A 55,820-nucleotide genomic window follows, 5' to 3' on the forward strand; every position below is an offset into this window, starting at 1 on the left:
CAGACCTCGCTGTCGGCAGCTCCCCATCCTCCGACTCCGATCCCGTTACATCAAGCGCGGGTCCGCCATCGGCCGGTGCCAAACTCGCAATGACGATGGGGGAACATCGAAGGATTCAACTCTCACCGTCCCCGCGGAGAATCCCCCTCACCCCCGACCCTCTCAGCGCGAGCGAAGCTCGTCGCGGCCCCGCAAGCGGGGAGAGGGAGAGGAGGCATCCCTACACCACCTTGCTACTTCCCTGCGTGATCAGCCGCGCCGCCCGCTGGTCGCGGGAGTAGATCCAGAGCCAGCTGAGCGCGACGCTGAGGCGGTGGCGGAGGCCGATCAGGAAGTAGATGTGGGCGATGCCCCAGATCCACCACGCGATGGTGCCGCGCAGCTTGATGCGACCGAAATCGATCACCGCGAGCCGCTTGCCGATCTGCGCGAGGCTGCCGGCGTGCTTGTAGCGGAAGGCGCCCTTCGTCTCGCCACGCAGCCGCGCTCTGATGGTCTCGGCGACATGGCGGCCTTGCTGCTTCGCCGCGGGCGCGATGCCGGGCACCGGCTTGCCCTCCCAGGCGTTGATGTTGACGGTGTCGCCGATCGCAAAGATCTCGGGATGGCCCGGAATCGTCAGGTCGGCCTTGACCTGCACGCGCCCGGCGCGATCGCTCGGTGCGCCCAGCCATTCGGCAGCAGGCGAGGCGCGCACGCCGGCGGCCCAGATCCTGGTCTTGGCATTGAGCCGCGTGCCGCCGAACACCACGCCGTCGCGGTCGATCTCGGTCACGGGCTGCCCCAGCACGACCTCGACGCCGATTTTCTCCAGCGAGGCCTGCGCGTAAGCCGAGAGATCGTCGGCAAATCCGGCGAGCACGCGCGGGCCGGCCTCGATCAGCACGACGCGCGCCTTCGTCGTGTCGATGTTGCGGAAATCGCCGGGCAGAGTGTGGTGCGCCATCTCGGCGATGGTGCCGGCGAGCTCGACGCCGGTCGGGCCGGCGCCGACGATGACGAAGGTCAGCCGCGCCGCGCGCCTCTCCGGATCCGTCTCGCGCTCGGCGCGCTCGAATGCCACCAGGATATGCCGGCGCAGCGTGGTCGCGTCCTCCAGCGTCTTCAGGCCGGGCGCGAACTGCTCCCATTCGTCATGGCCGAAATAGGCGTGCCGTGCGCCGGTGGCGAGCACGAGGGTGTCATAAGGCACCTCGCTGCCGTCGTCGATCAGCACGCAGCGCCTGTCGGTATCGACGCCGCTGACGGTCGCAAACAGCGTCGTCACCTCGCGCCGGCCCCGCATGAGATGGCGGACCGGCCAGGCGATCTCGCTGGTCGCGAGCGAAGCGGTGGCGACCTGGTAGAGCAGCGGCTGGAACAGATGATGGTTGCGGCGGTCGATCAGCGTGATCTCGACCGGCGCGCCCGCGAGCCGGTAGGTCGTCTCCAGCCCGCCAAAGCCGGCTCCGACGATGACGACGCGATGCGGTGTCGTGGTCATGATGTGCCCCTCGAATCTCGCTGCTCTACCTTTCTCATTTAAGTGCGGATTGGCCGTAGCGGTCCAATAGCCGTCATCAATCGCAGCATAGGCCTAGTGTATCGATCCGCCGCGAAAAAGTGCCGCAGCCTTGACCATGCCTTGGCCGAAGTGAGTAGAATTATATTTCTTGCCATTCCCAATTCGGGCGAAATATGGTGCAGGGACAGGCGCGGAGCCATTGGCGGCTCGACAGATTTTGCGTTCAATAAAGACTGGCCCGGGGCGGCGATCACCCCGTTTCCGGGATCGATAATCAAGGAGGGGAGTGGTTATGAGGACGGCATTCTGGCTGGCGGGCGCAGCGGCGCTGGTGCTGGCAAATCCGGCATTCGCCGGCGACACCATCAAGATCGGCTTCGTCTCGACCTTCAGCGGCCCGACCGCCGTGATCGGCAATGACATGCGCAATTCCTTCGAGCTCGCGCTCGATCATCTCGGCCGCAAGATGGGCGGCAAGCCGGTCGAGGTGATCTACGAGGACGACGGCCAGAAGCCGGATGTCGGCAAGCAGAAGACCGAGAAGCTGGTGCAGTCCGACAAGGTCGATTTCATCGTCGGCTACATCTGGTCGAACGTGCTGCTCGCCTCGCTCAAGACCGCGGTGGACTCGCAGACCTTCCTGATCTCGGCCAATGCCGGTCCGTCGCAGCTCGCCGGCGAGCTGTGCTCGCCTTACGTGTTCTCGACCTCCTGGCAGAACGACCAGACACCGCAGGCGGTCGGCACCTATATGAACCAGAAGGGCGTCAAGTCGGTGTTCCTGATCGGCCCGAACTACGCCGCCGGCAAGGACATGCTGGCCGGCGTCAAGAGCACCTTCAAGGGTCAGGTCGTGGGCGAGGAATACACGGTGTGGCCGAGCCAGCTCGACTTCTCCGCCGAGCTCACCAAGGCCAAGAACTCCAAGGCCGAATCGATCTTCGTGTTCTATCCGGGCGCGGCCGGCGTCCAGTTCCTCAATCAATACGCCCAGGCCGGCATCAAAACGCAGATTCCGCTCTACACCGCCTTCACGATCGACGAATTGTCGCTGCCGCTGCAGAAGGACAACGCGCTCGGCGTGCCCGGCGCGCAGCAATGGGTCAACGATCTGCCCAACGACGAGAACAAGAAATTCGTCGCCGACTACCGCAAGAAGTATACCGGCCTGCGCCCGACCTTCTACGGCGCGCAGTCCTATGACGCCGCGAACCTGATCAACAGCGCGGTCGTCGCCGTGAAGGGCGACACCTCGAAGAAGGACGCGATGAAGGCCGAAATGGAGAAGGTGAACTTCAAATCGGTGCGCGGCCCGTTCAAATACGGCAACAACCACATCCCGATTCAGAACTTCTACCTCCAGGACGTGGTCAAGGACGCCGACGGCCAGCTCGCACTGAAGACCGTCGCCACCATCGTCGAGAACGACCAGGATCGTTTCCACGACAAGTGCAAGATGAAGTGAGGTCTCGCTTCTCCCTCTCCCCGCTTGCGGGGAGAGGGAGGGTGAGGGGGAGCTTCCGCGGGGACGGAGACAGTCGAATTCCTCGATGCTCCCCACACCGTCATTGCGAGCGCAGCGAAGCAATCCAGAATCCCTCCGCGGAAAAACTCTGGATTGCTTCGCTGCGCTCGCAATGACGTGTTGGAAGAGCGTTTCCCCGATTGTCAGGTGACTCGCGGAGAGTCCGCCTCACCCGCCGCGCTACGCGCGTCGGCCTCTCCCCGCAGGCGGGGAGAGGCGAAGACACCTACACTCTTGGCATGCTCGCGGGGCGCACTTCGCGGGCTTGCGCCGCAAGCCTGATGCCGGCGTTGGCCGCGCCAAAGCCCTGATAGTTCCGCCGTTCGACGATCTCGAAGAAGAAGCGCTCGTCGAAGATGTGGGTGTAGACCTGGAAGAATTCGCCGTCACCCTCGCGGTCGTAGAGGATGTGGTTGGCGCGCAGCTGCGCCATCAGCTCGGGCGAAAGGTCGTACTTGGCTTCGATGTCGTCGTAGTAATTATCAGGGATATCCAGGAAATCCGCGCCGCGCTTGCGCATCTCTGCGACCGTCGCAAAGATGTCCCGGCACGAGAACGCGACGTGCTGAACGCCGGAGCCGAAGAACTCCGAGATGAAGCGCGAAGGCAGCGTGCGGTTGGCGGAGGAGCCGTTGAGCACGAAGCGCAGGCTCTGATCAGCGTTGATGATGGCTTGGCTCTGCACCAGACCTCTGGGGTCGGCGATCTCCATCTGCGGCAGCCGCCTCAGGTCGAGGATGCCGGTGTAGAACAACAGCCAGGACAGCATCTCGTCATAGGGCATCGACTGCGCGATGTGATCGACCGCCAGCAGTGCATCCGCGCTCGTCTCGCTTGCGACCGGCTCGAAATCGGTATCCCAGTTCTTGCCGGCCTGATCGAGGAAATAGAGCAGGCTGCCGCCGACGCCGTGGATCGCCGGGATCTCCAGCTCGCCCGGTCCGACCGGCTGATAGAAGGTGCGTGCCTTCAGCGCTTCGGCGCGCTGCATGGCAAGGCCCGCATTGTCGACATCGAGCGCGATCGCACAGACGCCGGGCCCGTGGGTGACGTAATGCGAATGCGCAAAGCCGTCGGTCTCGCAATTGATCACGAGCTCCACCTTGCCCTGCGACCAGCGCTCCACCGCCTTGCTGCGGTGCTTGCCGGTCTTGCGGAAACCGAGCTGCGCGAACAGGCGGGCAAGCTCGCCGGCCTTGGTCTCGTTGACGGCGAACTCGATGAAGCCGGTACCGTGGCTCCTGGCCTTCGGCGCCAGCGGCTCCCGGACAAGCTTTGGCCAGTCCGGTGCGAGCTGGTCCTCCAACAGGATCAGCGAGCGCAGGCCGTCGATCGCGGTCTGCGCCGCCGACCCGGCGCGGAACTGGTCGTTGAAGATCTCCAGCGATAGCGGCCCGGCATAGCCGGTCGCCGCGACCGCCGCCATGAACTCGCCAACCGGCAGGTCGCCCTGGCCGGGGAAGGAGCGGAAATGCCGGCTCCAGGAGAGGATGTCGAGCTCGAGCTTTGGCGCATCCGCAAGCTGGACCAGAAAGATCTTGTCGCCGGGAATCGAGGCCATCGCGCGCGTTGGAAATCCCGGGGCCAGCGCATGAAAACTGTCGAGGATCACGCCGATTGCGGGATGATCGGCGCGGCGCACGATCTCCCAGGCGTCGCGGTAGTCGTTGACATGGCGTCCCCAGGCCAGTGCCTCGTAACCGACGCGCAAGCCACGTTTCGCTGCACGCTCGCCGAGCTCGCGAAAATCGTCGGCGGCGCGATCGATGCCGCCGAATGAGGCGGGCGAAACGTTGGAGCAGATCAGCAAGAGATCGGTGCCGAGTTCCTGCATCAAGTCGAACTTGCGCTCCGCGCGGGCAAAGTTGCGCGAACGCTGCGGCTCGGGCATGCCCTCGAAATCGCGGAACGGCTGGAACGCGCAGATCTCGAGATTGAGGTCCTTGCACAGGTTTGCGATGTCGCGCGGGCCTGCGCCGAACGACAGCAAATCGTTCTCGAAAATCTCGACGGCGTTAAAGCCGGCGGCAGCGATGGCGCGGAGCTTTTCGTCCAGCGCTCCTGAGAGAGAGACGGTCGCGATCGAGCGCTTGTTCATGCTGCGTTGTCCTCCATGGCGCCCCCAAGGAAGAGTTGCCCGATGCGGGGATCGTTCAGGATGCGCTCCGCCTTGTCGACCATGCGGGTCTGGCCGAGCTCGAGCACGATGCCGCTGTCGGAGATTTCCAGCGCCGAGCGCGCATTCTGCTCGATCATCAGGATGGTGACGCCACGGTCGCGCAGGCTTTTGAGAATGTCGAAGGTCTGCTGCACCATCAGCGGCGACAGGCCGATCGAGGGCTCGTCGATCAGCACCAGCTTTGGTTCGAGCAGCAGCGAGCGGGCGATCTCGAGCTGCTTCTGCTCGCCGCCGGACAGCGTAGAGGCCTGCTGCGTCGATTTCCGCCGCAGTGCCGGGAACAGTTCGAGTGCGGCCTCGATCCGCCTGGGCAGATCGAGGCCCTTCTCGGCGGCGACGCCGCCGAGCTCGATGTTGTGCCGCACCGATAGCTCAGGAAAGATGTTGCGGCCCTGCGGCACGTAGCAGATGCCGGCATTGAGCAGCGCGCGCTGGCTCAAGTTCGTGACGTCGCGGCCAGCAAAGCTGATCTTGCCCTCGCGCAGCTTGAGCAGGCCGAAGATGGCCTTGAACACGGTCGACTTGCCGGCGCCGTTCGGGCCGATGATCGTCGTGATCGTAGCTTGAGGTACGGCGAAGGTCGTGCCGTTCAAAATCGTCATCTTGCCGTAGCCGCCGACGAGATTGTGAACCGAGAGGATCGGGTCGCTCATGGCTCGCTCCTTCAATGACCCAAATAGGCTTCGATCACGGCGGGGTTCTTGCGGACCTCCTCCGGCCGTCCCATCGCCAGCACCTTGCCTTCCGCCATCACCATGACGCGCGAGCACAGCGACATCACGAATTCCATGTTGTGCTCGATCACGACGAAGGTGGCGCTCTTCTCGCGGTTGATCGCGATCAGGCGGTCCTTCAGGTCCGCCAGCATCGACGGGTTGACGCCGCCGGCGGGTTCGTCGAGCAGCACGAGGCGCGGGCCGCCCATGAAGGCCATGGCGGCATCGAGCAGCTTCTGCTGGCCATAGGAGAGGCCGCCGGCCGGCTCGTCGGCGAGATGGTCGAGCTTGAAGAAGCCGATCATCTGGTTGGCGGCCTCCGTCAGCCCGGCATCGGAGCGGCCGACCAGGCGCGAGGCCATGTTGCCCTGGTGCTCCTGGCCCGCGAGGATCAGGTTCTCGCGCACCGAGAGTTTTGGAAACACCTGCAGGAGCTGGAAGGTGCGGCTGACCCCAAGCTTGTTGAGCTCGGAGGGCCGCAGGCCCGTGACGAGCTTGCCGTCGAGCTTGACCTCGCCGCCTGATGGTGTGAGCTGGCCGAGGATGCAGTTGAACAGGGTCGACTTGCCGCAGCCATTCGGCCCGATCAGGCCGAGGATCTCGCCCTCGCGCACGTCGAACGAGACGCCATCGACGGCGCTGATGCCGCCAAAGTTCTTCTTGATATTGGTAACCTCGAGGACCGCGTTCATTGCACCGCCTCCAGGCGCGATTTCGCAACAGCGCGCAGCGCGGATGCCGCCTTGGTGCGCCGCGCCGCCATGGCGCGGTCGAGGATTCCCAGGATGCCGGTCGGCGACCAGATCAGGAGTAGCATCACCGCGACCGCGTAGAGCATGAGATAATAGCCTTCGGTGAAGCGCAGCCATTCCGGCAGCAGCACGGCGATCATCGCGCCGAGGAAGGGGCCGAAATAGAACCCGGCGCCGCCGACGATCACCATCATCAGGAGATCAAGTGAGAGCGACAGGTTGAACGGCACCGGATCGATATATTGCGTCAGCGGCGCGTAGAGCGCGCCGGCGACGCCGCCGAGCGCCGAGCCGATCGCAAACGCCATCAGCGTGTAGCGGCGGGTGTCGACGCCGAGCGATTGCGCGCGCAGCGGGTTTTCGCGCAGCGCCATGAAGGCGCGGCCCCAGGGTGAGCGAATCAGCCACCACACGGCAAGCGACACGATCGCGAGCGAGCCGAGGCAGACATAGTAGAACGGCAGCGGCTTGTTGGTCGCGATCCCGAAGATGTGCGGGCGCGGGATGTTGGAGATGCCGTAGATGCCGCCGGTGAGCCAGCTCTCGTTGCGGAACACCAGGAAGGCGAGCGTGGAGAAGGCGAGGGTCACGAAGGCGAGGTAGTGGTGCTGCACGCGCAGCGCCGGATAGCCGAGCACCCAGCCGACCGCGAAGCTTAAGGCAATCGCGACCAGTATTGCCGCCGGCAGCGGCCAGCCATGGGTGGTCATGATCGCCGCCGCATAGGCGCCGATGCCGACGAAGGCGCCCTGCGCCAACGAGACCTGGCCGGCATAGCCGAGCGTGAGATTGAGCCCCATCGCGGCGATGCTCATCACCGCCCATTGGCTCAGGATGAACAGGCCGTAGCGGTTGAAATTCATGGGAACCACGATCAGCGCAGCGATGACGGCAAGGCCGAGCGCGATCTTCAGGGGTTTGGCGAAGCCGCTCATACGGTGCGCTCCTCGGCGCGGCCGAGCAAGCCCTGCGGCCGGAACAGGATGACGGCAATCAGGAAGATCATCGGCACGGCGGCGCGGTACTGCGTCGAGACATAGGCGGCCGCGAGATTATCGAGCACGCCGATCAAGAGGCCGCCGGCGATCGCGCCGCGCACCTGGTTGAAGCCGCCGACGATCGCGGCGATGAAGGCGGCCTGGCCCAGCACTTCGCCGGAGGAGAATTTGGCGAGATAGATCGGTGTGATCAAAAGCGAGGCCAGCGCCACCAGGAAGGCGTTGATCAGGAAGGTCAGCAGGATCATGCGCTCGACCGGCACGCCGATGATCCGCGCCACCGTCGGGTTTTGGGCAGCCGCCTGCATCTGGTGGCCGAGCGAGGTGCGGTTGAGAAGTGCCGTCAGTCCGAAGACAGCCAGAATAGCGACGACGAGCACGCCGATGCTTTGTAGCGATACCGCATGGCCGAGAACGGAGATGTCGCCGGTCGGCACGATCGACGGGAAGGGCGAGGCCTCGGCGCTGAAGAACTGCTTGACGGATTCCTTGATGCCGATCGCCAGCGCCATGGTCGCGATCGCCAGCGGCAGCACGCCATGGCGCATCATCGGATCGACCAGCAGCATCTTGAAGGCGAGGCCGAGCAAGATCATCGACAAGAGGATGCCGAGGATGATCGCGAGCCAGAACGGCGCGCCGGCATGCATCGCGGCCAGCATCGGGAACGCCGGCAGCATCACGAACTCGCCTTGGGCGAAATTGATGGTCTGCGAGGTCTGCCACAGCAGCGTGAAGCCGACCGCGACCAGCGCATAGATCGCGCCGGTGGCAAGTCCCGCGACCAGAAGATCGAACAGATTGGACATTTTCCCCTCTATCTTCTCCCTCTCCCCGCTTGCGGGGAGAGGCATAGGCGGCCAATGGTCGCCGTTCTTAAGAACGCCGATGCGAAGCATCGGCTACGGTGAGGGGGAGTCTCCGCGAGCTCGGTAGCAGTTAGAGTCGCGGAGACTCCCCCTCACCCGGATCGCATCGAAGATGCGATCCGACCTCTCCCCGCAAGCGGGGAGAGGTGAAGGACCACGTCCCTCACTTCACTTTCGGCAGCACCTGCTTCACCACCTGCTTGCCTTCGACCACCTCGACCAGGAAGCTCTGGCGGTCGATGTCGCCGGTGTCGCTGAAGGTGACGTCCATCAAGATGCCCGGCTCGTCGGCGGCCTTGATGGTGAGGCCGTGCAGCGTGTCGGCAAACTTCTTCGGGTCGACCTTGCCCATCTTCTCGGTGGTGGCCTTCACCATGTAGACGGCGAGATAGCCCTTCAGGCCGTTGTGGTCGGGGACATAATTGTACTTCTTGGAAAACTTCTCGCGGAACGCCTTGATCAGGTCGACCGGCGCGTCGGTGGTGAGGCCGACATGGCCGCGCGCACCATTGGCGGCATCGCCCGCGAGCTCGATCACCTTCTGGCCGATCAGCGTGGTCTCGCCCATCAGCGGCGCGGTGACGCCCTGGCGCTTCAACTCTTTCAGGATGCGCGCGCTCTCTTCCTCGTTCAGGTAAACGAACACGGCATCAGGGTTGGCAGCCTTGATCTTGCCGACGTCGGCGGCGAAATCGGCCTGGCCCGCTTCGGTCGAGAGGTCGGCGACCACCTTGGAGCCGAGCCGGTCGAGCTCCTTCACGACGACGTCGCGGCCGCCGCGGCCGAAATCATTGTTGACCCAGACCACCGCGACCGACTTCGCCTTTATCTCGTCGTGGATGTATTTGGCGACCTTCGGCATCGAGGATTGCTGGCCGAACGAGGTGCGGAACAGGAACTTGTTGCCTGCTTGCGTCAGCTCGGCAGCTTCACCGCCCATGATCTGCGCGATGCCGGCTTCGGCGGCGAGCGGCGCGGTCACCTTGACCGAGCCGGAATAGCCGGGGCCGAGCAGCACATAGGGCTCGGCGTCGAGCGCCTTCTGCACCTGCGCGCGGGCGACGCCAGGGTTGGACTGCGAGTCGGCGTGGGTGACCTCAAGCTTGCGGCCGAGCACGCCGCCCTTGGCGTTGATCTCCTCGATCGCGAGGTCGATGCCGTTCTTCCAGTTGGTGCCGACGGTGGCGCCGCCGCCCGAGAGCTCGGCGACGTCGGCGAGCTTGATCGCCTGGGCAAAGGCGCTCGTTGCCGTCATGGCGGTGAGCAGCGCACCCACCAGTAGCGTTGATTTCATCGTCCTCTCCTCCCGTTTCAAATCTTGCAAGCGGCCTTGTGCCCGGCCGCTTCGTCTCAAGCTGCCTGATAGGCGGCGCTGCGCGCGGCCATCACGGTATCAAAAGCCTCTCCCATGATCTCGGTCGATGGGGCAAGTCCGGTGAACAGTTCGAAGGCGTCGGCGGCCTGGTAGATCGCGAGCTCGCGGCCGGTCATGATCCGAGCGCCTTTCTCTCGCGCTGCGGCAAGCAGCGGCGTGATCAGCGGCGAATAGACGGCATCGGCGACCCACAGGTCTGCCCTGAGCAGCACGGCCGGCACTGGCGTGTCGCGGTTCGGCAGCATGCCGACCGGCGTGCCGTTGACGAGGCCGGTTGCGCCATCGAGCGCATCCTCGACGCTTCCGGCCATCCTCGCGCCGCCCCGCCTGGCAAGCAGCGAGGCGAGTTTCTCGGCGCGCGCAGGTTCGCTGTCAAAAATGCGGATGTCGGTCACGTCCAGGCTCGCCAGCGCAAACGCGATCGCCTTGCCGACGCCGCCGGCGCCGATCACGGCAACGGCGTTGGCTGACGGGGCCAGCAGCGGGGCCACCGCGCGCGCAAAGCCCGTGGTGTCGGTGTTGTGGCCGGTTAGCCGGCCGTCCCTGACGACGACGGTGTTGACCGCACCCATGGCGGCAGCGCCTGGCGCCAGCGCGTCAAGCAGCGGGACCACGGCTTCCTTGTAAGGGTAAGTGACGTTGACGCCGGCAAAGCCGAGCCGTCGCACGCCTTCGAGCATCAAACTGAGCCCGGCCGCGTCGGCGCCGGCCACTTCGATGAGCTGGTAGTGGCCGCGCAGGCCAAGCGCCTCGGCGGCGCGCTCATGCATGGCGGGGGACGCGGAATGCGCGATCGGCGCGCCGATCAGGCCGGTGAGAAGCTTCTTGCTGGCGGCGTATCCGCGCTTCGACATGGTTCGCTATCGTCTCGTTGGGAGTGTCCGGTCCCGGCCATTAGCGGGGAAATCCGCGCAATTCCAGCTGCGACGATAGTCTTTCCCCGGCCTAACACAATTACCCTTTTATCCAGCAAACCTAACATAATGTTATTTCTTCCGCCCGCGTGCCGAACCGGCCTTGCCGTTGCCGCGGGACGGCTCGACCGCGCGCATCTCGGCGCGCAGAGCGTCGATGAAGTACTCGGCATGGAGCGACAGCGGCGCGCCGCGCTTCACTGCGATGTAGGTGTCGAACCGCGTCGGCTCGGTGATCTTCAAAAGCTCGATTCCGGGATAGCCGCCATGGGCCACCGTGAACTGGTCTATGATGGCGATGCCGAGCCCGGCCTTCACCAGCGCGCAGACCGTGGTGCCGAAGCGCGCGCGGATGGTGATGTTGTAGTCGAGCCGGTTGCGCGCGAAGATCCCGGCCATGATCCGCCCGTAGGGATCGTTGGGATCGATCCCGATCAGCGGATAGCGGGTGATCTCGGCGGCGGAGACCTGCTTGCGGCCGGCAAGCTCGTGACCCGGCGGCACGATGCAATAGAGCTCGCCCGAGGCGAGCGGCATGAAGTCGAGCCCGGAATGCTCCAGCCGGTAGCTCATCGCCACGCACTCGCCGCGGCCGAGCATCAGATAGTCGATGGCTTCCTCGAGCTTGAGGATGTTGATGTCGATGCCGAGATCAGGATAGCGGCGGCGGACGCGCTCGATCGCGCGCGGCACCATCACCTGCGAGATGCTCGGCACCGAGCCGATGCGCAGCTCCGACAATCCGCCGCGGCCGATCTTGGAGATGATCTCGGAGAGATCGTCGACCTTCTTGTAGACGCCGTTGATCTGCTCGAAGATGTTCTCGGCTTCCGGCGTCGGGAAGTAGCGCCCGTTTTGGCGCTGGAAGAAGCGGATGCCGAGCGAGCGCTCGGTGTATTTGACGAGGCGGCTGATCCCCGGAGCCGAGACGTTGAGCAGCTTCGCCGCGCCGCCGATGGTGCCCGTCACCATCACGGCACGGATCACTTCGACCTGGCGCAGCGTCATCATGTCCTGGGCATCCGAAGCATGATCGTGATGGCGATCATCTCACGAGAGCCGAGATGTCATCCAGCGGCAAATGACTGTCAATATGGACGAAGGAGGCAAGTTGCTCTCGTGTCCCGGACGCGCCGCAACGCCTTTAGCGTTGCGGCGCCGAGCCGGGACCCATGTCGCGGCGATTGCTCCTGGCGGTATGGGCCCCGGCTCTGCAGCGCATCGTCGAAGAGACGCTGCGCTGCGTCCGGGGCACGAGTGTGCGGCTGGTGTCCTCAAGCTTCCCGCTCCGGAAGCGGGAGAAGGGAAGGCAACGGTCAAACTGTTTCGACGAAAATCGGCACGTTCAAGGGCGTCGCTCGCGCTGGGCGCGTCGTTTGCTGCGGCTGCGTTGGCTAGCTCGCCGGGCCCTCGGGCAAGAGGCTGTCCGCCAGCTCCGCGCGCTCGCTTTGCAGCACCTCGCGCGCGAACTCGATGATCTTCTGCTTGTTTGCCGTTTGGCGGACGGCGAAAAACACGCGGTTCAATTCCAGGCCGAGCACGCTGTTGAGAGCGATGTCCTCGTCTTGCATCGTGGTTTTCCCGCTACGGACGCGTTCAGGTGTATCTTGACCTCACTTCTTCCACAAGTAGATTAAATCTTCGGTGCGACGGAACACCGGCATACTACGGGAGCAGCGAATTGAGGCAGCCCCCAAATACGTGCTATACGGCAGGGCGAGGGTCAGGAAACGCACTGATGTCCGCCGTAGACTATGGCCGGGAGGCGCTCGACTTCATCGAAGGCCTGGGAGCCTATACCAAGGTTCCGGACGCCATGGACGCGCTTGCAACCGCGTTCGGCCGATACGGTTTCGAGCATATCATCGTAACGGGCTTGCCGAATCCCGATCAGCGCTTTTCCCAGATGGTGCTCGCCAAGAAGTGGCCGGCGGAGTGGTTCAACCTCTACATCCAAAAGAGCTACGACCGTGTCGACCCCGTGATCCGCAAATGCCGGCAGACGGTGAACCCTTTCGAGTGGTCTGAGGCGCCGTATGATCCGGAGCTGGAGCCGGGTGCGGTGGAGGTGATGCGGCGCGCCGCCGATTTCCGCATGTCCCGCGGCTTCGTCGTGCCGATCCACGGCTTGACCGGGTACGAGGCCGGCGTCTCGCTCGGTGGCGTCCACCTCGATCTCAACGCGCGCAGCAAGCCGGCGCTGCACCTGATCGGGATGTACGGCTTCGATCACATTCGCCGTCTGCTCGATCCGGCGCCGCATCCGTCGATGCGCCTGACCCCGCGCGAGCGCGAGGTGATCGCCTGGGCGTCGCAAGGCAAGTCCGCCTGGGAGATCGGCGAGATCCTGCATATCACGCAACGCACTGCGGAAGAGCATCTTGCAACTGCCGCGCGCAAGCTCGGTGCCGTCAACCGGACGCATGCGGTCGCGATCGCGATCCGCCACAGAATCATCAATCCCTGAAATCCTCGCCTACTGGGAAATTTCCCAATAGTCGACTTTGCCTTTTTCGCTGAGGCTCCCCCTCATTTCGAGCCATGGGGGAGTTCATGATTCATGTGATTTCTGCCGTCAATCGGCACCTCTACGAAGACGTTCTCGAACAGTATTTTCGGGTTCGTCACGAGATTTTTGTCGAGGAGCGGAAATGGGAGGCGCTACGCAAGCCCGACGGCCGCGAGATCGATAGCTACGACAATGAGGACGCGGTCTACCTGCTGGCTCTCGAAAACCGGCGGGTGCTCGGCGGCTCCCGCCTGTATCCCACCACCAGGCCGACGATGATGAGCGAGGTCTTCCCGCATCTCGCGGCGGTGCGTGGTTGCCCGTCGGACCCGCTGGTCTGGGAGTGGTCGCGCTTCTTCGTGTCGCGCGAGCGCCGCGACGGGGCGTTCAATCTGCAATTGATGGCGGCTGCGCAGGAGTTCTGTCTCTATCAGGGCATCGAGCGTCTCTGTCTCGTCATGGAGACATGGTGGTTGCCGCGCTTCAACGACATCGGATTCGTCGTGACGCCGCTGGGATTGCCGGCGCTGGTGGAAAATTCCTGGACCATGGCGGCAACGATCGAGGTCCGTCAGGAGTCGCTCGATGTCGTGCGCGACCGTATCGGAATGACGAGCGTCGTCCAGCAGGACGGTCCGCGGATCGACTGCATTGCCCGTGCCAACCTCCGCGGCCTTGCCGCGCAACGAAAGAGCGCCTGATATGTCGAACTTGATGCGGGACAGCCAGATCATGGCGCAGACCAACGACGAGAACCTCGGCTACATGTCCGACATGGCGCTGGAACTGGCGCAGATGGCGGACGATTCCGGATTGGCGACGCTGGCCTACCTGTTCCGGATGGCCGCGCTGGAGGCCTCGACGGCCAACAGCGTGCTCGCCGAACCGGACGACTTTCCCCAGCAGATGACGTCGCACTAGACGCATCTCTCGCCGAATTTCGACGTTCGCACCCTCCCTCGGCCTGCCGGGGGAGGGTGATCGTTTGGGTGCGGCAGGTTGCCCCATGCCGCGCGGCAACCTTTTTGCATCGCAGAGCAAGTTTCGGCCGCGTGCGCCGAGATGCAACAAAGTGCATGTTTGGTGGCAAATCGCTCTTGCCTCGGAACGATACTGCCATTACCCATTTTTCGGCCTTGAACAGGCAGGGGGAGCTCTTTCACTGATGGCGACTGTGTTCGAACATCGGCGCGACACCGCGTGCGCCTGAAAGAGTCTTGATGCTGCTCGTCGTCGAACAGTTCTTGAACGGTTTGCAGTTCGGCCTGCTGCTGTTTCTGCTCGCCGCCGGCCTGACGCTGGTGTTCGGGATCATGGATCTCGTCAACCTCGCGCACGGCTCGCTCTACATGATGGGCGCCTATTTCGCCGCGACCTTCGCGGCCTGGACCGGCAGCTTCCTGCTCGGTGCGCTGCTGGCGCTGGGCGCGACGCTGGTGCTCGGCATCGTGCTCGAGATGAGCGCGCTGCGCCATCTCTACGGGCGAGACCATCTCGACCACGTGCTCGCAACCTTCGGCCTGATCCTGTTCTTCAATGAAGCCGTGCGGCTAATCTGGGGCCCGGCCGGCCTTGCGCTGCCGCTGCCGGCCTGGCTCACCGTGCCGGTGCCGATCCTGCCCGGCATCCACTACCCCGCCTACCGCCTCGCCATCATCGTCGTCGCGCTGCTGGTGGCGCTGTTGCTCTATCTCGGCGTGATGCGCACGCGCATCGGCATGCTGATCCGGGCCGGCGCCTCCAACCGCGAGATGATCGGCGCGCTCGGCATCAACATCAAGCTGCTCTACACGCTGGTGTTCGGCTTAGGTGCCGCGCTCGCGGGCCTTGCCGGATTGATGCAGGCGCCGATCCTCACCGTGCAGATCGGCATGGGCGAGAACATCCTGATCCTCGCCTTCGTCATCATCGTGATCGGCGGCATCGGCTCGATCCGCGGCGCGTTCCTGGCCGCGATCTTCGTCGGCATGATCGACACGCTCGGCCGCGCCTTCCTGCCCAACCTGTTGCGGCAGGTGCTGAGCGGCGCCGCGGCCTCCACCGCCGCGCCCGCGCTGTCGTCCATGCTGATCTACCTCCTCATGGCGATCGTGCTGGTGGTGCGGCCGGAGGGGCTGTTTCCGGCCAGTCGTCGATGAAGGCTTTCACTGTGAGCAAGGCCGTCACGGCCCTGATGCTGGCGGGCCTCGTGCTGCTGCCGCTCTATTCGCACCTGACCGGCAACATCTTCATCCTGACGCTGTTCACCCGCATCATCATCCTGGCGCTGGCGGCCGCGAGCCTCAACCTCATCATGGGTTTCGGCGGCATGATGAGCTTCGGCCACGCCGCCTATCTCGGCATCGGCGGCTACGCGGTCGGGATGCTGGCGCAGGAAGGTGTCGGAAGCGGCTTCATCCAGTTTCCGGTCGCGCTCGCGGCCTCCGCGGCTTACGCGCTGGTGATCGGCGCGCTCTCGCTTCGCACCCGCGGCGTCTATTTCATCATGATCACGCTGGCCTTCGCGCAGATGGCCTATTACGTCGCCTCGGGCCTGGCGCGCTACGGCGGCGACGACGGCCTCACCGTCTACAAGCGCAGCGACTTCTCCGGGCTGATCGATCTCGGCAACCGCACGCAGTTCTATTATCTCTGCCTCGCCTGCCTGTTCGGCGTCATCTTCCTGATCTGGCGCATCGTCAATTCGCGCTTCGGCCTCGTCGTGCAGGGCCTGCGCTCCAACGAGCAGCGCATGCAGGCGATCGGCTTCCCCGCCAAGCGCTACCAGCTGGTCTGTTTCGTCATATCAGGCACCATGTGCGGTCTTGCCGGCGCGCTGCTCGCCAACAACACCGATTTCGTCAGCCCGGCCGTGATGTACTGGACCCGCTCCGGCGATCTCATGGTGATGGTGATCCTGGGCGGCATGGGCACGCTGTTCGGCCCGATCATGGGCGCGGTGGTGTTCCTGCTGCTGGAAGAGTTCCTGTCGCAGATCACCGAATATTGGGCGCTGATCATGGGCCCGCTTTTGCTGCTCATCGTCCTGTTCGGCCGCGGCGGCATCATGGGTGCGCTCGGGAGGGCTGGCCGTGGCTGAACCCTTGCTCCGCGTCGAAAAGCTGGTGCGCCGCTTCGGCGGCATCATCGCGACCGACAACGTCTCGCTCGACGTCGCTAGCGGCGAGCTGCACGCCATCATCGGCCCGAACGGTGCCGGCAAGACCACGTTGATCAGCCAGCTCACCGGGCATCTCGAACCGCATTCCGGCAGCGTCTCGCTGGCGGGGCGGGACATCACCTATCTGCCGGCCTATCGCCGCTGTGCGCTGGGCCTTGCCCGTTCGTTCCAGATCACCTCGCTGCTGCTCGATTTCACCGCCGCCGACAATGTCGCGCTGGCAGCCCAAGCGCATGCCGGCACGTCGTTCCGCTTCTTCGCCAATGCGCGCAAGGAGAAGGGCCTGCGCGATGCCGCGCATGCCGCGCTCGATCGCGTCGGCCTGTCGCATCGTGCCGATGTCGTGGTGTCCAGGCTCAGCCATGGCGAGCGCCGCGAGCTCGAGCTCGCGGTTGCGCTTGCCAGCAAGCCGAAGCTCCTGCTGCTGGACGAGCCGATGGCCGGCTTAGGGGTCACCGAATCCCAGCGCATGGTGAAGCTGCTCCAGGAGCTGCGGAAAGAAGTCTCGATCGTGCTGGTCGAGCACGACATGCCGGCGGTGTTCGCGCTCGCCGATCGCATCTCGGTGCTGGTCTATGGCCGCGTCATCGCCTCCGGCGATCCAGTCGCGATCCGCCAGAACGATGACGTCAAGCGCGCCTATCTCGGCGATCAGCATGTGGTGACGCATCATGGCTGACACGCTGCTCGACGTCGACGGTATCGAAACCTGCTACGGCCTCTCCCAGGTGCTGTTCGGCCTGTCGCTGTCGATCAAGCCCGGCGAGATGGTCTCGCTGATGGGCCGCAACGGCATGGGCAAGACTACGACGATCCGCTCGATCATGGGCCTGACGCCGGCGCGATCAGGCGCGATCCGCTTTGGGGGCGCCGAGGTGCGACAGCTTCCGTCGTACAGAATTGCAAAACTCGGCGTCGGCCTCGTCCCTGAAGGACGCCAGATCTTCCCGAACCTCACCGTGCGCGAAAATCTCGTGGCCGCCGCCGCCGATCGCTTCGGCAGCCCGAATCCCTGGACGCTGGCTGCGATCTACGTGCTGTTTCCGCGCCTCGCCGAGCGTGCCTCCAACATGGGCAACCAGCTCTCCGGCGGCGAGCAGCAGATGCTCGCCATCGGCCGCGCGCTGATGACGAATCCAAAACTCCTGATTCTGGATGAAGCGACCGAAGGTCTCGCGCCGCTGATCCGCGAAGAGATCTGGAATTGCCTGTCGCTGCTCAAGAGCCGCGGACAGTCGATCCTGGTGGTCGACAAGAATGTCGATCACCTCGCCCGCATCTGCGACCGCCACTACATCATCGAGCGCGGCAAGACGGTGTGGAGCGGCACCTCCGACGAGCTGATGGCCGCGCCGGATCTTCAGCACAAATATTTGGGGATTTGAGCCCCGCCCTCTCCCCGTCATTGCGAACGCAGCGAAGCAATCCAGGAATGCGTCCGCGGAGACAGTCTGGATTGCTTCGTCGCAAGGGCTCCTCGCAATGACGAGTGGAGAAAGTGGGTGCTCTCACCAATAGATCCCATGCCGCTGCAGTTCGCGGATCACGCGCGCCTCGACCGAGGGCTGGCGGCGCTTTGGCTTGGCCGCTTCGGTCGTGCTGGATACCGGCGCTGCGGCTGACTGTGCAGGTGCGGTGGCAACCGGCGCAGTCGCGGCCGGCGCGGTCGTAGTCGTCGGCGTGGTGATCGCTGTCTGGATATTTGCCGGCGGCTTTGCTGCCGGAGCCTGTGTTGCCTGCGGCGCAACCGCTGTGGCCGGCTGCTCGGTTGCCTGCTGGTTCGGATTTGTTGCCGCCAAGCTCAGGCTCCGCGACCCACCGGCATGCACTTGCGTCGCCAGCAGCGACATCGCGGCAATCAGGATCAGCTTGCGCATGGAAATCCCCGTCATCTGGTCAATCCGCCTTACCTGATCGCGCCGGCCGATGGCTAACGCGCCAGACGGTGCGTGCCGATTTCGATCAGGGTGGACCGGCAGGAGAGGCGATAGATCAGACTGAACAACTGACTCAACATGATCGAACTCCATTGTTCATCATGGGCAGTAGTCTGCGCCCGCTTTCTTTCCGGGGATTTTCGCCGCTATCGGAAAATGGCTTCGTGGGGTGGGTTTGCGATGTCGTCGGAACCGGCGGGACGAAACGGCCTCACGCCGGTGTGAGCGCGACCTGCCGTCATTCAGGGGCGGTCCGCAGGACCGAACACCGGAATCTCGATGTTCCGGGTCTGGAGCTTTGCACCATCTCGGAAACGACGGCGCCCGCTGTTCAAAACACCTCGAAATATTCGCGGTGCTCCCAGTCGGTCACCTCGGCGAGGAAGCGATCGATCTCGGCGTTCTTGATGTGGGTGTAATAATCGACGAACTCAGGCCCGAGCTTTTCGCGGAAGAACGGATCGTCCTTGAGTGCGGAAACCGCATCGCGCAGCGATTTCGGCAGGAGCGGCGCCTTGGTCTCGTAGGGGGTATCGGCGGAGGGGCCCGGATCGAGCTTGCGGTCGACACCGTCGAGGCCTGAGAGAATCTGCGAGGCCATGTAGAGATAGGGATTGGCGGCAGGCTCGCCGATGCGGTTTTCCAGGCGCGTCGCCGCATCGCCGGCCGTCCCGAGCACGCGGATCATCACGCCGCGATTGTCGCGGCCCCAGATCGCACGGTCCGGCGCCAGCGAATAGGAGCGGTAGCGCTTGTAGCCGTTGATGGTGGGCGTGGTGAACACGGTGGAGGCGCGGGCGTGGTCGAGCAGGCCAGCCAGATACGCCTTGCCGAAGGCGCTGAGCGGCTCGCCGTCGTCCTTTGCCGTTTCCTTTGCCGTTTCCTTGGCCATGAACTGGTTCTCGCCAGTCGCGCGCGACACGATCGACTGGTGCAGGTGCCAGCCGCTCGCGAACACGTTCGGCAGTTTCGGCCGGCACATGAAGGTGGCGTGATAGCCATGCCGGCGCGCGATCTGCTTCACGGCGGAGCGGAACAGCACCATGTTGTCGGCCGGTTCGAGTCCTTTCCTCGGCGCGAAGGTGAACTCGCACTGGCTCGGCCCGAACTCGACCTCGACCGAGCGCAAGGGCAATCCGAGCGCGACGATGTCGCGGCGCAAAATCTCCAGCACCGGCTCCATCTGATCGAAGCGCTGCTCGGTGAGGTATTGATAGCCGTGGCTGAGCAGGCTCACCGAAGGCGGTGTGCCCGGTTGGCCTGCGTCTTCCGGGCGCATATGCGGGTCGTCGAGTCTAAAGATGTGGAATTCGACTTCGAGGCCCGCAACGAAATCGTAGCCGCGCATGCCGAGCTCATCGAGCACCTTGCGATAGAGCCCGCGGGTTGCGAACGGCACCGGACGGCCGTCGCCAAAATAGAGCTCGCACAGCACCCAGCCCGTCGCCGGCGCCCAAGGCAACACGCGGAAGGTGGTGGGATCGGCGACCATCAGCACGTCGGCCGCGCCCTCCATCTCCTTCATGCCGAAGCCGCCGCCTGAGGTGAACACCGGAAACACCGTGCGGTGCGAGGTGTCCTTGGCGAGCATGGTGGTGGTGATGGAGCAGCCGCTCTCCAGCGAGGCGAGAGCTTCGGCGGCGATGATGGTCTTGCCGCGCAAGATGCCGTGCTGGTCGGGAAAGGCGAGGCGAATGACCTCGAGGTTCTTTTCCTCGACGATGCGGCGCATGCGCTGCGCGGCGTCCTGCTGCTCATCCGACCACAGCCCATGCCGCGCGACGAAAGTCACTTCTCCACTCCTCTAGTCGTTCGACGCGAAGCTGCTGCAACGTACTCCGTCATTGCGAGCGTAGCGAAGCAATCCAGAGTCTCTCCGCGGGTGCATTTCTGGATTGCTTCGCTGCGCTCGCAATGACGAGGATAGGCCATCACGTTGACTCCGCTACCGTAGGGTGGGCAAAGCGTAGCGTGCCCACCGCGTGCCTATCGTCTGAAAGAAAGCATGGTGGGCACGGCGCTTTGCGCCTTTGCTCACCCTACGGGTTCGGTGCACGAAGGTCACTCCGCCGCCGTCAGCCGATGCACGTTGTCGGCAATCTCCTTCGGCACCGGTGCGGTCCATGGCGCGCCGCGGCGGCGCTTGACGTCGACTTCCATCCAATAGGTCTCCCAGCCCCGCGTCGGGCCGATGCCGTCCATGGTTGCCGGGCCCTGGATGCTGCGTGCGTTGGCTTCGTCCAGGAACAGCATCGGCTTCTCGCCACCCGACACCTTCTCGATCTCCTGCCGCAGCAGGCGGCGATATTGCACGATCGCCTTGTCGCTCTGGCCGAGATGCTCCTTGGTGCGGTCCTGGATCGCGCCCATCGATTCCACCGCCCACTGGTCGTGGACGTTGATGTCGGTGCCCATGCCGGTGTAGGTCGCGGTCTGCTGTTCGTGCGGATCGAAGCCGTAATCGTTGCTGCGGTTCTTGCGCGATTTGTAGTCGGGCAGCTCATAGAGCTCGAGCCGTTGGTCGCGCATCTTCTGCTTGTCGACCGCGTTGGCGTAGCTGGTGAAGATCGCGTACCAGTAGCAGTTCTCGTCATCGACCGGCACGTGCCACTGGGTGATCGTCATCTCCGTGCTCATGGGGATGACGAAGCCGTGCGGGAAGAGCTGATTGGTGACGCGCACATGGGTGCGCTCCTCGTCGATCTCGCGCAGCGCGATCAGCCTGAGGCCGTATTCGGTGTGCTCGACATTGATGATCGGGCGGTCATATTCGCGCAGGATTTTGGTCATCGGCAGGTCCGAGCCGGCCGAGGCGCCGCGGAATTGCTTGCCATAGGCGGTGGAGGTGTCCTCATCCTCGAAGAAGCGGTGCAGATAGGAGGCGTGCGCGGGATCGATGCCGACCTCCAGCGCCTGCAGCCAGTTGCAGGCCATGTGGCCCTTGAAGGCGAAGGTGTGGGAGCCGGGTGCGATGAAGCAGTCGATCTCGGGAAATGCCGGCGGCTCACCCTCGCCGAGAAAAGCCCAAAGGATGCCGCTCTTCTCCACCACGGGATAGGAGCGCTGGCGGATGTTCTGGCAGAGTTTTGAGTCCTTCGGCTCGGCCGGCGTCTCGATGCACTGGCCGGCGGCGTCGAACAGCCAGCCATGGAAGGCGCAGCGCAGGCCGCCATGTTCGAGCCGTCCGAAGGCGAGGTCGGCGCCGCGATGCGCGCAGTGGCGGTCGATCAGGCCGTAGCGCCCTCGCTCGTCGCGGAACAGCACCAGGCTCTCGCCGAGCAGTTTGACCGGACGGATCGGCCGCGCACCCTCCAGCTCGTCCACCAGCGCCGCCGGCTGCCAATAGCTCCGCATCAGCTTGCCGCAGGGATCCTTCGGACCAGTGCGGGTGATCAGGTCGTTCTGCTCCTGGCTCATCATGGCGCGTGCATCCTTGTGGAGGGCATTTGTTCGCCTATTGAACGAATGGGCGAATTATGACATGCCTTGGAGCGGCAGCAAGCACTATTTTGCAGGATTGTCCCGAAGCCATGCCCAAGCTGAAGCGCAGCGAGAGCGACGAGCGCGCGACGGATTTCGTCGAGAGCCTCGATCGCGGTCTGCGGCTGCTGCAGTGCTTCGGCGCCACGGCCGGCCCGATGACGCTGAGCGATCTCGCTCGTGCGGCCGATCTGCCGCGTGCCACGGCGCGGCGCATGCTGTTCACGCTGCAGCGCGGCGGTTACGTCTCCGGCGATGGCAAGCTGTTCTCGCTGACGCCGCATGTGCTGACGCTCGCCGCATCATATTTGCGCTCGAGTCAGATCATTGCCGTGCTGCAGCCCGTGCTCGATCGCATCGCAATCGCGGCGCAGGAAATCTCTTCGCTGGCGGTGCTCGATGGTGATGACGTCGTGTTCATCGCCCGCGGCGGTCCGACGCGGGTGTTTTCGGGCGGATTGGAGATCGGTTACCGGCTGCCGGCCTTTTGCACCTCGGTCGGCCGCGCAATGCTCGGCCAGTTCGACGATGCCGATCTCGCCGCGCGCCTGAAGGCGATGAACCGCGAGGCGCTGACGCCGCAGACGGAGACCGATCCGAAGGCGCTGCTGGCGCGCATCACCGCCGATCGCGCGCAGGGCTACTCGCTGGTCGACCGCGAAGCGGAGCCGCATTTCCGCTCGATCTCGGTCCCCGTCCGCCGTTACGACGGCGTGATCGTTGCCGCCATCAACATGGGCGCCCATGTCGACCGCGTGCCCGCTCAGGAACTGCTCGATCGCTTCCTGCCGCTGTTGCGCGACGGCGCGGAGGCGGTGCGTTCGCAACTGCTGTAGCTGCATTCCCGTTGCCTCGAAACCGGTGCTATAATGGGCGCAAGCACAAGAGACCAGGCAAGCACAAGAGACCAGGGAGGACGCCATGCACCATACCATGGTTCCCAGTGATCGCGTGGAGCACGTCGCCGTTTACGGACGCGACGGAACGAAGCTCGGCACGATCGAGCGACTGATGCTCGACAAAATGAGCGGAATGGTCGCCTATGCCGTGATCAAGACCGGCGGGCTGCTCGGCACCCGCAACCACTATCCTCTCCAGTGGAGCGCGCTGAAATACGATCCAAGCCGCCAAGCGTTCCAGATCGAGTTGACGCTGGACGATCTCAGCAGCGGCCCATGCGAGTTTGACGGCGACGCGTTTGACTGGGGCGACCGCTCGCGGCCCTATCCGCATCCGCATTACTGGTCGATCTAACCGCGTCGCAGCTCGTGTGGGACGGCCAAAGGTCGGGAGCACCACGCCCGATCAATTCCGGTTGCGCATCCAGTCGGCGAGGCCGGACAGCGCCTTGTCGAGATCGTGCCGCGCGGCACTATCCGCCACCGTCTCCTCCAGCGCGCCGCGCATGCAGGCCATCCAGGCGTCGCGCTCGGCATCGCCGATGGCAAAGCCGATGTGCCGCTGGCGCAGCCGCGGATGGCCCTTCTCGACCGAATACAGCCGCGGGCCGCCGGTCCATTCGGTGAGATAGCGCTTCAGCACGTCCCTGATCAGGCCGAGGTCGGCCGCATGCATCGCGCGGATGATTTTCGCCTCCGGCAACGTGTCCATGCGCTGGTAAAAGCGGTCGACCAGAAGCTCGATCGTGGCACCGCCGCCGATCCGCTCGAACATGGAAACTGCGACGTCGCTGTCGGTCATCATGGGTCCCAAGGCTTGCTGCTGGGCGTTGATATAGTGTTGCTGGAGGTCGCGCAAAATCCTCGTCGTCCCGGACAAGCGCAGCTCCCGACAACGCGCAGCGTTGTCTAGAGCGGAGCGCAGATCCGGGACCCATAACCACAGGAAGTTGCTTTGCGAAGACTCGTGGTTGCCTGCTCGCGCAACGACTTCTCCCTGGGGGTATGTGTCCCGGATCTGCGTGCGCTTGTGGCGCGCTTGTCCGGGACGACAGCGGAGAGTGTAGCTCTAGCGAGGTCCAAACGACCTACAGCGCCACGCTGCGCAATCCAAAACTGCGCGCTTCGTTCTGCAGCACTGGGCGCACCGCATCGATCAGCCGTGCGGACGCGGCATCGACGGAGAGGCCTGCGGTATCCACCACCGCCGTCGCGCGCGAATACAGCGGCTCGCGGCTCAAGAGGATGTTGCGCAGCTCGGCCATTGCGGAGCGATCGTCCGCCATCGGACGCAGATCGCCTTGGCGGCGGACGCGGGCCATGTGCTCTTCCGGCTCGGCCTTCAGCCAGATCGTGTAGAACGACGACAGGATCTGGTCGAAGGTCAGGGGCTCGGAGACGATGCCGCCGCCGGTCGCCAGCACCATCAGCTCGTTGCGCGCGAGCAGCTGCTGCAGCGCCGCCTGCTCCATGCGGCGAAAGCCTTCCTGGCCGTAGAGCGCGATGATCTCGGCGACCGAGAGCCCGTTCTGTTGCTCGACCTCCTTGTTGAGCTCGACAAAACTCCAGCCGATCTTCTTCGCCAGCATCCGGCCGAGCGTGGATTTGCCGGCGCCGCGCAGGCCGATCAGCGCAATGCCGCAGAACGGCGCGCGCCGCGGCGCTGACGCGCTGCCGCCGGCGAGCAGGTCTTTGGCCTGCGCGATCTGCGCTGGCGTTGCCTTACGCAGGAGATCGCGAAACATCTGCCAGTCCGGCGTCGGATCGGCGCTAGGAAGCAGGTCTTCGAGATGTGCGCCCATCGCATCGGAGACGCGGCGGAGCAGCACGATCGAGACATTGCCCTTGCCGCTCTCGAGCTGCGCGATGTAGCGCTCCGAAATTCCCGACACCTTGGCGAGCACTTTGCGCGACATGCCGCGCAGCGCGCGCATGGTGCGCACGCGCTGGCCGAGCTGTTCGAGAAATCGGGATTCGGCGTCGGGACTTTCGGTCATGAGGCTTCTTTAACGGATGTCCTGCGGCGCGGTTTAATGAAACATAGTGCCTGCTGGCATTGACAGCAAGCCGCCGTGGTGTCTTTCTATGAATTATAATTCTAAATTCGGGGAGGCGTCCGTGAGCGAGGGATCCTACAACGCGGTGACCTGGCTGCTCGACCGTAACGTCGAGGAGGGCAGGGGAGGCAAGCTCGTCTTCGACGATACCGTCTCGCGGCTCACCTATGGCGAGCTGCAGCGTGAGAGCCGCCGCGCCGCCAACATGCTGCGCCGGCTCGGCGTTCGCCGCGAGGAGCGCGTGGCGATGATCATGCTTGATACGGTCGATTTCCCGATCGTGTTCCTCGGCGCGATCCGCGCCGGCATCGTGCCGGTGCCGCTCAACACGCTGCTGACCGCCGACCAATACGCCTACATCCTCGCCGACTGCCGCGCGCGCGTGCTGTTCGTGTCCGAGGCGCTCTATCCCGTCATCAAGGACGTCGTCGGCCGCATGCCCGATCTCGAGCATGTCGTGGTCTCCGGCGCCAAGCAGAATGGCCACAAGCAGCTCGCCGAGGAGATCGCCGGCGAGAGCGATCAGTTCGCCACCGCCGCGACGCATTCCGATGAGCCGGCGTTCTGGCTGTATTCCTCGGGCTCGACCGGCATGCCCAAGGGCGTGCGCCATCTGCATTCGAACTTGCAGGCGACCGCCGACACCTACGCAAAACAGGTGCTCGGCATCCGCGAGAGCGACGTCTGCCTGTCCGCGGCAAAGCTGTTCTTCGCCTATGGTCTCGGCAATGCGCTGACCTTCCCGATGTCGGTCGGTGCCACGGTGATCCTGAACAGCGAGCGGCCGACACCCGCGCGCATGTTCGACCTGATGAATCGTTACAACCCCTCGATCTTCTACGGCGTGCCGACGTTGTTCGCGGCCATGCTCAACGACGAAACCATGAAGGCCGAGCGCTGCGGCAAGGCGCTTCGCATCTGCACCTCGGCCGGCGAGGCGCTGCCGGAATCCGTCGGCAACAGCTGGAAGTCGCGCTTCGGTGTCGACATTCTCGACGGCGTCGGCTCGACCGAGCTGCTCCACATCTTCCTGTCGAACGCGCCCGGCGACATCAAGTATGGCTCCTCGGGCAAGCCGGTGCCGGGCTATGCGGTGCGGCTCGTCAACGAGGCCGGCCAGGATGTGGCCGACGGCGAGGTCGGCGAACTCCTGGTCGATGCCCCCTCCGCGGGCGAGGGTTATTGGAATCAGCGTCACAAAAGCCGCCGCACCTTCGAGGGACCGTGGACGCGGACCGGCGACAAATATGTCAGGGATGCCGAGGGCCGCTACACCTTCTGTGGCCGCGCCGACGACATGTTCAAGGTCTCCGGCATCTGGGTCTCGCCCTTCGAGGTCGAGAGCGCGCTGATCACGCACCCGGCGGTGCTGGAAGCCGCCGTGGTGCCGGAAGCCGATCCCGAAGGCCTGCTGAAGCCGAAGGCCTTTGTCGTGCTGCGCCCCGGCGCAACGACGAACGATCTTCAGGAGATGCTGAAGGAGCACGTCAAGCAGAAGATCGGCCCGTGGAAATATCCGCGCTGGATCGATGTGGTGGACTCGCTGCCGAAGACGGCGACCGGGAAGATCCAGCGGTTCAAGCTGCGGGAAGGGGCGAATTGATGCTGGGTGCTGAGCGCACCGCACTCGCCGCGCCTTACCCTCCCCTGGAGGGGGAGGGTCGCTTCGCATGGAGCAAAGCGCAATGCGAAGCGGGGTGGGGTGATCTCTCCACGCGGGCACCGCATCCGTGGAGAGACTGTCACCCCACCCCGCTTCACATCTCGCTACGCTCGCTGTGAATCGACCCTCCCCCTCCAGGGGAGGGTGGGCATCTCGGCAGCGGCTAGGAATGGGAATTCGACCATGATCAACCTCACCCCCACCGGCTTTCTCAGCATCGGCGATGCCCGCCTCGAATACAAATGGCTCGCGCCGCTGAACCCGGACGCGCCCACCATCGTCATGCTGCATGAAGGTCTCGGCTCGGTCGGGCAGTGGGGCGACTTTCCGGACAAGCTTTGGCAAGCCACAGGCGCCGGCATCTTCGTCTATTCGCGCGCCGGCTACGGCCAGTCGAGCAAGGTGACGCTGCCGCGGCCGCTCGACTACATGCAGCGCGAGGCGCTGGATGTGCTGCCGAAGCTGCTCGACGCGATCTCCTTCAAGCGCGGCCTCCTGCTCGGCCATTCCGACGGCGCCTCGATCGCGACGATCTATGCCGGCGCGCATCAGGATCATCGCCTTAGCGGTCTCGTGCTGATCGCGCCGCATTACATCGTCGAGGACATCTCGGTGAAATCGATCTCTGCGATCAAGACCGCCTACGAGTCCACGGACCTCAAGGCAAAGCTCGCGCGCTGGCATCAGGATGTCGACAACGCCTTCTACGGCTGGAACGGCGCCTGGCTCGATCCAAAATTCCGCGACTGGGACATCTCGGAATATCTCGCCTACATCCGCGTTCCCGTCATGGTCCTGCAGGGCATGGACGACCAATATGGCACCCTGCGTCAGGTCGAGATTGCGCAGCAGGAGTGCTACTGCCCGGTCGACGTGAAAATCATTTCAGGCGCGGGGCATTCCCCGCATCGCGAGGCGCCGGCGGCGACGCTTCAGGCGATCGAGCAATTTGCGACAGCGGCTCTGCGCGACGATCAGGGACTGCAAGGACGTGCCGCATGATGGCGGTAGCGGCGTAACACGTCCAAGACCCGCCCAGACCGGAGCGGGCTCGCAGCATCAGCGCGTTCTTGGCCCCGCGGCCATGAAACAAAGTGCATGTGATGGCCGCTAGGGGCTAGACGCATTCAAAAAGATGCACTATTGTGCATCTAACGCTACGGCGAAAATGCATAATCAAGCTCAGGGGTGTGACCCATGGCCGGGGAAGATCGGCGCCTCGCAGGCGGCGCGACATTCATCGATTTCCAGACTGACCCGTCCCGCTACCGGCATTGGAAGCTCGCGGTCGATGGTGACGTCGCGACGCTGACCATGGACGTCGACGAGAATGGCGGCCTGTTCGAGGGCTATCTGCTCAAGCTCAATTCCTACGATCTCGGTGTCGACATCGAGCTCGCGGATGCGATCCAACGGCTGCGCTTCGAGCATCCCGAGGTGAAGGTCGTCGTGATGCGCTCGGCCAAGAACCGCGTGTTCTGCGCCGGCGCCAACATCCGCATGCTCGCCGGCTCCACCCACGCCCACAAGGTCAATTTCTGCAAGTTCACCAACGAGACCCGCAACGGCATGGAGGACTCCTCGGAGAATTCCGGCCAGCGCTTCATCACCGTGGTGAACGGCTCGGCGGCCGGCGGCGGCTATGAGCTCGCGCTTGCGACCGATCACATCATCCTCGCCGATGACGGCTCGTCCGCTGTTGCGCTGCCCGAAGTGCCGCTGCTCGCGGTGCTGCCCGGCACCGGCGGGCTGACACGCGTCGTCGACAAGCGAAAAGTGCGCCGCGACCACGCCGATTTCTTCTGCACCATCGAGGAGGGCGTGAAGGGCAAGCGCGCCGTGCAATGGCGCCTCGTCGACGAGATCGCGCCGAACTCGAAGCTCGAGGCCAAGATCACCGAGCGCGCCAAGGAATTCGCGGCCGCCTCGAAGCGCAAGGGCAGCGGCAAGGGCATCGCGCTGACGCCGCTCAAGCGCCTGATCGACGAGACCAGCATCCGCTACGGCTTCGTCACGGTCGACATCGATCGCACAGCGCGCATCGCCACCATCTCGATCAAGGCGCCGGAAGCAGCGCCGCCGACCGACATCGACGGCATGATGGCGCAAGGGGCGTCGTTCTGGCCGCTCCAGCTCGCGCGCGAGCTCGACGACGCCATTCTGCACTTGCGCATCAACGAGCTCGAGATCGCCATGCTGGTATTCAAGAGCCATGGCGACCGCGCCCACGTGCTTGCCAGCGACGCCTTCCTCGAAGCCAACAAGGCGCACTGGCTGGTCAACGAAATCAGGCACTACTGGAAGCGAGTGCTCAAGCGCATCGACGTCACCTCGCGCACGCTGGTGACGCTGGTCGAGCCCGGCTCCTGCTTTGCCGGCACGCTCGCCGAGCTCGTGTTCGCCGCCGACCGCTCCTACATGCTGATCGGCACGCGCCAGGGCGACAATCGCCCGCCGCCGTCGATCGAGCTGTCCGCGATGAATTTCGGCCCGTATCCGATGAGCCACGGCCTGACGCGGCTTCAATCGCGCTTCCAGGCCGATCCGTCCGACGTGGAGCGCGCGGAGGCGACGCTCGGCACCGCGCTCGACGCCGAGCAGGCGGAAGAGCTCGGTCTCGTCACCTTCGCGCTCGACGACATCGACTGGGATGATGAAGTCCGCGTCTTCCTGGAGGAGCGCGCCAGCTTCTCGCCCGACAGCCTCACCGGCATGGAAGCGAGCCTGCGCTTCGTCGGCCCCGAGACGATGGAATCGAAGATCTTTGCGCGCCTGACGGCTTGGCAGAACTGGATCTTCCAGCGCCCCAACGCTGTCGGCGAGGAAGGCGCACTGCGCCGTTACGGCAGCGGCCAGAAGCCGAAATTCGATATGACACGGGTGTAACGATTTTCCTGTCCCGGGTGCGGCGCAGCACGAAGTGATGCGACGCAGAACCGGGACCCAGACGGGCCAGAAAATGGGTCCCGGCTCTGCAGCGCACCGCTTCGCGCTGCGCAGCGTCCGGGACACGGGACAGACCAAGGAGCACGGCCATGAACATGAACATCATGAACGTCGACTACTCGACCAAGATTCCGAACAACGTGAACCTCGCCGAAGACCGTCAGGTGCTCAAAGCGCTGGAAGGCTGGCACCCCGGCTACATGGACTGGTGGAGCGACATGGGGCCCGAGGGCTTCCAGGAATCGCTGGTGTACTTGCGCACCGCTTACTCCGTCGATCCGCGCGGCTGGGCCAAGTTCGACTATGTCCGCATGCCCGAATATCGCTGGGGCATCCTGCTTGCGCCGCAGGAAGAGAACCGCGTCGTGCCGTTCGGTGAACATTATGGCGAGCCGGCCTGGCAGGAAGTCCCGGGCGAGCACCGTGCCATGCTACGCCGCCTGATCGTGATCCAGGGCGACACCGAGCCCGCCTCGGTCGAGCAGCAGCGCCATCTCGGCAAGACCGCGCCCTCGCTCTACGACATGCGCAATTTGTTCCAGGTCAATGTCGAGGAAGGTCGCCATCTCTGGGCGATGGTCTACCTGCTGCAAAAGTATTTTGGCCGCGACGGACGTGAAGAAGCGGATGATTTGCTGCGCCGACGCTCCGGCGATGCCGACGCGCCGCGCATGTTGGGCGCCTTCAACGAGGCGACGCCGGATTGGCTGTCCTTCTTCATGTTCACCTACTTCACCGACCGCGACGGCAAGATGCAGCTGCACTCACTCGCGCAGTCCGGTTTCGATCCGCTGTCGCGCACCTGCCGCTTCATGCTGACGGAAGAGGCGCACCACATGTTCGTCGGCGAGACCGGCATCACCCGCGTCGTGCAGCGCACTTGCGATGCGATGCGCGAAGCCGGCATCACCGACCCCACCGACATCGCAAGAGTCCGCGCGCTCGGCGTGATCGACCTGCCGACCATCCAGAAGAAGCTGAACCTGCACTACACGCTGTCGCTCGACCTGTTCGGCTCGGAGGTCTCGACCAATGCGGCCAATGCCTTCAATGCCGGCATCAAGGGCCGCTACCACGAGACCCAGATCGAGGACGACCACCAGCTCAAGAACGCCACTTATCCGGTGCTGAAGTTCATCAACGGCGAGATCAAGCTGGTCGACGAGCCCGCACTGACCGCGCTCAACATGCGCCTGCGCGACGATTACAGCCAGGACTGTGTCAAGGGCATGCTGCGCTGGAACAAGGTGATCTCGACCGCGGGCTACGACTACAAGCTGACCCTGCCCAATGTCGCTTTCCACCGCCACATCGGCGAGTTCAAGGATATCCACGCCACGCCCGACGGCATCCTGATCGACGAGGCCACCTGGGCGAAGCGCAAGGACGAATGGCTGCCGTCGACGAGCGACGGCGACTTCATCACCTCCCTGATGAAGCCCGTCACCGAAACCGGCAAGTTCGCCTCCTGGATCTCGCCGCCGAAGGTCGGCATCGACAACAAGCCCGGCGATTTCGAGTATGTGAAGATCGAGTCTTAAGGGCTGTAACGCCGACTCATACTCCATCGTCGTCCCGGACAAGCAAACGCCTGGCAACGCAGTTGCCAGGCGTTTGCGCAGATCCGGGACCCATAACCACAGAAAGAAGTCGTGTCGCTAGTTGCCAACTCCGAGCCTTCGCCAAACCAAATCCTGTGGTTATGGGTCCCGGATCAGCGCTCACTCTGGACAACGCTTCGCGTTGCCAAGAGTTCGCTTGTCCGGGACGACACATGCGTTTGAGGCGCGATAAAACGCCCCTCAACTATCCCACCCGCTCCCCTTGATCCCCGGGTTCGCATAGACGATGCCGCCATCGACCGCGATGGTCGCGCCCACCACGTAATCCCCCGCGCGCGAGGCGAGATAGATCGCGGCGCCCGCCATGTCCTCGTCGGTGCCGATGCGGCCCGCGGGCACGCGCGTTGCGACCTCGTCACCATGATCGCGCGCGGCGCGGTTCATGTCGGACTGGAACGGGCCCGGCGCGATCGCCGTGACCACGACATGGTCGGAGATCAGCTTCACCGCCATGCGCCGGGTCAGATGGATCAGCCCGGCCTTGCTCGCGGCATAGGAATAGGTCTCCATCGGATTGACGAAGATGCCGTCGATCGAGGCGATGTTGATCACCTTCGCCGGCCGTTCGGCGGAGGCTGCCGCGCGCAAGGGGCCGGCCAGCGCCTTGGTCAGGAAGAACGGCGCCTTCACATTCAGATTCATCACCTTGTCCCAGCCGCTTTCGGGGAATTCGTCGAACGCCGCGCCCCAGGCCGCGCCGGCATTGTTGACGAGAATGTCGAGCTTCGGCTCGCGCTTCCCAAATTCGCTGGCCAGCAGCTCGGCGCCGGCAACCGTGGAGATGTCGATCGGCAGCGCGATGCATTCGCCGTCATATCGCGCGGTGAGCTCCTTCGCGGTCTCCTCGCACGGCCCCGCCTTGCGCGCGGTGATGTAGACCTTTGCCGCACCGGCGCTGAGAAATCCCGCCGCGATCATCTTGCCGATGCCACGCGAGCCGCCGGTCACGAGCGCGACGCGGCCTTTGAGCGAGAACAGATCGTTGAACATGGTGCCTCCCTTGGGTTGCCATCGGTTGTGAGCGGGGCGAGGAGGGGAGTCAATCTTCGTCGTTTTCGATTGTAGCGCGACGCCGCATCAACCCACTCGGTGTCGTCCCGGCGAAGGCCGGGACCCATAACCACAGGGAAAGGTTTGGCGAAGACTCCTCGTTCGGTACGGCTTCCGCTCACAATCGATGGATCACGCGGTATGGGTCCCGGCCCCCGTGCGCAATTGCGCACTAGGCCGGGACGACGATGACGGGTTGATGCTACGCCGCCGCAATCCTGCGAAATCCGTTCCACATCGCGGTCGCGGCGCCCGAGGTCAGCACCGGCAGAATCCGCCTGTCCTGGTAGTTGCCGTTGAGCGAGACGCGCGGCAGCGCGGTCATGTGGCCGGCGTTCTCGGCGAACAGCATGCCGGGCCGCGTCGTCACCGCGGTCTTGAATCCGGCTGCCGCAGCGAGCGCGAATTCGCGCTCACCGGCCGCTTCACGGTCGCCATAGGGATAGGCAAAATGCAGCACGGGGCGCTCCAGCGCCTGTTCGATCCGTGCGCGGCTCATCGCCATTTCCTGCGTGGCGATCTCCTCCGTCTGTTTGGCGAGATTGCTATGGCTGATGCTGTGCGCGCCGATCGTGACCAGGGGATCGGCGGCCAACCTCTTCACCTCGTCCCAGGACAGACAGAGGCTGCGGCACAGCGCTTCCATGTCGACGTCATGCTTGGTGCAGAGCGCCTCGATCTCGCGCTTGAGGTCATGTTCGTTCGGCAGCGCGCGCAGCCAGTCGTGCAGGCGGTCGAACGCCGCCTGCTTGGCCGCAAGCGTCGTCGCATCGAGCCGCAACGCGGACTTGCCGATCTGCACGTCAATGTGCTCGGCCTTGGCGATTATGGCTTCCAGCGCCGTCCACCACAGACGTCCGTTGCCCTCGGCAAAATCGCTTGCGACATAGACCGCCAAAGGCGCGTCAAATTCGCGCAGCACCGGCAGCGCATAGTCCAGATTGTCGCGATAGCCGTCGTCGAGCGTGAAGGCGGCGAACCGGCGGGCGAACCGGCCCTGCGCCAGCCGCTCATGCAGCTCGTCCATGCCGACGATGTCGATGTCGCGCGAGCGCAAATGGCACAGGGTCGCGCGCAGGAAATCGGGGGTGACTTCGAGATGCCGGTTCGGCTGGAACGCAGCCTTACGGGCCGGCCGCACGTGATGCAGCATGAAAATGGCACCGACGCCCGACAAGAGCGGGCGCAACAGATGGTGCGCCCCGCTGAAATAGAGTGCTTCCAGCCCGGCGCGGATGACGTTGTTGCGGAGTTGTTTCATTGCAGGCTGGCGGACCCCCGGGCATTCCGCCCACAACTTACGGACGGACCCTTGAAGAAAAAGTTATTCCGGTTGTCCACCCAGGGCCTCCACAAGGGCACCATTTCCGGTTTGACAGCCTGCCAAGGGTTTGTTTTGTCTCCGGTTCCAGAGTTCGGGTCGTCGAATGCAGAAGCTTTTCAGGTGGGCCAGCAAATGGTGGCCGGGGCTGATTCCCCTGGCCGTCATGTGGGGATTTGCGGCCTGGAATAACACCTTGCCGGTCGAGGCGGACCTGTCGGCCCGCAGCTCGGCGGCGCTGAAGGATACCGTTTTGGACAAGACCAGGATCGCGGTCGACGGCCGCGACGTCAGCCTGGCCGCGGATGCCTTCTCCGAGGAGGGGCGCCGCGACGCCGTGATGGCGGTCGAAACCGTCCCCGGCGTGCGGCTGGTCGACGATCGGACCCGCCTTGTTCCTGAGGCCAAACCCTTCGTCTGGAATGCCGAACGTGATGTGGTGCGGGTGACCCTGTCGGGCTCCGCGCCGCTGCCCTCGATGCGGGCGCGGCTGACCGAGGCGGCGCGCAAGGAAGTTGTCGGCGTCGAGGTGGCCGATCAGATGGGTCTGGCGCGCGGTGCGCCGCCACGGTTCGAGGCTGCCGCGACGTTGCTGCTCGATCAGATCGGCAAGCTCAAGGACGGCAAGATCACGATCACGGACACCAAGGTCAATCTGTCGGGCATGGCGCGCGAGCTCGGCGGTCGCGAGGCGATTGCGGCCGCGCTGAAGAACCTGCCCGAGGGTTTTTCGATCGCCGCCAACGACGTCAGGGCGCCGCCCTACATCTTCCAGGCCTACAAGGATCCGGTGGCCGCGACGGTGACGCTGACAGGCTACGTTCCGGACAACACCATCCACGCCGCGATCGCAACCAGCGCCTCGCGGAAGTTCTTCAACGAAAAGGTCGTCGACAATCTCAAGGCCAGCATCGGCGCGCCCGGCGCCTTCAACACCGCCGTGGTCGCAGCGCTCGGCGCGCTGTCTCGGCTGTCCACCGGCACGCTCGTGGTCTCGGATCGCGAGGTGAAGCTGTCGGGCGATGCGCTCTACGAGGGTGCCGCCAATGACATCCGCGCGGGGCTCGGCAAGGACTTTCCGAAGAACTGGCAATACAAGCCGGAGATCACGGTGAAGCCTGCCGCAGGCCCCGTCGACGGCACCGTGTGCCAGCAATTGTTCTCGGACCTCCTGGCCAAGGGCAAGATCCGCTTCGCGGCGAAGCGCGCCGACATCGATCCGGATTCCGCCGGCATTCTCGACCATCTGATCGAGACGGCGTTGCGCTGCCCCACCACCAATATCGAGGTCGTCGGGCATACCGATGCCGACGGCGAGGACTCCTTCAACCAGGCTCTCTCGGAGAAGCGCGCGCAGGCGGTGATCGATTATCTGGTCAAGGCCGGCCTGCCTGCCAGCCGCTTCACTGCGGTTGGCCACGGCAGCACGCAGCCCCTCGCCGGCAACGACACCGACGAGGGCAAGGCGCAGAACCGCCGCATCGAATTTCTGGTGAGGTGACGATGCCCTATCTCGTCTCGTTCCATATGGGCTGGCTGATCGGCTCGCTGTTGCTGGGCTTCTGCATGGGCTGGATCTCGGTGGTCCAGCGCGGCAACGGCACCTCGAAGGTGACCGCGCGGTGGCTCGCCGCGCTTGCCGCGGGTCTGGTCGCAGCGTCGTTGGCGCATGTGGTCCCCGGCCGTTTCGGCTACTGGCTCGACCTCGGCCTGATCATGTTCGCATGCTATCTCGTGGGTTGCGCCATCGGTGCATGGCTACGCGACCGGGTGGTCTCGCGAAGCGCACCGCCGGCTGCGCTGTGATGTTGCCGTGCACCCTCACTCCCAGGCATGAGGTGCGCGTCCGCCGCGGCCTTTCGGCACATCAGAAATCCGTGACCAGCCGCTTCGATGCCCCCCTTTCAACGGGCCGGCGCGCCCCATAGATTGACGTCGGCTTAAGCCGTGACGGAACATTGTGCGGTTGAAATCATCAAAACTTCATGGCGTCTGCGCAGGATTGCCAAGGAGATTCGCGTCAAGCCTTGCCGCCGAAAGCGCCAAACCGTGCACCAGGAGCCCGCAACCCTGCCTAAAATATTGAAGGCACGTGTTTTTGTTCGAATTGGCGAATTCCACTTCGTCCCAAAACGCGCTAGTGGAGGGGCAGGGGGCATGCGCGATGCCGGAGCCGGCGGCGAGGGGTCGTTGGGTGCCTGTGCGTCGTTCGCCTGTCCGCCGGCCACCCTGGCCGCTGAAGCGTTGTTCGAGGTCTAGATGCTGGAAGCCATACGCAGGGCGATGACGTTTCTGCGCCAGAAGCAAGTCCTGCATAAGCTTGGAGTTGTGATCAGCGTCGCGGTCATCGGCATCGCTTGCTATGTGCTCTACCACATGCTGCGCGGCATCGATCGCAACGAGGTTCTCGAGGCGATCAAGAGCACCGAGCCGAGCCAGATTGCGATGGCGGCGCTGTTCGTGGCTGCGGGCTATTTCACCCTGACCTTCTACGACCTGTTCGCCACGCGCGCGATCGGGCACACCCACGTGCCCTACCGGATCAACGCGCTCGCCGCCTTCACCAGCTATTCGATCGGCCATAATGTCGGCGCCAGCGTCTTCACCGGCGGCGCGGTGCGCTACCGCATCTATTCGGCCTATGGACTGAACGCGATCGACGTCGCAAAAATCTGCTTTCTTGCCGGCCTGACCTTCTGGCTCGGCAATGCCGCCGTGCTCGGCCTCGGCATCTCCTACCATCCGGAGGCCGCCGCCGCGATCGACCAGCTGCCGCCCTGGCTGAACCGGACGCTGGCGATGATGATCATCGTGGGGCTGGTCGCCTATGTGGTCTGGGTCTGGACCCAGCCGCGGGTGGTCGGCCGCGGGCCCTGGACCGTGGTGCTGCCGGGCGGCCCGCTGACGCTGCTCCAGATCGCGATCGGCATCGTCGATCTCGGCTTCTGCGCGCTCGCGATGTACGTGCTGGTCCCGGACGAACCCAATCTCGGCTTCGTCGTGGTCGCGGTGATCTTCGTCTCGGCGACATTGCTCGGCTTTGCCAGCCATTCGCCCGGAGGCCTTGGCGTGTTCGACGCCGCCATGCTGGTCGGCCTCTGGCAGATGGACCGTGAGGAGCTTCTGGGCGGGATGCTGCTGTTCCGCGTCCTCTATTATCTGTCCCCCTTCGTCATATCTGTAATCTTGCTGACGTTTCGCGAAGTTATCATCGGCGCACGTTCGAAGCGCTTGCAGCAGGCGGCGCTCAAGCTCGATCCCGGCCCTGCGCGTGAGGCCGCTTATGTGAGAGAGCGCAGCGACAGCGGCGCCTGACCGGCGCAAGCCTTTAAGGAGAAGGCCTCCCCGATGGCGATCGACGCCCCATCTTCTCCCAACACCCAGCCCTGGTCCGATCGGCTGCGGCACTCGACCATCATTTTGATCGCTGCGGCGCTGGCGCTGTCGCTGGTGGTCTCGCTGGGCGAATTGTCGGCGCTTCACGCCGCGATCGTGTTCCTCTGCATCGCAGCCGCGGCGCTGATCCCATGGCGCCTGCACGATCCCACAGCCTCGCGCGATGACGTCAGGCGCATCAACCCGGTCGAGAGCGCGGCGGTGGCCGCCGTCGTCGCCGGCATGCCGGATCCTGCGGTGCTGCTCGACCGTGCCGGCCGCGTCATCCATCTCAATGCCGCCGCCGCCCAGCTTGCGCCGGCGCTGCGCAGGAACGAGCTCGCCCAGTTCGCGCTGCGCTCGCCGGAAATCATCACGGCCTTGCGCGAGGCGATCGCGACCACCGAGCCGCGGCGCGCGACATATCTCGACCATGTTCCGGTCGATCGCTGGATGGAGCTCATGATCACGCCGGTGCCGGTGCCGACCACCTTCGGCGGCGCCGACAAATGCATGCTGATGACCTTCCACGACCAGACGCCGCTGCGCCGGGTCGAGGAGATGCGGGCCGACTTCGTCGCCAATGCCAGCCACGAGCTGCGCACGCCGCTCGCCGCGCTGTCGGGCTTCATCGACACGCTCCAGGGCCAGGCCAAGGACGATCCAAAGGCGCGCGAGCGCTTCCTCGGCATCATGCACAATCAGGCCACCCGTATGGCGCGCCTGATCGACGATCTGCTGTCGCTGTCGCGCGTCGAGCTGTCGGCCCATGTCCGCCCCGACACGCTGGTCGACCTCTTGCCGATCATCCTCCAGGTCGCCGACGGGCTCGAGCCGCTGGCGCGGGAACGCCAGGTCGATGTCGAGACCGATCTGCCGGAAGCCCCCGTGATGATCGCGGGCGACCGCGAGGAGCTGCTTCGCCTGTTTGAGAACCTGATCGAGAATGCGCTCAAATACGGCGCCTCGGGCGGACGCGTCATCGTGTCGCTGACGTCAAGCGCGGCCACTGATGGAGCTCAGGAAATCCGGGCCATCGTCCGGGATTTCGGTCCGGGCATCGCACCGGAGCACCTGCCCCGGCTGACCGAGCGCTTCTACCGGGTCGATGTCGGCGACAGCCGTTCGCAGGGTGGAACCGGGCTCGGATTATCGCTGGTGAAACATATTCTTAACCGTCATCGCGGCCGGCTCCTGATCGAAAGCGTACCCAAACAGGGCGCCACTTTTACCGCTTGTTTTCCCCAGGCCAGGCCTCCGGCTTCGACGTGAAAATCATGCGATTTCAATCGCTTGAGGGTGTCATCCAGCTGTCACGAAACCTTCGTAAAAGCACAGCCGACCGCTCCTAAAGGGGCGGCGCGGGGAGCGCGATCGGGCGCGGATGGCGCTTCGCTCCCCTGTATGGAGACCAGCATGAATTTCCTCAAAACTATCGTCGCTGCCGGCTTGGTCGCCGCATCGACGACGGCGGCGTTTGCAGCCGACATCACGGGTGCCGGTGCGACATTCCCGTTCCCGATCTATTCGAAGTGGGCTGACGCCTACAAGAAGGAGACCGGCAACGGTCTGAACTACCAGTCGATCGGCTCGGGTGGCGGCATCAAGCAGATCCAGGCCAAGACCGTGACCTTCGGCGCCAGCGACGCGCCGCTCAAGGCCGAGCAGCTCGAGAAGGACGGCCTCGTCCAGTGGCCGATGGTGATGGGCGCCATCGTCCCCGTCGTCAACCTCGAGGGCGTGAAGCCCGGCGAACTGGTGTTCGACGGCGAGACGCTGGCCAACATCTATCTCGGCAAGATCACCAAGTGGGACGACGCCGCGATCAAGAAGCTCAATCCGAACGTGAAGCTGCCCGCGGAGGCGATCACCGTGGTCCGCCGTTCGGACGGTTCGGGCACCACCTTCAACTTCACCAACTACCTCTCCAAGGCCAGCGCGGACTGGAAGAGCAAGGTCGGTGAGGGCACCGCGGTCGAGTGGCCGGTCGGCGTCGGCGCCAAGGGCAACGAAGGCGTGTCGGGCAACATCAGCCAGACCAAGAACTCGATCGGCTATGTCGAGTACGCCTATGCCAAACAGAACAAGCTGACCTACACCGGTCTCGTCAACAAGGCCGGCAAGCCGGTGCAGCCGACCGTCGAGGCCTTCCAGGCCGCCGCCTCCAACGCCGATTGGGCCAAGGCTCCCGGCTATTACGTCATCCTGACCGACCAGCCCGGCGACAAGTCCTGGCCGATCACGGCGGCGACCTTCATCCTGATGCACAAGTCTGCGACGGACAAGGCTGCCTCCCAGGAAGCCATCAAGTTCTTCCGCTGGGCCTTCAAGAACGGCGGCAAGGCGGCTGAAGAGCTCGACTACATCCCGATGCCGGACAGCGTCGTCCAGCTGATCGAGAAAACCTGGGCTGCCGAGATCAAGAGCTGAAGCGAATGGCCCGGACGCGCTGCAGCGTGAAACGCTGCTGCGCGGCGCCGGGACCTACAAGAACCGGGCCCCGGATCAGCGTCGCACCGCTTCGTAGCTCGCGCCGTATCCGGGGCACAACTCCGGCAACAAGCGTATATAGAACGGGTACAGGGGATCGGCGTGGCAGAGATGGCTGTTCAGAGCGATGTAATCGACGACGCCGGACCGTATGACCGCGCCAAGGCCTTGAGCGCGTTCAAGCTCGGCGACGTCACCTTCTACTGGATCACGCGGCTGTCCGCGATCTCGGTGCTGCTGATCCTCGGCGGCATCATCATTTCGCTGATCGTCGGCGCCTTCCCCGCGATCAAGGAATACGGCCTGTCGTTCCTGTGGACGCAGCGCTGGGCGCCCTCGGCCGATCCGCCCGTGCTCGGCGCGCTCGGGCCGATGTACGGCACGCTCGTCACCTCCTTCATCGCGATGCTGATCGCCATTCCGGTCGGTCTCGGCATTGCGATCTTCCTCACCGAGCTCTGCCCGCAATGGCTGCGCCGCCCGATCGGCATGGCGATCGAGCTGCTCGCCGGCATTCCCTCGATCATTTACGGCATGTGGGGCTTCTTCGTGCTGGGCCCGTTCCTGGCCAACACCTTCCAGCCCTTCATGATCCGCGTCTTCGACGGCGTTCCGGTGCTGGGGGCGATCTTCGCAGGTCCTCCGTCCTATCTCAGTCTGTTCAATGCCGCGCTGATCCTCGCCATCATGGTGCTGCCCTTCATCACCTCGATCTCGGTCGACGTGTTCAAGACGGTGCCGCCGGTGCTGAAAGAGGCCGCCTACGGCGTCGGCTGCACCACTTGGGAAGTCGTCCGCAGCGTGGTGATCCCCTACACCCGGGTCGGCATCATCGGCGGCGTCATGCTGGCGCTGGGCCGCGCGCTCGGCGAGACCATGGCGGTGACCTTCATCATCGGCAACTCGTTCCGAATCTCCTCGTCGATCTTCGCGCCGGGCACCACGATCTCGGCGGCGATCGCCTCCGAGTTCGCCGAGAGTGACGGCCTGCACCAATCCGGCCTGATCCTGCTCGGCCTGCTCCTGTTCGTGCTGACGTTCTTCGTGCTCGCGGCCGCGCGGCTGATGCTGCTGCGTCTGGAACAGAAAGCGGGGAAGTGACATGAACCCGATTTACGCACGCCGTCGCCGCACCGACATCGTCATCCGCGGGCTCTGCATCGCTGCCGCCGCCTTCGGCGTCACCTGGCTCGCGCTGATCCTGATCACGCTGCTCTACAACGGCCTTAGCGGCCTGAACCTCCAGGTCTTCACCGAGAACACGCCGCCGCCCGGCGCGTCCGAAGGTGGCCTGCTCAACGCCATCGTCGGCTCGCTGATCATGACCGTGCTCGGCGTCGGCATCGGCGCGCCGCTCGGCCTATTCGCCGGCACCTATCTCGCCGAATACGGCCGCAACGACAAGCTGACCTCGGTGATCCGCTTCATCAACGACATCCTGTTGTCGGCGCCCTCGATCATCATCGGCCTGTTCATCTATGGCGCGGTGGTGGTGCCGATGCGCGGCTTCTCCGCGATCGCGGGTAGCCTCGCGCTCGCCGTCATCGTCATTCCGGTGGTGCTGCGCACCACCGAGGACATGCTGCTCCTGGTGCCGAACGCGCTGCGCGAGGCGGCTTCCGCGCTCGGCCTGCCGCGCTCGCTGGTGATCAAGCGCATCGCCTACCGCGCCGCGCGCTCCGGCCTCATCACCGGCGTGCTGCTCGCCACCGCCCGCGTCGCCGGCGAGACCGCGCCGCTGCTGTTCACCGCGCTGTCGAACCAGTTCTTCAGCCTGGGCCTGAACAAGACGATGGCCAACCTGCCCGTGACCATCAACAATTTCGTGCAGAGCCCCTACGCCTATTGGAAGCAGCTCGCCTGGAGCGGCGCACTGCTGATCACGCTCACCGTGCTCGCCCTGAACATTGGCGCCCGCATCCTCGGTGCCGAGAGGACCGCAAAATGACTGACCTGTCCGTATCCGTGAGTTCCAACGCTCACCTGGCCTCGCATCCGCTGCCGGAAGCGCCCGCCAAGGTGACGGTACGCAACCTCAACTTCTATTACGGCGAGCACCATGCGCTGAAGAACATCAACCTGACGCTCGGCACCAACCGCGTCACGGCGTTCATCGGCCCGTCGGGCTGCGGCAAGTCGACCCTGCTGCGCATCTTCAACCGGATGTACGATCTCTATCCGGGTCAGCGCGTCACCGGCCAGCTGATGCTCGACCAGACCAACATCCTCGACCCCAAGCTCGACCTCAATCTGCTGCGCGCCCGGGTCGGCATGGTGTTCCAGAAGCCGACGCCGTTCCCGATGACGATCTACGAGAACATCGCCTTCGGCATCCGCCTCTACGAGAAGATCTCGAAGTCGGAGATGGACGATCGGGTCGAGAAGGCGCTGCGCGGCGGTGCGCTGTGGAACGAGGTCAAGGACAAGCTCAACGCCTCGGGCCTGTCGCTTTCCGGCGGCCAGCAGCAGCGCCTCTGCATCGCCCGCACGGTCGCGGTGCGGCCTGAAGTGATCTTGTTCGACGAGCCCTGCTCGGCGCTCGATCCGATCTCGACCGCCAAGGTCGAAGAGCTGATTCAGGAACTGTCCGAAAACTACACGATCGCGATCGTCACCCACAACATGCAGCAGGCGGCGCGCGTCTCCGACAAGACCGCCTTCATGTATCTCGGCGAGCTGATCGAGTTCGACGACACCAGCAAGATCTTCACGTCGCCGAGCGACCGGCGTACGCAGGATTACATCACCGGCCGGTTCGGCTGAGGAGACGGGACATGGGTACTGAACATACCGCAAAGGCCTTCGACACCGACCTCCAGGAGCTCACCCGCCTGGTCGCCGAGATGGGCGGCATCGCCGAGCGCATGATCGTCGATTCCGTCGACGCGCTGATCCGCCGCGACGTCGCGCTCGGCCAGCGCGTCGTCACCACCGACGCCGAGCTCGACGCGCTGCAGAAGCGCATCGAGGAGCGCGCCGTGCTCACCATCGCCCGCCGCCAGCCGATGGCGGTGGATCTGCGCGAGATCGTCGGCGCCATGCGCGTTGCCACCGATCTCGAGCGCATCGGCGACCTCGCCAAGAACATGGGCAAGCGCGTTGCGGCGCTGGAGACGGACTTCCATCCACTCAAGCTGTTCCGCGGCCTGGAGCACATGACCGACCTCGTGCAGCAGCAGGTCAAGTCGGTGCTGGACGCCTATGCTGCGCATGATCTGCCGGCGGCAATGGCGGTGTGGAAGGGCGATGAGGAAGTCGACGCCATCTGCACCTCGCTGTTCCGCGAGCTCCTCACCTACATGATGGAGGATCCGCGTAACATCTCGTTCTGCATCCATCTGATGTTCTGCGCCAAGAACATCGAGCGGATCGGCGACCACGCCACCAACATCGCCGAGACCGTGTTCTACATGATCGAGGGACAGGCGATCACCGACAAGCGGCCGAAGGGCGATATGACGACCTTCGCCACGACGGTACCGAATACCTGAGGGAGCGACGACAACATGGGCGCACGCATCATGGTGGTTGAGGACGAGGAAGCTCTCACCGAGCTTCTCCGTTACAACCTCGAAGGCGACGGCTATGACGTGGAGACGGTGATGCGTGGCGACGACGCCGACACCCGCCTCAAGGAACACATCCCGGATCTGATCGTGCTCGACTGGATGCTGCCGGGACTGTCCGGCATCGAGCTGTGCCGGCGGCTGCGCACCCGTCCCGAGACCAAGCAGCTCCCGATCATCATGCTCACCGCGCGCGGCGAGGAGAGCGAGCGGGTGCGGGGTCTTGCGACCGGCGCCGACGACTACATCGTCAAGCCGTTCTCGGTGCCGGAGCTGCTCGCGCGCGTGAAGGGCCTTCTGCGGCGCGCAAGCCCGGAGCGGCTCGCCACCGTGCTCGCCTATGGCGACATCGAGCTCGATCGCGACAAGCGCCGCGTGGCGCGCTCGGGCCGGCCGATCGATCTCGGCCCGACCGAATATCGCCTGCTGGAGTTCTTCCTGGAGCATCCCGGCCGCGTGTTCTCGCGCGAGCAGCTGCTCGACAGCGTCTGGGGCCGCGACATCTATATCGACGAGCGCACCGTCGACGTCCATATCGGACGCCTGCGCAAGCTGCTCAATCTCGGCCGCGAGCAGGACCCGATCCGCACCGTCCGCGGCGCGGGTTATGCGCTGGATGATCGGTTTGCGAAGGCGGAGCAGACGTAAGGGTTTGGCGGGGGGCTTTAGCAGGCTACTGCCACACCCTCACTGTCGTCCCGGACAAGCGTAAGCGCAGATCCGGGACCAATAGCCACAGAGAGTGATTGTTGCGCGAAAAAGGTAACTCCGAGTCCCCGTAACCACAGCTTGCGGTGGCTATGGGTCCCGGATCTACGCGCGCTTGAGGCGCGCTCGTCCGGGACGACATCGGATTTGTTGCGCCGTCATCGCGTGACGGCTGCCGTTTCGATCTCAGAACAAACTCACCGCGTGCTCGGCTTGGCCGGCGCGCGCCGGCGATCCGCGGCCGGCTGATAGGCGACGCGCGAGTGCTGGGCACAGTAGGGCAGGCCGGACAGCGCCCTGCCGCCGCAGAAGAAGAAATCCGGGCTCGAGGGATCGCCGACCGGCCAGTGGCAGGTTGCCTCGTTCAATTCCAGCAGCGACAGCCGCTGGCTCATCGGCACCACGTTGTCGTAGGTGACCGGTTCGGCCTCCACCTCGACTTCGAAGGCCTGCGCCAGCGCGGTGTTGCCGCGCGAGATCGGCCGGGTCACCCGCATCATGTGCTGTGCTGGGCGCGCCTTGCGCGGCCGCGGCGCGGCCGAAGATGGGCTCTTGGCGCGGCCCGACAGGCCGAGCCTGTGCACTTTGCCGATCACGGCATTGCGGGTCACATTGCCGAGCTCGGCCGCGATCTGGCTGGCCGAAAGTCCGGCCTCCCAGAGCTTTTTCAGCTGCTCGACGCGATCGTCGGACCAGGTCAAAACCGTCATTGCACCCTTTCCCTCGCTGCGCGCCGCCATCCTGGGGCCTCACAGCGAATGCCTAAGCCTTGAAAAACCCGTGCCGCCAGAATCCCTTAAGGCTCGCCGGGCGCGCTACTGACGCCCGAACGTTTACGCCGGTACATGAGGACTTAGAGGATCAGAACCGCTGCACGAGATGTCGTATCTGACAGGCCAAACGCTACAATATGGCGTGACTCCCGCGCAAGAGTCCGCCGACTCGCTTCCACATGTTCCGTGGTGAAAACCCCGCAAAATCGGCACCGCAAGACTACGGATTCAGCGTTTCGCGAGGCTTTCCAGGCGGCATTGACACCGGTCTTGCCAAGCATAAGATAGTGGCGCGTGCCGCCCTTAAAAGGCGGCACGTTTCGTTTTCCGGACCGGTCAATGGTGCGCTGCGCAAGGCACGCCAGGCAGGTCTCAACATCCAAATGCAACATCCAAGTGATGGTCATGACCAACAGCGCCGCGCCGCATCTGCTTCCCGTTTTCGCCAGGGCCGACCTTGGTTTCGAGCGCGGCGAAGGCTGCTGGCTGATCGCGACCAATGGCGATCGCTATCTCGATTTCACGTCGGGCGTTGCGGTGAACGCGCTCGGCCATGCCCATCCCGCGCTGGTCAAGGCATTGCAGGAGCAGGCGACCAAGCTCTGGCACATGTCGAACCTGTTCCAGAGCCCGGATGGCGAACGGCTTGCAACGCGTCTGTGCAACGAGAGTTTCGCGGACTTCGTGTTCTTCTGTAATTCTGGCGCCGAAGCGCTGGAATGCGTAATCAAGGTCGTGCGGCGCTATCACGCCGCAAAAGGCCATCCCGATCGCTATCGCATGATCACCTTCGAGGGCGCCTTCCACGGCCGCACGCTGGCGACGCTGGCTGCGACGGGCTCGGCAAAATATCTCGAAGGTTTCGGCCCGCCGATGGACGGCTTCGACCAGGTCCCGCATGGCGATATCGAGGCCGTGAAGAAGGCGATCGGTCCGCAGACCGCCGGCATCCTGATCGAGCCGATCCAGGGCGAGGGCGGTGTGCGTTCGTCGACGCCCGCCTTCCTCAAGGCGCTGCGTCAGCTCTGCGACGAGAAGGGCCTGTTGCTCGCGTTCGACGAGGTGCAGACCGGCATGGGCCGCACCGGCGATCTGTTCGCGCATCGCCGTCTTGGCGTCACGCCCGACGTGATGTCGCTGGCGAAGGCGCTCGGTGGCGGCTTTCCGATCGGTGCTTGCCTCGCGACTGCGGAAGCGGCCTCCGGCATGACACCCGGCTCGCACGGGTCGACGTTCGGCGGCAATCCGCTCGCGATCTCCGCTGCGAACGCCGTGCTCGACGTCATGCTCAAGCCCGGCTTCTTCGACCACGTGCAGAAGATGTCGCTGCTGCTCAAGCAGAAGCTCGCCTCCGTGATCGATCGCCATTCTGATGTCGTCAGCGAAGTCCGTGGCGAGGGTCTCCTGATCGGCATCAAGGCGGTCGTGCCTTCGGGTGATCTCGTTGCCGCCTTGCGCCACGAAAAACTGCTCACCGTCGGCGCCGGCGACAATGTCGTGCGCTTCCTGCCGCCTCTGATCGTCACCGAAGCCGAGATCGAGGACAGCATCGGGCGGCTCGAGCGCGCCTGCACGGCGATCTCGTCCAGTCAGACCAAGCGGGCGGCAAGCTGATGAGCAAGTCGCCAAAGCACTTCCTCGACATCAACGAGCTCCCGCTATCGGAGCTCAAGCGCATGCTGGCCGCATCCTCCGCCATGAAGGCGAAGCAGAAGGCGCATCAGCCGGTCAGGCCGCTCGAAGGCAAGACGCTGGCGATGATCTTCGAGCGCCCCTCGACGCGGACGCGGGTGTCGTTCGACGTCGCCATGCGCCAGCTCGGCGGCGAGCCCATCATGCTCACCGGCGCCGAAATGCAGCTCGGCCGCGGCGAGACCATCGCCGACACCGCGCGCGTGCTGTCGCGCTATGTCGACGCCATCATGATCCGCATCCTCAATCACGAGGCGCTGCTGGAGCTTGCGGCCTATGCGACCGTGCCCGTCATCAACGGCCTGACGCGCCGTTCGCACCCTTGCCAGGTGATGGCCGACCTCATGACCTACGAGGAGCATCGCGGCCCGATCGAGGGCAAGACGGTGGCCTGGACCGGTGACGACAACAACGTGCTGGCGTCCTGGGCCCACGCCGCCGAGCGCTTCAAATTCCAGCTCAACGTCGCAACGCCCCCGGAGCTCGCGCCGAAGAAGGCGATGCGCGACTGGATCAAGACGACCAATGCGCCGATCGTGCTCGGCACCGATCCGGAAGCCGCCGTGCGCGGTGCCGATTGCGTCGTCACCGACACCTGGGTGTCAATGGGCGACAAGGAAGGCGAGCACCGCCACAACGTGCTCAAGCCCTACCAGGTCAATGCCAAGCTGATGTCGCTGGCCAAGTCCGATGCGCTGTTCATGCACTGCCTGCCCGCCCATCGCGGCGAGGAGGTCACGGATGACGTGATCGACGGCCCGCAATCGGTCGTGTTCGACGAGGCCGAAAACCGCCTGCACGCGCAGAAGGGCATTCTGGCCTGGTGCTTTGACGCGGTGAAGTAGGCGGGACGGTAGATTATTTATTGGTCGTCCCGGCGAAGGCCGGGACCCATACCGCGTGGTCTTTCTCGTGGCAGGCTGGTGGAGGCAACTAGTCTTCGCCAAACCTGCACTTGTGGTTATGGGTCCCGGCCTTCGCCGGGACGACATCGAGTTTGCGGTAATGTCGGGCAATCATAGCTGCGTCCGGAACACGCCGCCTCGCACCCCTTCCAATCCTCCACCTCCGACCCCAGATAGAGCGCCATGGTTTTCCAATCCCCTGACATGAAAACCGGGCTAGAAGGCCCGGTTCGCGCGCCATCAGCAGTTCCGATCGATGACGCCGTGCTGCCCTACGAGGTCGATGCGCTCGACGTGCGTGGCCGCCTGGTGCGGCTCGGCCCGGCGCTCGACGACATCCTCACCAAGCACGATTATCCCGCCCCCGTCGGCAAGCTGCTCGGCGAGGCCATCGTGCTGACGACGTTGCTCGGCTCGGCGCTGAAATTCGAGGGCCGCTTCATCCTTCAAGCTCAGACCGACGGTCCGGTGTCGTTCCTGGTCGTCGACTACATGGCGCCGGATCGTCTGCGCGCCTATGCGCGCTTCGATGCTGCGCGCCTCGGTGACGCCAGGGATTCAGGGACGCTGCTCGGCCGCGGCCATCTCGCCATGACCATCGACCAGGGTCCCGACATGAGCCGTTACCAGGGCCTGGTCGCGCTCGACGGCGGCGGCCTCGAAGAGGCCGCCCACGAATATTTCCTGCGCTCCGAGCAGATCCCGACGCGCGTGCGCCTCGCGGTCGGCGAGGAATGGCGCAGTAGCGACGGCGGCAAGCATCGCTGGCGCGCCGGCGGCATGCTGATGCAGTTTTTGCCGAAGGCGCCGGAGCGCGCGCGGCAGGCCGATTTGCATCCCGGCAACGCGCCCGAAGGCACCGAGGTGCACAGCGTCGCGGAAGACGACGCCTGGGTCGAGGCGCGCTCGCTGATCGAGACCGTCGAGGACGTCGAGTTGATCGATCCCGAGCTGTCCGGTGAGCGGCTGCTGTTCCGCCTCTTCCACGAGCGCGGCGTGCGCGTGTTCAAGCCGTTGTCGCTCAAACCGCAATGCTCCTGCTCGCGCGATGCGGTCGCGTCCATGCTGAAGAGTTTTTCGCCGGACGACCGCGCCGCCATGGTTAAGGACGACAAGGTCGTCGTCACCTGCGAGTTCTGCTCGTCGGTCTACCAGTTCACCCCGCACGAGGCGGGCGTGGAGAACGCGTAGGCCCCCATTTCCCGTCATTGCGAGCGCAGCGAAGCAATCCAGAAATGCATCCGCGGTGTCAGTCTGGATTGCTTCGTCGCAAGGGCTCCTCGCAATGACGAGTTTGGGGCACGCTCGCGCCTCATTCTCGCTGGATCGCCCGGCTTGACCGGGCGATCCAGTACTCTGAGACGGCGCTGATTGAACCGATAGGCCGCGGCGTACTCGCCGGAGCCTGTCATCGGGCTCGCCGAAGGCGAGACCCGGTGGCGGGGCATGACAGCGGTGGGCGTCGCCGCACCGCCCCTAATTCAACACCCGCTTGTAGTCCGGGCTGTCCAGCGAGAACGTCGGCACGTCGATCTCGAAGCGCTCGCCGCTTTCGCTGACCATCTGGTAGCGGCCGGTCATGAAGCCGGAGGCCGTCGTGAGCGGCACGCCGGAGGTGTATTCGAAGCGCTCGCCGGGGGCCAGGATCGGCTGCTCGCCGACGACGCCCTCGCCCTTCACCTCCTGCTGGCGGCCGGAGGCGTCGGTGATGATCCAGTGCCGCGTCTTCAGCTGCACGGTCTCGTCGCCGGAATTGGTGATGACGATGGTGTAGGACCAGAAATAGCGGGAGCGGTCGGCCGACGACTGCTCCGGAACAAAGTTCGGCTCGACGGTCACTTCGATCTGGCGGGTCACGGCGCGGTACATGATGCTATCATACCGAAATCCGCCCAGGGAACCAAACGCTGGAGGCGACTTTGGCGACATCGTCCCGCCAGAATTCGCGGGGAAGGACTCCCCAAGGGAAGACACCCTTATGTGATCCAGCCGCTTTGCGGGACGACGGCCGGACCGGTAAACTCCATTGAACGTCGCGATTTGCGGAAGGGTTTTTGGCCCCCGATGACCATTGCCGACCAAGTGACGGGATCGACGATCGCGGGAACCGCGGATGCTAAACCCGCAGGCACCAAGCCGCGGGCCGCCGCGCCGGCCATCACGCTGCCGGCCATCGGCGAGCGTGAGCTCCGGCTCGATCTGTTCCGCGGGCTGGCGCTGTGGCTGATCTTCATCGACCATCTGCCAACCAGCCTGCTGACCTGGTTCACCATCCGCAATTACGGCTTCAGCGACGCCACCGAGATATTCATCTTCATCTCCGGCTACACCGCCGCCTTCGTCTACGGCCGGGCAATGCTGGAGAGCGGCGTCGTTATCGCCACCGCGCGCATCCTGCGGCGCGTCTGGCAGATCTACGTCGCCCACGTCTTCCTGTTCACGATCTTCCTCGCCGAAATTTCCTATGTGGCGACCAGCTTCGAGAACCCGCTCTACACCGAAGAGATGGGCATCATGGATTTCCTCAAGCAGCCCGACGTCACCATCGTGCAGGCGCTGCTGCTTCGCTTCCGGCCCGTCAACATGGACGTGCTGCCGCTCTACATCGTGCTGATGCTGGCGCTGCCGTTGATCCTGTGGTCGATGAAGTGGAAGCCCGACGTCACGCTCGGCCTCTCGGTCGTGCTCTACGCGGTGACCTGGGAATACGACCTCTACTTCTCGGCCTATCCGAACGGCTTCTGGGCGTTCAATCCGCTGGCCTGGCAATTGCTTTTCGTCTTTGGTGCATGGTGTGCGCTCGGAGGTGCGCGACGCATGTCGCGCATTCTGGCCTCACCGGTGACAATGTGGATTGCGATCGCTTATCTGGTCGCGGCGTTCTACGTGACGTTGACCTGGTACGTGCCGCAGCTTGGTCACCTCATGCCGAAGCGCATCGAGCAGTGGATGTATCCGATCGACAAGACCGATCTCGACGTGCTGCGCTTCACCCATTTCCTGGCGCTGGCCGCGCTCACCGTGCGCTTCCTGCCGCGGACCTGGCCGGGCTTGAAATCGCGCTGGCTGCGGCCGCTGATCCTGTGTGGGCAGCATTCCCTCGAGATCTTCTGTCTCGGCGTCTTCCTGGCTTTCGCCGGCCATTTCATCCTGGCCGAGGTCTCCGGCGGCGCAGCCATGCATGCGTTGATTAGTCTCTCCGGAATCCTGATCATGTGGGGGGTGGCCTGGGTCATTTCGTGGTACAAGAGCGTGGCTGACAAGAGCGGTGCGAAAACCAAAAACGCCGTCGGCAACGCCGATCTGGCGGGAGGGGGCTGATGAAGGCGAAGGTTCTCCTGAGCCTGATCCTGCTATGCGGTGGTCTCGCCGCGCCCATGGCGCGCGCGGGCGATGCTGCGTCTGCTGCTCCGGCCGCGCCCGCGGCCTGCGAATTGCCGTCCTATCTGCTCACCAGCGAGAGCCGGCTGCCCAAGGTCGCCGGCGCCGTCAAGGCCGGCAAGCCGCTCGAGATTCTGGTCATCGGCAGCCGCTCGACCACGATTCCTTCCTCGGAGAGCAGCTCATATCCGGCGCGCCTGGAGGTGAACCTCAAGGACAAGCTGCCGCCCTCGGAAGCGGTGCACGTCTCCGTAGAAATACAGAGCAAGAGGACGGCACAGGAGACCGCCGCCACCTTCGTTAAGCTGATGGAAGCAAAAACGCCTACTTTGGTCATCTGGCAGACCGGGACCGTGGATGCTATCCGATCCATCGATCCCGACGAATTTCGCAGTGCAGTAACCGAAGGGGTTACTGCGTTGCAAAAGACAGGGGCTGACGTCGTCTTGATGAATTTGCAGTACAGCCCGCGCACCGAAACCATGATCGCGGCGCAGCCTTTTCTCGATAATATGCGCGTGGTGGCGCAGGAGCACGACATCCCGCTGTTCGACCGTTTCGCGATCATGCGGCAGTGGAATGATCAGGGCCAGTTCGACCTGTTCAACCCGTCCCGCGGGCCTGAGCTGGCGAAACAGGTTCATGATTGCCTTGGCCGGGCGTTGGCACAATTCGTGATCGACGCTGCCCATCTGGAGCCGGCCCAGCAGCAAAATTGAGGTCTAGCGTTAATGAGTTCTCTCCGCCCTTTTTGTCTGAGGTCATGGCTGGCTGCGCCCGCAGCAGCAATGCTGCTGGTGCTGGCACCCGCTTCGCAGCCGCGCGCGCAGACGCAAGCCGCACAGGCGACGCCCGCGCCCGCGCAGCCGGCTGATCCCGCTTCCGCACCGCCCTCCCAAACCACCGTCGCCGCGACGTCGCCCGAGCAGCGAGGCATCACGGCGCGCACCATCGACAAGGTGAAGGAGGTCGCAAAGTCCGCCGGCGACATCTTCAGCCGCGTGCCATGCCTGCCGCCGAAAGGCGGCTCGAAGGCGATGGGCACGCTGCCGCATGTCGCAAGCAAGCTCGTCGCCGGCCAGCCCGTCGTCATCGTCGCGTTCGGCTCGTCGTCGACCGCGGGATTCGGTGCGAGCTCGCCGGAGTTCAATTATCCGAACCGTCTCGCCGCGCAGCTGCGCCGGCAATATCCGAGCGCCGACATCACCGTCGTCAATGCCGGCGTTGGTGGCGAGGATGCGCCCGAGATGATGAAGCGCCTTCAGACGCAGGTGATCGACGTGCATCCGGATATGGTGATCTGGCAGGTCGGCACCAACGCCGTACTGCGCAACCTCGATCCCGGCGATACCGCAAAGCTGGTCGAGGACGGGATCAGCCGTATCCAGGCTGCGGGCGGCGCCGACATCGTGCTGGTCGATCCGCAATATTCGCCGGCGGTCAACCGGCGCGCCGAGAGCGCCGGCAAGATGGTGAAGCTGCTCGGCAAGGTCGCCGAGCTCCGTCACGTCGGCATCTTCCCGCGCTTCGAGGTGATGCGCGAATGGCACGAGAAGCAGGCGATCCCGGTCGAGGGCTTCGTCATCGCCGACGGCCTGCACATGAACGATTGGGGCTATGCCTGCTTCGCCCAGCTCCTCGGCGACGACATCATCCACTCCGTCGGCCAGATCAAGCTCGGTGTGAACGTGCCCGCGGACGTGCGGGCGTATCGGCCGATGTAGGTATAGGTGCCGTAGGGTGGGCAAAGGCGCGCTCTTCGCGCGCCGTGCCCACCATCTATCGGCAGTGTAATCGTGAATGGTGGGCACGCTTCCGCCTTCGCTCTTCGAGCTACGGCGGACAAGTCGCTTTGCCCACCCTACGAGTCCGAGCCCTTGGCTCGCTCACGCCTTCTCCAGCGCCGCGGTCAGATCCTCGATCAGATCGTCCGCATGCTCGAGCCCGGCGGAGAAGCGGATGAAGCCCTCGCTGATGCCGAGCGCGGCGCGATCTTCCGGCTTCAGACGCTGATGCGTCGTGGTCGCCGGATGCGTGACGAGGCTCTTGGCGTCGCCGAGATTGTTGGAGATCTTCGCCAGCTTCAATTCATTGAGCACGCGGAATGCGGCCTGCTTGCCGCCCTTGACCTCGAAGCCGACCAGCGTCGAGCCGCCGCGCATCTGCTTCTTCACCAGCGCCGCCTGCGGGTGATCGGCGCGGCCGGGATAGACCAGCCGCGAGACCTTCGGGTGGCTGGCCAGCACCTCGGCAATGCGCGCCGCGTTGTCGGTCTGCGCGCGCACACGCACGCCCAGCGTCTCCAGGCCCTTGAGCAGGACCCAGGCGTTGAACGGCGAGATCGACGGGCCGGTCTGGCGCATGAAATTGTGGATGTGCTCGGCGATGAAGGCTTCCGAGGACAGGATGATGCCGCCCAGACACCGGCCCTGGCCGTCGATGTGCTTGGTCGCGGAATAGACCACGACGTCGGCCCCGAGCGCGAGCGGGCTCTGCCAGATCGGCGTTGCGAACACGTTGTCGACGACGAGCCGCGCGCCACCCTTGTGCGCGATCTCGGCGATCCCGGGGATGTCGAGCACATCTAACGTCGGATTGGTCGGGCTCTCCAGGAAGAACGTCTTGGTGTTGGGCTTGAGCGCCCGCTGCCACTGGTCGAGATCGAGCCCGTCGACCAGCGTGGTCTCGATGCCGTAGCGCGGCAGCAAGTCCTGCACCACATAGAGGCAGGAGCCGAACAGCGCCCGCGAGGCCACCACATGATCGCCCGCCTTCAGCGGCGCCAGGATCGCGGTCGTCACCGCCGCCATGCCGGTTGCGGCCGAGCGGGCCGCCTCGGCGCCTTCGAGCTCGATCATGCGGCGCTCGAACATCGCGATGGTTGGGTTGGAGTAGCGCGAATAGATGAAGCCGGGATCCTCGCCCTTGAACCGCGCCTCGCACTCCTCGGCGCTGTTGTAGACGTACCCTTGCGTCAGGAACAGCGCCTCAGAGGTCTCGCCATATTGCGAGCGCAGGGTGCCGGAATGGACCAGGCGGGTTTCGGGACGGTAAGTGGCAGGCGACTTCGACATAGGACCCTCCGACATGACCGTCGAGCGAAAACGGTCACAAAAAAACCGGCCTGGATATCTCCACGGGCCGGGATCACAGAGGTCCCCGGCCTGTTTAGCGACTTATTTAACGTGGCTGCAAGCCGGCCGGCTCAAATCACCACGGGATAAGTGATGCTCATATTCCGCAATGCCCTTTCCGTCAAGGCGTCCATCGGATAGCCGTAAAAGGCTAGTATTTCCCGTATGTCGGGATGCGTTGCCCCCTTGCTGAGGATCCCCGGTTGACGTTCACGGTCGCTGCCGACGCCAATGGTATCCTGCCCGACCGCATGATCGCGGCGATGGCGGAGGCGGGGCTCATCCTGCCCGCCTACGACTTCGTCGAAAGCCAGATCCAGCCGGCGAGCCTCGATTTGCGCCTCGGCGACATCGCCTATCGCGTCCGCGCCAGCTTCCTGCCGGGTCCCGGCGCCACCGTCGCCGAACGCATCGACGAATTGAAGCTGCACGAGTTCAGCTTGGCCGACGGCGCGGTGCTGGAGACCAACTGCGTCTACATCGTGCCGCTGCTGGAAAGCCTCGCGCTGCCGCCGGAGATCGTCGCGGCGGCGAACCCCAAGAGCTCGACCGGCCGGCTCGACGTCTTCACCCGCGTGATCGCCGATGGTACCCGCCGCTTCGACATGATCGGCGCCGGCTATCACGGCCCGCTCTATGCCGAGATCAGTCCGAAGACGTTTCCGGTGCTGGTGCGCGAGGGCTCACGCCTGTCGCAGGTGCGCTTCCGCACCGGCGACGCCATCCTCAATGCCGACGAGCTCGATGCGCTGCATGCCGCCGAGCGCCTGGTCGACATCGACGATGCTGATCTGTCCGGTGGCGTCGCCGTCTCAGTCGACCTGTCGGGTGAGAAAGCGAACGGCTTCGTCGGTTATCGCGCCAAGCGCCACACCGGCGTCGTCGACGTCGACCGCCGCTCCGGCTATGCAGTGGAAGATTTTTGGGAGCCGATCTCGGCCCGTCCCGATGGCAGCCTGATCCTCGATCCCGGCGAGTTCTACATCCTCGCCTCCAAGGAAGCCGTGCAGGTGCCGCCCGACTACGCCGCGGAGATGGTGCCGTTCGATCCCCTGGTCGGCGAATTCCGCGTGCACTACGCCGGATTCTTCGATCCCGGTTTCGGCTATGCCGGCGCTGGCGGGCAAGGCGCGCGCGCCGTGCTGGAGGTGCGCTCGCGCGAAGTGCCCTTCATTCTCGAGCACGGCCAGATCGTCGGCCGCCTCGTCTACGAAAAGATGCTGGCGCGTCCCGATGCGATGTACGGCCAGCGCATCGGCTCGAACTACCAGGCGCAGGGCCTCAAACTATCGAAGCATTTTCGGGTGTAGCCCGATCCTGTAGCCCGGATGGAGCGCAAGCGTAATCCGGGAGTTCCCTCGCTTGTGGCACCAATCCCGGATTACGCTTCGCTCCATCCGGGCTACATTCCGGCGAGGTGACGAGATGGCCGATCAATCCGAACTCGATGCAAACATCCTCGACGACGTCGCGGACGCGCTGATCTATTCGGATCGCTCCGGCACGATCACACGCTGGAACCGCGCATCGTCCGCGCTGTTCGGCTTCACCGCCGCGGAAGCGCTCGGCCAGAATCTCGATCTGATCATTCCCGAGCATCTGCGCGCCGCGCACTGGAAGGGTTTTGAGGCTGCGCTTGCCAGCGGCACGATGAAGCTTGCAGGGCGTCCGACACTGACACGCGCGCTGCACAAGAGCGGACGCAAGCTCTACATCGAGATGACCTTCGCGCTGGTGCGCGATGCCGCTGGAGCGGTGCAGGGATCGGTGGCGATGGCACGCGACGTGACGGAACGCGTCGAGCGCGAGCGCGCGGCCAAGGCCACGCAAAATTCGTGATGCGGAATTGACGGGCCGCCGTGCAGGGCGGCCTGCATGCGCGTCATGTTGCCTGTCACCGGGTGCAGTGACACACTCGATCGAAACAACGATCGGGAGCGAACATGACCGCCGCATCAGACACAGCGCAGGAAGCCCAATGGAAACGCTGGCGCGCGGTCGCGGATCTCTATCACGCCTACTTCACGGGCCTGATCCTCACCGTTGTCACGCGGCGCGGCACGGCGGATGCCGCTGAATTCGTCTTCCGCGTGTTCCGCCGCCAGCAGCAGGAGCGCTTCCTGCCGGGGCTCGAAAAGCTCGGCCTCCGTCATCTGCCGCCGGCGGTGGCTGCTGCGCAATATCACTATCTCTCCAACTGGATCGGCGGCGTGCATGTCGAATACATGTATGAGAGTGATCGCAAAGCCTGGATCCGCTATCCTCCGCCGCGCTGGATCTGGAAGGGCACCGCGATCTGCGGCGTGCCCGGCGAGGTCAG

53 protein-coding genes and 1 riboswitch (1 of these 54 running past the window's edge) are annotated in these 55,820 nt (G+C 64.5%); of the genes, 33 read left to right on the forward strand and 20 right to left on the reverse strand.

Features of this window, described 5'->3' with window-relative positions; translation table 11 throughout:
* Positions 1-220: 220 nt before the first annotated feature.
* Complete coding sequence (locus CWO91_RS06030; protein WP_130212648.1) at positions 221-1,483, reverse strand: NAD(P)/FAD-dependent oxidoreductase; 1,263 nt, start codon at positions 1,481-1,483, stop codon at positions 221-223.
* Positions 1,484-1,796: 313 nt separating this feature from the next.
* Between CWO91_RS06030 and CWO91_RS06035 the strand changes: the two genes are divergently transcribed.
* Positions 1,797-2,969 (forward strand): ABC transporter substrate-binding protein, encoded by a 1,173-nt coding sequence (locus CWO91_RS06035; protein ID WP_130212649.1) that lies wholly within the window; start codon positions 1,797-1,799, stop codon positions 2,967-2,969.
* A gap of 286 nt (positions 2,970-3,255) precedes the next feature.
* On the opposite strand, the gene CWO91_RS06040 is transcribed toward CWO91_RS06035, so the two are convergent.
* From CWO91_RS06040 to CWO91_RS06080, 9 genes are all read right to left on the reverse strand, one after another.
* Complete coding sequence (locus CWO91_RS06040) at positions 3,256-5,127, reverse strand: bifunctional sugar phosphate isomerase/epimerase/4-hydroxyphenylpyruvate dioxygenase family protein (RefSeq protein WP_130212650.1); 1,872 nt, start codon at positions 5,125-5,127, stop codon at positions 3,256-3,258.
* Complete coding sequence (locus CWO91_RS06045; protein ID WP_130212651.1) at positions 5,124-5,861, reverse strand: ABC transporter ATP-binding protein; 738 nt, start codon at positions 5,859-5,861, stop codon at positions 5,124-5,126. The genes CWO91_RS06040 and CWO91_RS06045 overlap by 4 nt, the downstream gene beginning before the upstream one ends.
* 11 nt (positions 5,862-5,872) lie before the next feature.
* Positions 5,873-6,616: an ABC transporter ATP-binding protein gene (locus CWO91_RS06050; RefSeq protein ID WP_130212652.1), complete on the reverse strand. Its 744-nt coding sequence runs from the start codon at positions 6,614-6,616 to the stop codon at positions 5,873-5,875.
* A complete protein-coding gene (locus tag CWO91_RS06055; protein WP_130212653.1) occupies positions 6,613-7,611 on the reverse strand; it encodes a branched-chain amino acid ABC transporter permease in 999 nt (332 codons plus the stop codon). Before CWO91_RS06055 ends, CWO91_RS06050 begins: the two co-directional genes overlap by 4 nt.
* Positions 7,608-8,483, reverse strand: coding sequence for a branched-chain amino acid ABC transporter permease (locus CWO91_RS06060; RefSeq protein WP_130212654.1), 876 nt, complete (start codon positions 8,481-8,483; stop codon positions 7,608-7,610). The genes CWO91_RS06055 and CWO91_RS06060 overlap by 4 nt, the downstream gene beginning before the upstream one ends.
* A 223-nt stretch (positions 8,484-8,706) precedes the next feature.
* The gene (locus CWO91_RS06065) at positions 8,707-9,837 is read right to left on the reverse strand and encodes an ABC transporter substrate-binding protein (protein ID WP_130212655.1); all 1,131 of its coding nucleotides are present in this window, start codon (positions 9,835-9,837) and stop codon (positions 8,707-8,709) included.
* 56 nt (positions 9,838-9,893) lie between these two features.
* Positions 9,894-10,772, reverse strand: coding sequence for a shikimate dehydrogenase (locus CWO91_RS06070; RefSeq protein ID WP_130212656.1), 879 nt, complete (start codon positions 10,770-10,772; stop codon positions 9,894-9,896).
* Positions 10,773-10,904: 132 nt separating this feature from the next.
* Entirely contained in the window at positions 10,905-11,843 is a 939-nt protein-coding gene (locus CWO91_RS06075; RefSeq protein ID WP_130212657.1) for a LysR family transcriptional regulator, read from the reverse strand.
* Between the two features lie 383 nt (positions 11,844-12,226).
* Positions 12,227-12,403 (reverse strand): hypothetical protein, encoded by a 177-nt coding sequence (locus CWO91_RS06080; RefSeq protein WP_091884862.1) that lies wholly within the window; start codon positions 12,401-12,403, stop codon positions 12,227-12,229.
* A 167-nt stretch (positions 12,404-12,570) separates the two neighbouring features.
* Here CWO91_RS06080 and CWO91_RS06085 point away from each other — a divergent pair, with 167 nt between their 5' ends.
* The 7 genes from CWO91_RS06085 (at position 12,571) to CWO91_RS06115 (ending at position 17,886) form a co-directional block, all read left to right on the forward strand.
* A complete protein-coding gene (locus CWO91_RS06085) occupies positions 12,571-13,299 on the forward strand; it encodes a helix-turn-helix transcriptional regulator (RefSeq protein ID WP_130212658.1) in 729 nt (242 codons plus the stop codon).
* A gap of 86 nt (positions 13,300-13,385) precedes the next feature.
* Entirely contained in the window at positions 13,386-14,042 is a 657-nt protein-coding gene (locus CWO91_RS06090; RefSeq protein ID WP_165405255.1) for an acyl-homoserine-lactone synthase, read from the forward strand.
* 1 nt (position 14,043) lies between these two features.
* Complete coding sequence (locus CWO91_RS06095; protein WP_130212660.1) at positions 14,044-14,262, forward strand: hypothetical protein; 219 nt, start codon at positions 14,044-14,046, stop codon at positions 14,260-14,262.
* 299 nt (positions 14,263-14,561) lie between these two features.
* Positions 14,562-15,479 carry a branched-chain amino acid ABC transporter permease gene (locus CWO91_RS06100; protein WP_091884876.1) on the forward strand — a complete coding sequence of 306 codons (918 nt, stop codon included), beginning with the start codon at positions 14,562-14,564 and terminating at the stop codon, positions 15,477-15,479.
* A complete protein-coding gene (locus CWO91_RS06105; protein ID WP_130212661.1) occupies positions 15,476-16,420 on the forward strand; it encodes a branched-chain amino acid ABC transporter permease in 945 nt (314 codons plus the stop codon). Before CWO91_RS06100 ends, CWO91_RS06105 begins: the two co-directional genes overlap by 4 nt.
* Positions 16,413-17,180, forward strand: coding sequence for an ABC transporter ATP-binding protein (locus CWO91_RS06110; RefSeq protein ID WP_130212662.1), 768 nt, complete (start codon positions 16,413-16,415; stop codon positions 17,178-17,180). The genes CWO91_RS06105 and CWO91_RS06110 overlap by 8 nt, the downstream gene beginning before the upstream one ends.
* Positions 17,173-17,886 (forward strand): ABC transporter ATP-binding protein, encoded by a 714-nt coding sequence (locus CWO91_RS06115; RefSeq protein WP_130212663.1) that lies wholly within the window; start codon positions 17,173-17,175, stop codon positions 17,884-17,886. Before CWO91_RS06110 ends, CWO91_RS06115 begins: the two co-directional genes overlap by 8 nt.
* Before the next feature lie 123 nt (positions 17,887-18,009).
* On the opposite strand, the gene CWO91_RS06120 is transcribed toward CWO91_RS06115, so the two are convergent.
* From CWO91_RS06120 to CWO91_RS06130, 3 genes are all read right to left on the reverse strand, one after another.
* Positions 18,010-18,531: a hypothetical protein gene (locus CWO91_RS06120; protein ID WP_245471139.1), complete on the reverse strand. Its 522-nt coding sequence runs from the start codon at positions 18,529-18,531 to the stop codon at positions 18,010-18,012.
* 238 nt (positions 18,532-18,769) lie between these two features.
* Positions 18,770-20,230: a glutamine synthetase family protein gene (locus CWO91_RS06125; protein ID WP_130212664.1), complete on the reverse strand. Its 1,461-nt coding sequence runs from the start codon at positions 20,228-20,230 to the stop codon at positions 18,770-18,772.
* 269 nt (positions 20,231-20,499) lie between these two features.
* Positions 20,500-21,858, reverse strand: a complete 1,359-nt coding sequence (locus tag CWO91_RS06130) for an aromatic ring-hydroxylating dioxygenase subunit alpha (protein ID WP_130212665.1) — start codon at positions 21,856-21,858, stop codon at positions 20,500-20,502.
* A 110-nt stretch (positions 21,859-21,968) separates the two neighbouring features.
* Here CWO91_RS06130 and CWO91_RS06135 point away from each other — a divergent pair, with 110 nt between their 5' ends.
* Both CWO91_RS06135 and CWO91_RS06140 read left to right on the forward strand, forming a co-directional pair.
* Complete coding sequence (locus tag CWO91_RS06135) at positions 21,969-22,754, forward strand: IclR family transcriptional regulator domain-containing protein (protein WP_130212666.1); 786 nt, start codon at positions 21,969-21,971, stop codon at positions 22,752-22,754.
* A gap of 85 nt (positions 22,755-22,839) precedes the next feature.
* Complete coding sequence (locus CWO91_RS06140) at positions 22,840-23,172, forward strand: PRC-barrel domain-containing protein (protein WP_091884901.1); 333 nt, start codon at positions 22,840-22,842, stop codon at positions 23,170-23,172.
* Between the two features lie 51 nt (positions 23,173-23,223).
* Here CWO91_RS06140 and CWO91_RS06145 read toward each other — a convergent pair whose 3' ends face one another.
* Both CWO91_RS06145 and CWO91_RS06150 read right to left on the reverse strand, forming a co-directional pair.
* Positions 23,224-23,619, reverse strand: coding sequence for a group II truncated hemoglobin (locus tag CWO91_RS06145; RefSeq protein ID WP_165405265.1), 396 nt, complete (start codon positions 23,617-23,619; stop codon positions 23,224-23,226).
* A gap of 286 nt (positions 23,620-23,905) precedes the next feature.
* Positions 23,906-24,814: a helix-turn-helix transcriptional regulator gene (locus CWO91_RS06150; protein WP_130212667.1), complete on the reverse strand. Its 909-nt coding sequence runs from the start codon at positions 24,812-24,814 to the stop codon at positions 23,906-23,908.
* Between the two features lie 121 nt (positions 24,815-24,935).
* On the opposite strand from CWO91_RS06150, the gene CWO91_RS06155 reads away from it, so the two are divergent.
* From CWO91_RS06155 to boxB, 4 genes are all read left to right on the forward strand, one after another.
* A complete protein-coding gene (locus CWO91_RS06155; protein ID WP_130212668.1) occupies positions 24,936-26,477 on the forward strand; it encodes a benzoate-CoA ligase family protein in 1,542 nt (513 codons plus the stop codon).
* 243 nt (positions 26,478-26,720) lie between these two features.
* Positions 26,721-27,539 carry an alpha/beta fold hydrolase gene (locus CWO91_RS06160; protein WP_130212669.1) on the forward strand — a complete coding sequence of 273 codons (819 nt, stop codon included), beginning with the start codon at positions 26,721-26,723 and terminating at the stop codon, positions 27,537-27,539.
* A 195-nt stretch (positions 27,540-27,734) separates the two neighbouring features.
* Positions 27,735-29,423, forward strand: coding sequence for a 2,3-epoxybenzoyl-CoA dihydrolase (gene boxC / locus CWO91_RS06165; RefSeq protein ID WP_130212670.1), 1,689 nt, complete (start codon positions 27,735-27,737; stop codon positions 29,421-29,423).
* Positions 29,424-29,572: 149 nt separating this feature from the next.
* On the forward strand, positions 29,573-31,024 hold the full coding sequence (gene boxB, locus CWO91_RS06170) for a benzoyl-CoA 2,3-epoxidase subunit BoxB (RefSeq protein WP_130212671.1): 1,452 nt from the start codon (positions 29,573-29,575) through the stop codon (positions 31,022-31,024).
* 261 nt (positions 31,025-31,285) lie between these two features.
* On the opposite strand, the gene CWO91_RS06175 is transcribed toward boxB, so the two are convergent.
* Together CWO91_RS06175 and CWO91_RS06185 are read right to left on the reverse strand one after the other, a co-directional pair.
* A complete protein-coding gene (locus CWO91_RS06175; protein WP_130212672.1) occupies positions 31,286-32,095 on the reverse strand; it encodes an SDR family oxidoreductase in 810 nt (269 codons plus the stop codon).
* 262 nt (positions 32,096-32,357) lie between these two features.
* Positions 32,358-33,416, reverse strand: a complete 1,059-nt coding sequence (locus CWO91_RS06185; RefSeq protein ID WP_130212673.1) for a polysaccharide deacetylase family protein — start codon at positions 33,414-33,416, stop codon at positions 32,358-32,360.
* 166 nt (positions 33,417-33,582) lie between these two features.
* Here CWO91_RS06185 and CWO91_RS06190 point away from each other — a divergent pair, with 166 nt between their 5' ends.
* The 10 genes from CWO91_RS06190 to phoB all read left to right on the forward strand — a co-directional run bounded on the left by CWO91_RS06190 (position 33,583) and on the right by phoB (position 43,555).
* The gene (locus CWO91_RS06190) at positions 33,583-34,977 is read left to right on the forward strand and encodes an OmpA family protein (protein WP_130212674.1); all 1,395 of its coding nucleotides are present in this window, start codon (positions 33,583-33,585) and stop codon (positions 34,975-34,977) included.
* A gap of 2 nt (positions 34,978-34,979) precedes the next feature.
* Entirely contained in the window at positions 34,980-35,282 is a 303-nt protein-coding gene (locus tag CWO91_RS06195) for a hypothetical protein (RefSeq protein ID WP_165405256.1), read from the forward strand.
* A gap of 453 nt (positions 35,283-35,735) precedes the next feature.
* Positions 35,736-36,791, forward strand: a complete 1,056-nt coding sequence (locus CWO91_RS06205) for a lysylphosphatidylglycerol synthase domain-containing protein (protein ID WP_130212677.1) — start codon at positions 35,736-35,738, stop codon at positions 36,789-36,791.
* A 33-nt stretch (positions 36,792-36,824) separates the two neighbouring features.
* A complete protein-coding gene (locus tag CWO91_RS06210; RefSeq protein ID WP_130212678.1) occupies positions 36,825-38,123 on the forward strand; it encodes an ATP-binding protein in 1,299 nt (432 codons plus the stop codon).
* Positions 38,124-38,267: 144 nt separating this feature from the next.
* Positions 38,268-39,281 (forward strand): phosphate ABC transporter substrate-binding protein PstS, encoded by a 1,014-nt coding sequence (gene pstS / locus CWO91_RS06215; protein WP_091885397.1) that lies wholly within the window; start codon positions 38,268-38,270, stop codon positions 39,279-39,281.
* Positions 39,282-39,452: 171 nt separating this feature from the next.
* The gene (pstC, locus tag CWO91_RS06220) at positions 39,453-40,442 is read left to right on the forward strand and encodes a phosphate ABC transporter permease subunit PstC (protein ID WP_164934782.1); all 990 of its coding nucleotides are present in this window, start codon (positions 39,453-39,455) and stop codon (positions 40,440-40,442) included.
* Position 40,443: 1 nt separating this feature from the next.
* Complete coding sequence (gene pstA / locus CWO91_RS06225) at positions 40,444-41,289, forward strand: phosphate ABC transporter permease PstA (RefSeq protein ID WP_128955834.1); 846 nt, start codon at positions 40,444-40,446, stop codon at positions 41,287-41,289.
* Positions 41,286-42,104 carry a phosphate ABC transporter ATP-binding protein PstB gene (gene pstB / locus CWO91_RS06230; RefSeq protein WP_130212679.1) on the forward strand — a complete coding sequence of 273 codons (819 nt, stop codon included), beginning with the start codon at positions 41,286-41,288 and terminating at the stop codon, positions 42,102-42,104. Before pstA ends, pstB begins: the two co-directional genes overlap by 4 nt.
* Before the next feature lie 11 nt (positions 42,105-42,115).
* Positions 42,116-42,832 carry a phosphate signaling complex protein PhoU gene (phoU, locus tag CWO91_RS06235; RefSeq protein WP_091884957.1) on the forward strand — a complete coding sequence of 239 codons (717 nt, stop codon included), beginning with the start codon at positions 42,116-42,118 and terminating at the stop codon, positions 42,830-42,832.
* A gap of 15 nt (positions 42,833-42,847) precedes the next feature.
* A complete protein-coding gene (gene phoB, locus CWO91_RS06240; RefSeq protein ID WP_008143479.1) occupies positions 42,848-43,555 on the forward strand; it encodes a phosphate regulon transcriptional regulator PhoB in 708 nt (235 codons plus the stop codon).
* A 257-nt stretch (positions 43,556-43,812) separates the two neighbouring features.
* Here phoB and CWO91_RS06250 read toward each other — a convergent pair whose 3' ends face one another.
* Positions 43,813-44,325, reverse strand: a complete 513-nt coding sequence (locus tag CWO91_RS06250) for a GcrA family cell cycle regulator (protein WP_091885401.1) — start codon at positions 44,323-44,325, stop codon at positions 43,813-43,815.
* A gap of 468 nt (positions 44,326-44,793) precedes the next feature.
* Here CWO91_RS06250 and CWO91_RS06255 point away from each other — a divergent pair, with 468 nt between their 5' ends.
* The 3 genes from CWO91_RS06255 (at position 44,794) to CWO91_RS06265 (ending at position 48,176) form a co-directional block, all read left to right on the forward strand.
* Entirely contained in the window at positions 44,794-46,002 is a 1,209-nt protein-coding gene (locus CWO91_RS06255; RefSeq protein WP_165405257.1) for an aspartate aminotransferase family protein, read from the forward strand.
* Positions 46,002-46,925 carry an ornithine carbamoyltransferase gene (gene argF / locus CWO91_RS06260; protein WP_091884961.1) on the forward strand — a complete coding sequence of 308 codons (924 nt, stop codon included), beginning with the start codon at positions 46,002-46,004 and terminating at the stop codon, positions 46,923-46,925. Before CWO91_RS06255 ends, argF begins: the two co-directional genes overlap by 1 nt.
* Positions 46,926-47,168: 243 nt before the next feature.
* Positions 47,169-48,176: an Hsp33 family molecular chaperone gene (locus CWO91_RS06265; protein ID WP_130212681.1), complete on the forward strand. Its 1,008-nt coding sequence runs from the start codon at positions 47,169-47,171 to the stop codon at positions 48,174-48,176.
* 285 nt (positions 48,177-48,461) lie between these two features.
* On the opposite strand, the gene apaG is transcribed toward CWO91_RS06265, so the two are convergent.
* Complete coding sequence (apaG, locus tag CWO91_RS06275) at positions 48,462-48,854, reverse strand: Co2+/Mg2+ efflux protein ApaG (protein WP_128936886.1); 393 nt, start codon at positions 48,852-48,854, stop codon at positions 48,462-48,464.
* Between the two features lie 195 nt (positions 48,855-49,049).
* Here apaG and CWO91_RS06280 point away from each other — a divergent pair, with 195 nt between their 5' ends.
* Genes CWO91_RS06280 through CWO91_RS06290 form a run of 3 tightly spaced genes read left to right on the forward strand, consistent with a single transcriptional unit; the run spans position 49,050 to position 52,090 of the window.
* On the forward strand, positions 49,050-50,306 hold the full coding sequence (locus CWO91_RS06280; RefSeq protein ID WP_130212683.1) for an OpgC domain-containing protein: 1,257 nt from the start codon (positions 49,050-49,052) through the stop codon (positions 50,304-50,306).
* Positions 50,306-51,085 (forward strand): SGNH/GDSL hydrolase family protein, encoded by a 780-nt coding sequence (locus CWO91_RS06285; RefSeq protein ID WP_130212684.1) that lies wholly within the window; start codon positions 50,306-50,308, stop codon positions 51,083-51,085. The genes CWO91_RS06280 and CWO91_RS06285 overlap by 1 nt, the downstream gene beginning before the upstream one ends.
* Before the next feature lie 12 nt (positions 51,086-51,097).
* The gene (locus tag CWO91_RS06290) at positions 51,098-52,090 is read left to right on the forward strand and encodes an SGNH/GDSL hydrolase family protein (protein ID WP_130212685.1); all 993 of its coding nucleotides are present in this window, start codon (positions 51,098-51,100) and stop codon (positions 52,088-52,090) included.
* Positions 52,091-52,252: 162 nt separating this feature from the next.
* On the opposite strand, the gene CWO91_RS06295 is transcribed toward CWO91_RS06290, so the two are convergent.
* The gene (locus CWO91_RS06295; protein WP_165405258.1) at positions 52,253-53,440 is read right to left on the reverse strand and encodes an O-succinylhomoserine sulfhydrylase; all 1,188 of its coding nucleotides are present in this window, start codon (positions 53,438-53,440) and stop codon (positions 52,253-52,255) included.
* Positions 53,441-53,513: 73 nt separating this feature from the next.
* Positions 53,514-53,593, reverse strand: a riboswitch (SAM riboswitch).
* Between the two features lie 80 nt (positions 53,594-53,673).
* Here CWO91_RS06295 and CWO91_RS06300 point away from each other — a divergent pair.
* The 3 genes from CWO91_RS06300 to CWO91_RS06310 form a co-directional block, all read left to right on the forward strand.
* Positions 53,674-54,810: a 2'-deoxycytidine 5'-triphosphate deaminase gene (locus CWO91_RS06300; RefSeq protein ID WP_130212687.1), complete on the forward strand. Its 1,137-nt coding sequence runs from the start codon at positions 53,674-53,676 to the stop codon at positions 54,808-54,810.
* A 115-nt stretch (positions 54,811-54,925) separates the two neighbouring features.
* Complete coding sequence (locus CWO91_RS06305) at positions 54,926-55,339, forward strand: PAS domain-containing protein (RefSeq protein ID WP_130212688.1); 414 nt, start codon at positions 54,926-54,928, stop codon at positions 55,337-55,339.
* Positions 55,340-55,443: 104 nt separating this feature from the next.
* Positions 55,444-55,820 carry the 5' end (the start) of a hypothetical protein gene (locus CWO91_RS06310; RefSeq protein ID WP_130212689.1) on the forward strand. The gene runs 676 nt beyond the window's last position, so 377 of the gene's 1,053 nt are visible here — the first part of the coding sequence; it begins with the start codon at positions 55,444-55,446; its stop codon lies beyond the right edge, outside the window.

It is taken from the genome of Bradyrhizobium genosp. SA-3, from assembly GCF_004212635.1.
In the GTDB taxonomy this organism is placed as follows: domain Bacteria; phylum Pseudomonadota; class Alphaproteobacteria; order Rhizobiales; family Xanthobacteraceae; genus Bradyrhizobium.

What these genes read in the sequence shown, in the direction of transcription:
- CWO91_RS06030 (WP_130212648.1), bottom strand. Translation starts at nt 1,483, where the DNA reads ATGACCACGACACCGCATCGCGTCGTCATCGTCGGAGCCGGCTTTGGC.
- CWO91_RS06035 (WP_130212649.1), top strand. Translation starts at nt 1,797, where the DNA reads ATGAGGACGGCATTCTGGCTGGCGGGCGCAGCGGCGCTGGTGCTGGCA.
- CWO91_RS06040 (WP_130212650.1), bottom strand. Translation starts at nt 5,127, where the DNA reads ATGAACAAGCGCTCGATCGCGACCGTCTCTCTCTCAGGAGCGCTGGAC.
- CWO91_RS06045 (WP_130212651.1), bottom strand. Translation starts at nt 5,861, where the DNA reads ATGAGCGACCCGATCCTCTCGGTTCACAATCTCGTCGGCGGCTACGGC.
- CWO91_RS06050 (WP_130212652.1), bottom strand. Translation starts at nt 6,616, where the DNA reads ATGAACGCGGTCCTCGAGGTTACCAATATCAAGAAGAACTTTGGCGGC.
- CWO91_RS06055 (WP_130212653.1), bottom strand. Translation starts at nt 7,611, where the DNA reads ATGAGCGGCTTCGCCAAACCCCTGAAGATCGCGCTCGGCCTTGCCGTC.
- CWO91_RS06060 (WP_130212654.1), bottom strand. Translation starts at nt 8,483, where the DNA reads ATGTCCAATCTGTTCGATCTTCTGGTCGCGGGACTTGCCACCGGCGCG.
- CWO91_RS06065 (WP_130212655.1), bottom strand. Translation starts at nt 9,837, where the DNA reads ATGAAATCAACGCTACTGGTGGGTGCGCTGCTCACCGCCATGACGGCA.
- CWO91_RS06070 (WP_130212656.1), bottom strand. Translation starts at nt 10,772, where the DNA reads ATGTCGAAGCGCGGATACGCCGCCAGCAAGAAGCTTCTCACCGGCCTG.
- CWO91_RS06075 (WP_130212657.1), bottom strand. Translation starts at nt 11,843, where the DNA reads ATGATGACGCTGCGCCAGGTCGAAGTGATCCGTGCCGTGATGGTGACG.
- CWO91_RS06080 (WP_091884862.1), bottom strand. Translation starts at nt 12,403, where the DNA reads ATGCAAGACGAGGACATCGCTCTCAACAGCGTGCTCGGCCTGGAATTG.
- CWO91_RS06085 (WP_130212658.1), top strand. Translation starts at nt 12,571, where the DNA reads ATGTCCGCCGTAGACTATGGCCGGGAGGCGCTCGACTTCATCGAAGGC.
- CWO91_RS06090 (WP_165405255.1), top strand. Translation starts at nt 13,386, where the DNA reads ATGATTCATGTGATTTCTGCCGTCAATCGGCACCTCTACGAAGACGTT.
- CWO91_RS06095 (WP_130212660.1), top strand. Translation starts at nt 14,044, where the DNA reads ATGTCGAACTTGATGCGGGACAGCCAGATCATGGCGCAGACCAACGAC.
- CWO91_RS06100 (WP_091884876.1), top strand. Translation starts at nt 14,562, where the DNA reads ATGCTGCTCGTCGTCGAACAGTTCTTGAACGGTTTGCAGTTCGGCCTG.
- CWO91_RS06105 (WP_130212661.1), top strand. Translation starts at nt 15,476, where the DNA reads ATGAAGGCTTTCACTGTGAGCAAGGCCGTCACGGCCCTGATGCTGGCG.
- CWO91_RS06115 (WP_130212663.1), top strand. Translation starts at nt 17,173, where the DNA reads ATGGCTGACACGCTGCTCGACGTCGACGGTATCGAAACCTGCTACGGC.
- CWO91_RS06120 (WP_245471139.1), bottom strand. Translation starts at nt 18,531, where the DNA reads ATGGAGTTCGATCATGTTGAGTCAGTTGTTCAGTCTGATCTATCGCCT.
- CWO91_RS06130 (WP_130212665.1), bottom strand. Translation starts at nt 21,858, where the DNA reads ATGATGAGCCAGGAGCAGAACGACCTGATCACCCGCACTGGTCCGAAG.
- CWO91_RS06135 (WP_130212666.1), top strand. Translation starts at nt 21,969, where the DNA reads ATGCCCAAGCTGAAGCGCAGCGAGAGCGACGAGCGCGCGACGGATTTC.
- CWO91_RS06140 (WP_091884901.1), top strand. Translation starts at nt 22,840, where the DNA reads ATGCACCATACCATGGTTCCCAGTGATCGCGTGGAGCACGTCGCCGTT.
- CWO91_RS06145 (WP_165405265.1), bottom strand. Translation starts at nt 23,619, where the DNA reads ATGACCGACAGCGACGTCGCAGTTTCCATGTTCGAGCGGATCGGCGGC.
- CWO91_RS06150 (WP_130212667.1), bottom strand. Translation starts at nt 24,814, where the DNA reads ATGACCGAAAGTCCCGACGCCGAATCCCGATTTCTCGAACAGCTCGGC.
- CWO91_RS06160 (WP_130212669.1), top strand. Translation starts at nt 26,721, where the DNA reads ATGATCAACCTCACCCCCACCGGCTTTCTCAGCATCGGCGATGCCCGC.
- boxC (WP_130212670.1), top strand. Translation starts at nt 27,735, where the DNA reads ATGGCCGGGGAAGATCGGCGCCTCGCAGGCGGCGCGACATTCATCGAT.
- boxB (WP_130212671.1), top strand. Translation starts at nt 29,573, where the DNA reads ATGAACATGAACATCATGAACGTCGACTACTCGACCAAGATTCCGAAC.
- CWO91_RS06175 (WP_130212672.1), bottom strand. Translation starts at nt 32,095, where the DNA reads ATGTTCAACGATCTGTTCTCGCTCAAAGGCCGCGTCGCGCTCGTGACC.
- CWO91_RS06185 (WP_130212673.1), bottom strand. Translation starts at nt 33,416, where the DNA reads ATGAAACAACTCCGCAACAACGTCATCCGCGCCGGGCTGGAAGCACTC.
- CWO91_RS06190 (WP_130212674.1), top strand. Translation starts at nt 33,583, where the DNA reads ATGCAGAAGCTTTTCAGGTGGGCCAGCAAATGGTGGCCGGGGCTGATT.
- CWO91_RS06195 (WP_165405256.1), top strand. Translation starts at nt 34,980, where the DNA reads ATGCCCTATCTCGTCTCGTTCCATATGGGCTGGCTGATCGGCTCGCTG.
- CWO91_RS06205 (WP_130212677.1), top strand. Translation starts at nt 35,736, where the DNA reads ATGCTGGAAGCCATACGCAGGGCGATGACGTTTCTGCGCCAGAAGCAA.
- CWO91_RS06210 (WP_130212678.1), top strand. Translation starts at nt 36,825, where the DNA reads ATGGCGATCGACGCCCCATCTTCTCCCAACACCCAGCCCTGGTCCGAT.
- pstS (WP_091885397.1), top strand. Translation starts at nt 38,268, where the DNA reads ATGAATTTCCTCAAAACTATCGTCGCTGCCGGCTTGGTCGCCGCATCG.
- pstC (WP_164934782.1), top strand. Translation starts at nt 39,453, where the DNA reads ATGGCTGTTCAGAGCGATGTAATCGACGACGCCGGACCGTATGACCGC.
- pstA (WP_128955834.1), top strand. Translation starts at nt 40,444, where the DNA reads ATGAACCCGATTTACGCACGCCGTCGCCGCACCGACATCGTCATCCGC.
- pstB (WP_130212679.1), top strand. Translation starts at nt 41,286, where the DNA reads ATGACTGACCTGTCCGTATCCGTGAGTTCCAACGCTCACCTGGCCTCG.
- phoU (WP_091884957.1), top strand. Translation starts at nt 42,116, where the DNA reads ATGGGTACTGAACATACCGCAAAGGCCTTCGACACCGACCTCCAGGAG.
- phoB (WP_008143479.1), top strand. Translation starts at nt 42,848, where the DNA reads ATGGGCGCACGCATCATGGTGGTTGAGGACGAGGAAGCTCTCACCGAG.
- CWO91_RS06250 (WP_091885401.1), bottom strand. Translation starts at nt 44,325, where the DNA reads ATGACGGTTTTGACCTGGTCCGACGATCGCGTCGAGCAGCTGAAAAAG.
- CWO91_RS06255 (WP_165405257.1), top strand. Translation starts at nt 44,794, where the DNA reads ATGACCAACAGCGCCGCGCCGCATCTGCTTCCCGTTTTCGCCAGGGCC.
- argF (WP_091884961.1), top strand. Translation starts at nt 46,002, where the DNA reads ATGAGCAAGTCGCCAAAGCACTTCCTCGACATCAACGAGCTCCCGCTA.
- CWO91_RS06265 (WP_130212681.1), top strand. Translation starts at nt 47,169, where the DNA reads ATGGTTTTCCAATCCCCTGACATGAAAACCGGGCTAGAAGGCCCGGTT.
- apaG (WP_128936886.1), bottom strand. Translation starts at nt 48,854, where the DNA reads ATGTACCGCGCCGTGACCCGCCAGATCGAAGTGACCGTCGAGCCGAAC.
- CWO91_RS06280 (WP_130212683.1), top strand. Translation starts at nt 49,050, where the DNA reads ATGACCATTGCCGACCAAGTGACGGGATCGACGATCGCGGGAACCGCG.
- CWO91_RS06285 (WP_130212684.1), top strand. Translation starts at nt 50,306, where the DNA reads ATGAAGGCGAAGGTTCTCCTGAGCCTGATCCTGCTATGCGGTGGTCTC.
- CWO91_RS06290 (WP_130212685.1), top strand. Translation starts at nt 51,098, where the DNA reads ATGAGTTCTCTCCGCCCTTTTTGTCTGAGGTCATGGCTGGCTGCGCCC.
- CWO91_RS06295 (WP_165405258.1), bottom strand. Translation starts at nt 53,440, where the DNA reads ATGTCGAAGTCGCCTGCCACTTACCGTCCCGAAACCCGCCTGGTCCAT.
- CWO91_RS06300 (WP_130212687.1), top strand. Translation starts at nt 53,674, where the DNA reads ATGCGTTGCCCCCTTGCTGAGGATCCCCGGTTGACGTTCACGGTCGCT.
- CWO91_RS06305 (WP_130212688.1), top strand. Translation starts at nt 54,926, where the DNA reads ATGGCCGATCAATCCGAACTCGATGCAAACATCCTCGACGACGTCGCG.